This is a genomic window from Staphylococcus sp. FSL H8-0121 (assembly GCF_038008425.1).
Lineage (GTDB): Bacteria > Bacillota > Bacilli > Staphylococcales > Staphylococcaceae > Staphylococcus > Staphylococcus pasteuri.
Genome location: NZ_JBBOZB010000001.1, coordinates 1 through 57,671 on the forward strand (window position 1 = coordinate 1; position 57,671 = coordinate 57,671).

The window sequence follows — 57,671 nt, forward strand, 5'->3', positions numbered from 1 at the left end:
TATTGGAGAATTAGCTCAGCTGGGAGAGCATCTGCCTTACAAGCAGAGGGTCGGCGGTTCGAACCCGTCATTCTCCACCATTTTAGTAGCCGGCCTAGCTCAATTGGTAGAGCAACTGACTTGTAATCAGTAGGTTGGGGGTTCAAGTCCTCTGGCCGGCACCAGTTTTAGAGCCATTAGCTCAGTTGGTAGAGCATCTGACTTTTAATCAGAGGGTCAGAGGTTCGAATCCTCTATGGCTCACCATTTTAATAGCGGGTGTGGCGGAATTGGCAGACGCACTAGACTTAGGATCTAGCGCCTTACGGCGTGGGGGTTCGACTCCCTTCACCCGCATATGCAGAAGTAGTTCAGCGGTAGAATACAACCTTGCCAAGGTTGGGGTCGCGGGTTCGAATCCCGTCTTCTGCTCCATTTTATAGTGCCGGGGTGGCGGAACTGGCAGACGCACAGGACTTAAAATCCTGCGGTGAGAGATCACCGTACCGGTTCGATTCCGGTCCTCGGCACCATAATATTGTTAATATGCGCCCGTAGCTCAATTGGATAGAGCGTTTGACTACGGATCAAGAGGTTATGGGTTCGACTCCTATCGGGCGCGCTTATTCTACGGGAAGTAGCTCAGCTTGGTAGAGCACTTGGTTTGGGACCAAGGGGTCGTAGGTTCGAATCCTGTCTTCCCGATAGTAACAATTAATAAGTTTAATTATGGGGGCTTAGCTCAGATGGGAGAGCGCCTGCTTTGCACGCAGGAGGTCAGCGGTTCGATCCCGCTAGTCTCCACCATATTAAATTTACAAACTAGATAACGGCGGTGTAGCTCAGCTGGCTAGAGCGTACGGTTCATACCCGTGAGGTCGGGGGTTCGATCCCCTCCACCGCCACTACTTATTAGTTGTAAGATTATATTTAGGACCTTTAGCTCAGTTGGTTAGAGCTAACGGCTCATAACCGTTCGGTCGCAGGTTCGAGTCCTGCAAGGTCCATATAATTTTGGAGGAATACCCAAGTTCGGCTGAAGGGATCGGTCTTGAAAACCGACAGGGCCTTAAAGGGCCGCGGGGGTTCGAATCCCTCTTCCTCCGTTTTATATTTGGTCTCGTAGTGTAGCGGTTAACACGCCTGCCTGTCACGCAGGAGATCGCGGGTTCGATTCCCGTCGAGACCGCCATTTTATTTTAATAGCATTTTACCTATAATCATGGAGGAATACCCAAGTCCGGCTGAAGGGATCGGTCTTGAAAACCGACAGGGCCTTAAAGGGCCGCGGGGGTTCGAATCCCTCTTCCTCCGTTTTTATTATTTATTATTAACGCGGGATGGAGCAGTTCGGTAGCTCGTCGGGCTCATAACCCGAAGGTCGGTGGTTCAAATCCGCCTCCCGCAATACATAGTTTTAATAGGTCTCGTAGTGTAGCGGTTAACACGCCTGCCTGTCACGCAGGAGATCGCGGGTTCGATTCCCGTCGAGACCGCCATTATTATTATGGTTCAGTAGCTCAGTTGGTAGAGCAATGGATTGAAGCTCCATGTGTCGGCAGTTCGACTCTGTCCTGAACCATTTAACAAGCCGGCCTAGCTCAACTGGTAGAGCAACTGACTTGTAATCAGTAGGTTGGGGGTTCAAGTCCTCTGGCCGGCACCATCTCTTGGAGGGGTAGCGAAGTGGCTAAACGCGGCGGACTGTAAATCCGCTCCTTCGGGTTCGGCAGTTCGAATCTGCCCCCCTCCACCATATTTAAATAGGGGCATAGTTCAACGGTAGAATAGAGGTCTCCAAAACCTTTGGTGTGGGTTCGATTCCTACTGCCCCTGCCATGGCGGTTGTGGCGAAGTGGTTAACGCATCGGATTGTGGTTCCGACATTCGAGGGTTCGATTCCCTTCAACCGCCCTTATTATTAATGGGCTATAGCCAAGCGGTAAGGCAACGGACTTTGACTCCGTCACGCGCTGGTTCGAATCCAGCTAGCCCAGTTATTGGCGGCATAGCCAAGTGGTAAGGCAGAGGTCTGCAAAACCTTTATCACCGGTTCAAATCCGGTTGCCGCCTCCAGGTTTATATTAAGCGGGAGTAGTTCAACTCTTAGAACACGTTCCTTCCCGGAACGAGGTATAGGTGCAAATCCTATCTTCCGCTCCAAATTTTATATTAAGCGGGAGTAGTTCAACTCTCAGAACACGTTCCTTCCCGGAACGAGGTATAGGTGTAAGTCCTATCTTCCGCTCCAAATTTTATATTAAGCGGGAGTAGTTCAACTCTCAGAACACATTCCTTCCCGGAATGAGGTATAGGTGCAAGTCCTATCTTCCGCTCCAAATTTTATATTAAGCGGGAGTAGTTCAACTCTTAGAACACATTCCTTCCCGGAATGAGGTATAGGTATAAGTCCTATCTTCCGCTCCAATTACTTCCAAGTGGGAAGTTTTTTCTTTATATTGAGCCGGCGTGGCGGAATTGGCAGACGCGCGGGACTCAAAATCCCGTTCCTTTTTGGAGTGTCGGTTCGATCCCGACCGCCGGTATTATATAAATACCTTATGTATTGTGAGTGAAAATGTTGTTCAACCAATGTTTTCACTCTTTTTTTATACTTTTAGATATTTTAAAGAATAGAGGAATAAATACTAATGATTTGAAGAATTTAAAACGTTTAAAAATATTGTCTTATCTTTGTTAAAAAGTGTGATTGTAGTAAAAAGAGTTTTATAATATGATAATTCTAACATTATTAATTGGAGGTCTATAATGAGTAATACTAGCTCGAAAATGGGTAGTAAAAGTTTTTTTAGTAATATTTTAAATGCAGTAGGGGCAGGAGTAGTCATTGCATTATTGCCAAATGCTTTACTTGGTGAATTGTTGAAATTTTTTAAAGATGGTAACGAGCTGCTTGAAAGTATTTTTAGACTTGTTACTGTAGTACAATCATTCATGGCTTTTATTGTTGGTGTACTTGCTGCGCATCAATTTAAATTTAATGGATCAGGAGCAGCGATAATAGGAGCTTCTGCTATGTTAGGGTCAGGGGCAATTGTTTTTGATGGTCAGACTATCATGTTAAAAGGTATTGGAGATATTATTAATATTATTTTAGTCGTGATTATAGCATGTTTTTTATATTTAATTCTTCAAGGTAAATTGGGATCTTTCGAAATGATTATTTTACCTGTTTTAATTCCGGTAGTCAGTGGAACAATAGGACTCATTACATTACCTTATGTTCAAATTATCACTCATACTATTGGTAAAGTTATTAATTCATTTACTGATTTGAATCCTTTAACTATGTCAATTTTAATAAGCGTAACTTTCTCTTTATTGATGGTAACACCTATTTCATTAGTAGCAATTGCCACTGCTATTAGTTTAACTGGTTTGGGAAGTGGTGCTGCTAATATGGGAATTGTAGCTGCATGCGTAACATTTTTATTTGGTTCATTAAGAATAAATTCTATTGGGGTTAATTTAGTATTATTAATTGGAGCAGCAAAAATGATGATTCCTGTTTATTTAAAACACTTAATTATTGCAGTACCATTGATAATTAACGGAATAGTGACTGGTATAACTGCGTATTTGATTGGAATTAAAGGGACGCCACTTTCAGCTGGATTTGGATATACAGGCTTAGTTGGACCTATTAATGCATTAAATCGTATGTCTGGTGACCAAATGACTAATATTATATTATTATTTGTTGGATACTTTATAGTTCCTTTCATAAGTGGATTTGTAGTCCATGAATTATGCAAAAAATTTATACACTCTTACAATGATGAAATATATAAATTTGAAATTCCAAAAGAATAAATTTGCTTAAAGTGTAGCCTAATGGCTATGCTTTTTTTATGTATTTAAAAATTAATATTGCATATTAATGTATAAATTTGTATAATAATGAATATTGAAAAGGAGGGATGCTTTAATGAAATATATTATTAAAGTATTTTTGGTATTTATAATCCTTGTAGGTTCATTATTGACAAATACTCAAAACAATACTCATGCTGAAGAAAACGATGAACATTGGAAAAAAATCAAAGAAAGTGGAGTATTGCGTGTTGGTCTATCAGCAGATTACGCACCAATGGAATTTGAAAAGAATATAAACGGTAAAACTGAATATGCTGGTGTTGATATTGAACTAGCCAAAAAGATAGCTAAAGATAATCATTTGAAATTAAAGATTATTAATATGCAATTTGATAGTTTACTAGGTGCATTAAAAACAGGAAAAATTGATATTATCATTTCAGGAATGACAACAACGCCTGAACGGGAAAAAGAAGTAAATTTTACAAAGCCTTATATGATGACTAATAATATTATGTTGGTTAAGAAAAAAGAAAAGAGTCATTTAAAAGATATTAAAGATTTTAAAAATAAAAGAATTGCTGTCCAAAAGGGTACCGATCAAGAAAAAATAGCAAAAACAGAGATAGAAAATGCTGACGTGACTTCTTTAAATAAATTGCCTGAAACAATATTATCTGTCAAAAGCAATAAAGCAGATGGAGCTATTTTAGAAAAGCCGGTAGCAGAAGCATACATAAAACAAAATCCAGAACTTGCTTTTTCAGACGTGACATTTAATGAAGAAAAGAAACCCACTTGTATTGCGCTTCCTAAAAATTCTCCCATTTTATTAAAAAAGCTTAATCAAACTATCGATGAAGTCAATGATAAACATTTAATAGATCAATATATGACTCAAGCATCAAAAGATATGCAAGATGATGGTAATTTTTATACAAAATATAAAAGCTTTTTCATTAAAGGTATAAAAAATACGATTTTAATCTCAATTATTGGGGTAGTGTTAGGAGCTATTTTAGGAGCTTTTATTGCGCTTATGAAATTAAGCAAAATTAAACCTTTATCTTGGTTGGCATCAATTTACATTGAATTTTTAAGAGGAACACCACTATTAGTACAAGTTTTTATAGTATTTTTTGGTACTACCGCAGCACTTGGACTAGATATTTCTGCGTTAATTTGTGGAATCATTGCGTTAGTCATTAACGCTTCAGCATATATAGCAGAGATATTTCGTGCAGGTATTAATTCAATTGACAAAGGACAAACAGAAGCTGCTCGTAGTTTAGGCTTAAGTTACAATCAAACAATGAGATCTGTCATTATGCCTCAAGCAATTAAAAATATTCTACCTGCTCTTGGTAATGAATTTGTCACATTAATAAAAGAATCATCAATTGTATCTACAATTGGTGTAGGTGAAATAATGTTTAATGCTCAAGTTGTCCAAGGTATTTCATTTGATCCTTTCACACCATTATTAGTAGCAGCAGGTATGTACTTTATTCTTACATTTACTTTATCACGAATCATGAATTTTATAGAGGGGAGAATGATGGCCAGTGATTAAAATTAAAAACTTAAATAAGAAATTTGGTAATAATGAAGTTTTAAAAGACATTAATTTAGAAATACAGAAAGGAGAAGTTGTAGCGATAATTGGACCCTCTGGTAGTGGTAAAAGTACATTACTGAGATGTATGAATTTACTAGAAATACCAACTAAAGGACAAGTTATTTTTGAAGGTAATGATTTAACGCATAAAGGTATACAATTAGACCAGTTACGCCAGAAAATAGGTATGGTATTCCAAAATTTTAATTTATTTCCACATAAAAAGGTTAAAGATAATATCATATTAGCTCCAAAACTTTTAAAAAAGAGAGAGTTAAATAAGTTGAATAATCAAGCTTTGGAATTACTTGAAAAAGTGGGTTTAAAAGAAAAAGCCGAAGTATATCCAAGTCAGTTGTCAGGCGGACAAAAACAAAGAGTTGCTATTGCACGTGCATTAGCAATGCAACCGGATGTTATGCTATTTGATGAACCTACCTCAGCCCTAGATCCAGAAGTTGTTGGTGATGTATTAAAAGTAATGAAAGATCTAGCTAAAGAAGGTATGACTATGGTTGTGGTTACACATGAAATGGGATTCGCTAAAGAGGTAAGTGATAAAGTAATATTTATGGCTGACGGAGTGGTAGTAGAATCTGGTAAACCCAACGAACTATTTGAACACCCACAAAATGAAAGAACTCAAAATTTCTTAGCAAGAGTTTTATAACTATATGAAAAATAATATATAATTTGTCAATAAACAAGTGAACATTTTGTGTGTTTGCTTGTTTTTTAAATCTGATACATACATCATTAATTACTGATATGTTAGAATAACAAGAGTATATTTTTATTGTGGGGGCAAAATTTTGGATGTAAAGCAGCTAAAACAAGATATCATTGATTATGCGCATACTATTGGTATCGACAGTATAGGTTTTACTACTGCCGATCCTTTTGACGAATTAAAACAAAAACTAGAAGACTATCATGCTAAGGGATATGCATCTGGTTTTGAAGAGTCTGACATTGCACTAAGGACTGAACCCAAATTAAGTTTACCAACTGCAAGATCCATTATTGCAATTGCTGTAGGCTATCCAAATAAACTTAAAGGTGCACCTAAAAGTGTTCGTGGTGATAGACGTGGTATGTTTGCAAGAGCTTCTTGGGGACAAGACTACCATACAATTATGAGAAAGCGACTCGATCAACTAAGTGAGTATATAAGATCAGTTGTTCCAGATGTTGAGATTCAATCTATGGTAGATACTGGTGTATTATCTGATAGAGCGGTTGCAGAACGAGCTGGTTTAGGATTTGTAGGACGAAATGGATTTGTAATTAATCCAGATTTAGGTACGTGGACTTATTTAGGAGAAATGCTTGTTAGTATTCCATTTGAACCTGATGATCCATTAATTGATAGTTGTGGTGACTGTACTATTTGTGTTGATAGATGTCCCACTGGAGCATTAGTAGGTAATGGTCAATTAAATAGTCAAAAATGTATTAGCTTCTTAACGCAAACAAAAGGGTATTTAGATGATCAATATAGATATAAAATAGGTAATCGCTTATATGGTTGTGACACATGCCAACAAGTTTGTCCAAAAAATAAAGGAATCAATACGCAACATGATGATATAGTTTTAGAACCAGAAATATTGAAACCTCGATTAATACCATTATTACAAATGAGTAATAAAGAATTTAAAGCAACATATGGGCATTTAGCAGGTGCTTGGAGAGGAAAAAAACCAATTCAACGTAATGCTATTTTAGCTTTAGCACATTTTAATGAAGAAAGTGCTATACCTGAGTTAAAAGAAGTAGCATTAAATGATCCAAGACCTATGATAAGAGGAACAGCATTTTGGACAATTGGACAAATTGATGGTGAAAATGCGCGTGAATTTATTCAAACACATTATCATGATGAATTAGAAGAAGTCCAAGTTGAAATGAAGAAAGGCTTGGAAATGAGGAGAGAAAAATAAATGACAAATCACATTGTTTTATTTCAACCTGAAATACCTGCCAATACTGGCAATATTGCTAGAACGTGTGCAGGTACCAATACACATTTACATTTAATTAAACCTTTAGGGTTTAGTACTGACGATAAAATGTTAAAAAGAGCAGGATTAGATTATTGGGAACATGTTAATATTACATACCATGAAAATATAGAATCATTTTTTGATGAAACTGAAGGAGATTATTATTTACTTACTAAATTTGGTAAACAAACATATAGTGATTTTGATTTTTCAGATACAAGTCACGATCATTACTTTATTTTCGGAAGAGAAACAACTGGGTTACCGGATTGGGTTAAAGAAAAATATCAAGAAACAGCATTACGTATACCTATGAGTGATAAAATTAGATCATTAAATCTTTCTAATACGGCAGCATTACTTATTTATGAAGCTTTAAGACAACAATCTTTCCCTGATTTATCTTAAAAAATGATAGATTAAGTTCAAAGTAGATGAAGGATATTATATCAACATGTTATATTTATTGATGAGAAAATAATATTCAATAAACATAGGTTAGTTTAACCTAAATATAATAAGGGTATAAATGAATTAATATTAACCATACTATTCTATGTATAGCAAACTAAGAGGAGTGTATTTTAAAATGGCAATGAACTTTAAAGTATTCGAAGATAAACAAAGAGTAGCTGAATATACAGCAGACATTTTGAGAAAACAGTTTAACAACAACCCTATGACTATCGCTGGTGTTCACTTAACTAAAGACCATGCACCTGTATTAGATGAACTTAAAAAGAATGTTGAGTTACATGCAGTTGATTTTAGTCAAATTAACATTTTAGATTATGATGAAAATAAATCATACTATGAAGCTTTAGGCGTACCTCAAAGCCAAATTTATTCATTATCTTATAATCAAGATGCTAATGAATTTATTTCTGATAAAATTAAAACAAAAGAAAATAAAGGTAAATTAGTTTTACAAGTAGTTTCTATTGATGAGAATGGCAACCTTGATGTAAGCGTAAGACAAGGTTTATTAGAAGCACGTGAAATTTTCTTAGTTGTTACTGGTAGCAATAAACGCGAAGTAGTTGAAAAATTATATAATGAAAATGGTAAGTCTAATTATGAACCAGCAGATTTAAAAGCTCATCGCATGGTTAACGTTATTTTAGATAAAGAAGCAGCGGCTGGATTACCTGAAGATGTTAAAGAATACTTCACTGCTCGCTTTGCTTAATTACTAAGTGAAAAAGAGGTTCTATGTATGACACAAAATAAAGATTCTAAAACTAATTATCATGAAGAAGAAAATGCTATGGTAACTGATTTAGATGATTTAAAAGATTTAGGTAAAGAAATGGAACAAATTTCTGAGGAAAATGATGAAGATAAATTAAACCAATCACATGATTCAGATGTTCGTTCTGATTTAGAAGAATAATCATTAATCAAGCGCTTGTATTAGCATAGTCTACTACAAGCGCTTTTATTAATTGTATGATATTTTTACAATTTGTATTTCAAAAATGCATAAAATATCTACTTATATTATGATATGATATTGAATAGTCATATATATAAGGAGAACGTGTATGTTAGGAAAGTATTGGAAACATTTAATGATAGCTACGGTCATTATAAGTTTAATATCAATTAAAGCATTTCCATTAGCACTTGGCGCATTATATTTACCATTATTATTCAAAATCGTGCAATTGCAATTGAATCTTTCAAATGGCTTAATTGATGATGTCAATGCGCAAACTTTTATTAAGAGTAATCAATCTGGAATCATTATAAGTGTAATTTGTTGTTTAGCTATAACTGGAATTTTATACTACACATTAAATGATTTTTATAATGGTTTAACAGGCTTATTGAGAATTTTAATTCAAATAAGTCCAGTTACAGTTATTTTAAGTGCGATATTGTATATTTTAACTGCAATTGCTACTGTTCAAGCAACAAAACAAAAATTTCAATAAAAAAATAATAGAGTCTAGTTTCAACAGTTAAATAAAATTGTTGAAGCTAGATTTTTTTGTAAAATTTTATTATGTAAACGGTTTAGTTCTAAATTGATAAGGTAATTTAAATAGTGATATACTGGTATCAAACAATATAAATAAGGGGAGAATAAAATGTCAGTACGTATTGAACATGATACATTTGGAGAAATTGAAGTACCTGCAGATAAATATTGGGGTGCGCAAACAGAAAGAAGTAAACGTAATTTCCCAGTAGGTAAAGAAAAAATGCCTATTGAAGTAGTTTATGGTTTTGCACAATTAAAAAGAGGTGCTGCATTAGCTAATAATGAATTAGGTAAACTTAGTGATGCTAAAAAAGACGCAATCGTATATGCATGCGATAAAATTTTAAATGGTGAGTTGGACGAACACTTTCCATTAGTAGTATGGCAAACAGGAAGCGGTACTCAAAGTAATATGAACGTTAACGAAGTCGTAAGTTATGTAGCTAATGAATATTTAAAAGAACATAATAGCGATGAATCAATTCATCCTAATGACGATGTTAATAAATCACAAAGTTCTAATGATACATTTCCAACTGCAATGCATGTCGCTTTGTATCACGAAGTTGAAACTAAATTAGAACCTGCATTAAAAAATTTACGTCAAACATTCAAACAAAAAGAAGATGAATTTGAATCTATCATAAAAATCGGACGTACACATTTACAAGATGCTACACCAATTAAATTAGGCCAAGAAATTAGCGGTTGGAGATACATGTTAGATAAATGTGAAACATTACTAAGTGAATCTAAAAAACATATATTAAACTTAGCTATTGGTGGTACAGCAGTAGGTACAGGAATTAATGCACATCCAGAATTTGGAGATAAAGTTGCTAAATTTATTTCAAAAAATACTGGTTATGAATTCGTATCTTCTGAAAATAAATTCCATGCTTTAACAGCACACGATGAAGTTGTCCAATTACATGGAACACTTAAAGCATTAGCAGCAGATTTAATGAAAATAGCTAATGACGTTAGATGGTTAGCTTCAGGTCCAAGAGCTGGTTTAGCTGAAATTTCTATACCAGAAAACGAACCAGGTTCTTCAATTATGCCGGGTAAAGTTAATCCAACACAATGTGAAATGTTAACTATGGTAGCTGTTCAAGTCATGGGTAATGATACTGCAGTCGGAATTGCAAGTTCTCAAGGTAACTTTGAATTAAATGTATTTAAACCGGTTATTTTACACAATACTTTACAATCAATTTATTTACTTGCAGATGGTATGCAAACATTTAATGATAATTGTGCAGTTGGAATTGAACCTATAGAAGAAAACATCAATAATTATTTAAATCAATCATTAATGTTAGTTACTGCATTAAATCCTCATATCGGTTATGAAAAAGCAGCTCAAATTGCTAAAAAAGCACATAAAGAAGGATTAACGCTTAAAGAATCAGCAATTCAGTCAGGCCATGTAACTGAAGAACAATTTGAAGAATGGATTAAACCAGAAGATATGGTAGATCCACATTAGAGGTATAAAAATTTCAAAAAGCTAGGTTGAACTATATTAATAATCAACCTAGCTTTTATTTATGAGATATCGTCATCTAAACTAACTGAAATGAATTCCTTAGTAAAAGGATGTTGCAGCTCAATTTTGTAGCTGTGTAATTCCAATTGTCTTAAAGTTGAATCACCATATAATGGATCACCAATAACAGGATGTCCAATTTCAGCCAAATGAACACGAATTTGATGAGTTCGGCCAGTATCTAATTTAATTTCTAATTCACAAACATTTTCTTTAATCATATTTGATGAAAGTATATGAGTAATAGCACGTTGTCCAGTATTAGAAATACGTTTCTTATTTGGATGGAATTTGTCTTTACCGATTGGTTTATCGATAGTTTGTGGTTTAACTGGTAATAACGCTTTAACATGCGCTTTATAAATTCGTGTGATTTGATTTTCTTCAAGCATTCTATCTAGTATTTTCTTCATTATAGGATTTTTAGCTACAATTAATAAACCAACCGTTTCTTGGTCCAATCTATGAATAGGTTCAACATATTCGCTGTCAATCGTATATATAACATGATTCATTAATGTATTACTTTCTTTTAAGTCATTAGGATGTGTTTTGACACCTTTAGGTTTTAGGACGATTGCAAAATCATCATTTTCATAAAAAACTTGTGCATAACGATAACTAGGTAAATAATTACTTTTCTCATCAGGCGTAGGTATAAATATATGATCACCTGTATGTATTTTATTAGATAATTGGCTAGCTTTGTCATTAATGGTGATTTCTTTAGACATATTTAATAAATGTAAGTCCTTCTTAGGTAACTTCAAATCTTGGAAAATCTCTCTCAATGTATATTGATCATAATTTTCAGGTATTGTAAATTTCATAAAATCCTCCTATAGTTACTATTTATCATATCACAAAATATATGACAGCAATATAAAATTAATTGAAATCACAGTCCTTTAACTAATTGATAATTTAAAGAGTTTGGTGATATGTTTGTTTATATAATCTTAAACGCTATAATAGAATAGATATATATAAATTAAAATCGGAGGTAACTATGGAAAAACCAACACGTTTAGCACTCCTTAAAGAAATTGCTGAATTTTTAAATGAAGAAACAGAAGTGTATAGTATGATGCAAGGAGCAATTCAATATTTAATTGAGGGCAGCGATTTTACAACGGGTTGGATTTTCTTTATTGATGAAGCAGGTAATCACGAATTAGTATCGAGCGTAAATTTACCTGGGGCATTATCAAATAATCAATGTCACTATATGACAAACGGTTCATGTTGGTGTGTGAGATCTTATCATAATGGAAAATTAACAAAAGCATCTAATATTATTAATTGTTCTAGAATTAATTTAGCGAATCGTGCACACCATGAAGAAACAGATGGTATCACACATCACGCGACTGTACCACTAAGATCTGGGGAAGAACAATTTGGTTTATTAAACGTTGCGACACCACATAAAGTCCATTACAACGAAGAAGATTTAGCATTACTAGAATCTGTTGCTTTTCAAATAGGCTCAGCAATAAAACGAATTATGCTTACTGATAGAGAGAAAGAAAATGCTCGAATAAATGAAAGAAATAGATTAGCTCGAGATTTACATGATTCGGTAAATCAAATGTTATTTTCATTAAAATTAACTGCCCATGCAGCTTATGAGATATCAAATGAAGAAATATCTAAAAAAGCGTTTAAAACGATTGAAGAAACGAGTCAAAATGCCGTAAATGAAATGCGTGCCCTCATATGGCAATTAAAACCGGTCGGATTAGAACAAGGTATGTTACAAGCTTTGAATCAATATAGTAATGTACTACAACTTAATTTAACTGTACATGTGGACGGATTAGTAGATGTATCTAATCTAGTAGAGGAAAATGTATATCGCATGGTACAGGAATGCTTAAATAATGTAAGAAAACATGCTAATACTAAAGATGTCGAATTAATATTAAAACAAACTAAAGAAACGCTTATTGTAATTGTTCAAGATGAAGGCAAAGGCTTTGATAATAATCATCAATCCAAAGACAATTCAAATGGTCTTAAGCATCTTCAACAACGAACTGATTTATTAAAAGGACAATTACAAATAGAATCAAAAATAAATAAAGGTACGCGTATTAAAATTGAAATACCTTTGAACTAAGTTTTTAAGGGAGTATAACTATGCATAAAATTATATTAGTTGATGATCATCATATTGTGAGACAAGGTTTAGAATTTTTATTATCTACTGTAGATGATATTGAAGTAATTCAAGGATTTGCTGAAGGAAAATCATTTATACATTATTTAGAGAAAAATGAATTACCAGATATCGTTTTACTAGATTTAGTAATGCCTGATATGAATGGTATTGAAATTACAGAATATTTAAAGAAACATTATCCCAATATTAAAATTTTAGTGTTAACAAGCTATGTAGATGATGAACACGTGATATCAGCATTAGAAAAAGGTGCGGATGGTTATGAAATGAAGGATGTAGAACCTCAGAAACTTATTGAAACAATTCATAAAGTGCTTGACGGAGAAAAAATCATTCATCCCAATGCTAAACGTGTCATCGATACTATGAGTACAAAACCACATTTTACTAATAAGTTATCTAAGAGGGAAACTGAAGTATTAAAAGAAATGGTCAAAGGAAAAACAAATAAAGAAATCGCGAATACATTGTTTGTATCAGAAAAGACTATAAAAACCCATGTTAGTCACATATTTAGTAAATTACAAGTGAGCGATCGTACACAAGCAGCAATATATGCTATGGAAAATAAATTGATTTAATAAATGTAGTTTTAACCACTAAAAATCAAGCTCAATTTTTAATGTAAAAATAACTTTCTAACTATCAATAATGTTAAAAGTTTAATTATTTTGATAATTTTGCCTTTAATAAAAATACCGATAAAACAAAATTGACTCTTTTATTTTCTTTAAAAATATATTAAGATGTAATTTGTGTTTCAAGAAATGTGTATAATTGCAATTTCTTGTGTCCGGATATAAATTCTTTTCAAGAAAGGTAGATAATAGAATGGATAGACAGAGTTTTACAGATTTAATTCAAACAAAATTTAAAATGGTTCGTATAGAAGCAGGATATACACAAGATACAATGGCTCAAACAATTGGACTATCAAAGAAAACATTAGTTCAAATAGAAAAAGAACGCGTATTACCTAATTGGACAACATGTGTTTCTATTTGTGCTTTGTTTAGAGATTCTGATGTATTGAATAGTACATTTGGTTGTGATCCTTTAGAAATCGTACAAACTATTTCTAGAAACCACTGTGCTTACCCAAATCACTCAACTACTAGTGATATTTATTGGAATACAATCGAAACTAGAAGCGGTTATATTCTACAAAGTAATAAAGTAAGCAATATTTATCGTGTGTTAAATCCTGAAAAACAACCTATTTTTGGTACTTCAAAAATGAGAGAAGCAGAAACTTATTTCAATAGAAATGCTAAAGAAGAGTTAGTTCATATTTAATTTCTGTAAAAGTGACAGTAGAATCTTAAAACGATTTAATCACTTTTAAATAGTTAGAAGATGTTTTAGTTATTCGTTATACATATTAGCCTAGGTCATCTATTATGAAGACTTAGGCTTTTATTTATATAACCTGTAAGTTTTTAATAATTTTAATTATCTCTAATTAAATCAGTAACATGCTATAATGAATCATGATTTTTAAAAAGAAGGGAGTCTTTGTCATGCATGCTTTATTTATCATCTTATTTATGATGGTAGTCGGTGCTATTATTGGTGGTATAACTAATGTGATTGCAATAAAAATGTTGTTTCATCCATTTAATCCGTATTATATTTTTAAAATGCGTATTCCATTCACACCTGGTTTAATTCCAAAAAGAAGAGATGAAATTGCTAATAAAATTGGACAAGTCATAGAAGAACATTTACTCACTGAGGAGCTTATCAGACAAAAGTTGAATGATGGACAAGCTAAAGATGCGATAAATGAAATGATTATGAATCAATTAACTCAATTGAAGTCTGATGATATGACTATTTATAATATTGCTAATAAATTTGATTTTAATATAGATGATGTCATCGATCATCAAATGCCAGCCAAAGTAGAAAAGATACTGAATCAATATTATGAATCCAATCAGCAAAAAGCTATCAAAGATATCGTGCCCCAAGAATTAATTAATCTTGTTGATGAGAGGTTAGATGAAGTAGGGGATTTAATTTGTGACCGTGCACGTGTTTATTTATCATCACCTAAAGGAACTCGTGATATAAATGAAATGTTAGATACTTTCTTTAATGAAAAAGGTAAGATAATAGGCTTATTACAAATGTTCATGACACGAGAAAGCATTGCTGATCGTATTCAACAAGAATTAATTCGTTTGACAAGACATCCAAAAGCTAAAAGCATTATTGAGCAAGTTATAAAAAATGAAGTTGAAACATTCAAAAATAAACGATTAGGTGAGTTAGTAGCAAATCATCAATTTAAACAAATGGCAACAACAACCTCTACATTAATCATCACACATTTCAATTTGTATGATAAAGCAAGACAACCAATAAAAGACTTGGCACCTCAATTCATTAAATATTTAGAAAATGAATTGTCAGGTAAACTCACTATGATAATTATCGACCAGTTATCAAGTAACTTATCAACTATCATGCGTAAAATTAATTTAAGACAACTTATAGAAGATCAGATTAATACGTTTGATTTAGACTATATTGAAAAAATTATTATAGATATAGCTAATAAAGAGTTAAAATTAATTATGTCTTTAGGATTCATACTTGGAGGAATAATAGGTATTTTCCAAGGAATAGTCGCAATCTTTGTCTAACTAAATAATATGTGTTACATTATTGAAGAGTGTTAAAACACAAATTAACTCAAAGGAGTGCAATTAACAATGGCAGTAAATTTATATGATTATGCAAACCAATTAGAACAAGCATTAAGAGATAGTGATGAATACAAAGCTATCAAAGATGCTTACGCTAAAGTAAAAGATAATGAAGAATCAAAAAAATTATTTGATGAATTCCGTGAAACTCAAATGAGCTTCCAACAAAAACAAATGCAAGGTGAAGAAATTCCTGAGGAAGACTTACAAAAAGCTCAAGAACAAGCTCAAGCAATCGAAAAAGATGAAAACATTTCAGCTTTAATGCAAGCTGAGCAAAAAATGAGCCAAGTATTCCAAGAAATCAATCAAATCATCGTTAAACCATTAGATGAAATTTACGCTGACTAATTAATCGCGTAATGATTTATACTAGCTACAGTACTGAGATAAGGTACTGTAGCTTATTTTTATGTAATTTACTAATAACATGGTTCTGCATCGACTGTAGCGTTTCACATATGGTAAAATGAGTAGATATAAAGGAAAATTATAAATAGTTATAACTTAATAATTAAAAAGATAATTCGTTTTTATAACTTTAACTACATTTTTTAATTAATGCAGTTATAAAGTGTCTTAAATAAGGAGAATAAAGCTTATGGTCAAATTTATACATTGTGCGGATTTACATTTAGACAGTCCTTTTAAATCTAAAAGCCATTTAAGTCCTAAAATTTTTGAGGATGTACAAAAAAGCGCATATGAAAGTTTCCAACAAATTGTTGACTTAGCATTACAAGAAGAAGTGGACTTTATTATTATTGCTGGAGATTTATTTGATAAAGAAAATCGTACATTACGAGCAGAAGTATTTTTAAAAGAACAGTTTGAACGTTTACAAAAAGAACAAATTTTTGTCTATATTTGTCATGGTAATCATGATCCATTATCTACTAAAATTTCATCAAATTGGCCTAAAAATGTTTCGGTATTCTCAAATCAAGTAGAAACATATCAAGCAATTACTAAAGATGGAGAAACAATCTTTATCCATGGTTTTAGTTACCAAAATGAGGCAAGCTATGAAAATAAAATTGATAGTTTCCCATCAAGTCAAGGTCAACAAGGAATACATATAGGTGTACTTCATGGAACTTATAGTAAATCATCAGTTAAAGATAGATATACTGAATTTAGATTAGAAGATTTAAATAATAAATTATATCACTATTGGGCATTAGGTCATATTCATGAACGCCAACAGTTAAGTGATATGCCTGTAATTAATTATCCTGGTAATATTCAAGGAAGACATTTTAATGAAAAAGGTGAAAAAGGTTGTCTACTTATACAAGGGGACAATTTAAAACTAAAAACTAAATTTTATCCGACACAATATATCAAATTTGAAGAAGCTACAATTGAAACGACACAAACTACAAAGCAAGGATTATATGAAGCAATACAATCTTTTAAAGATAAAGTACGCGATGAAGGTAAAGCATTCTATAGATTAAATGTCGTTATTAAGAGTGAAACGATGTTATCTCCTCAAGATGTATTACAAGTTGAAGAAATGATTTCAGACTATGAAGAACATGAAAAAGACTTTGTCTTTATTGAAGATTTGAACATCCAATATGCAACAAATGATGAACCTCCATTAGTCAAAGAGTTTTCAAAAGACCTATTAGATGACAGTTCTGTTTTTGATAAAGCTATGTCTGATTTATATTTAAATCCACGAGCATCTAAATATTTAGATGACTATACTTCATTTGATAAAACCGAATTAGTTAATCATGCTGAAGATTTATTAAAGGCAGACATGAGAGGTGAACATAATGATAATTAAATCACTTGAAATATATGGATATGGACAATTTGTTCAACGTACAATTGAGTTTAATCAGTCATTTACTGAGATTTTTGGTGATAATGAAACTGGGAAATCTACAATTCAAGCATTTATACATTCAATTTTATTCGGTTTTCCTACTAAAAAGTCTAAAGAACCTCGTTTAGAGCCTAGGTTAGGTAATCAATATGGCGGAAAACTGAAGCTTCAGTTAGATGATAATAGTATCGTTGAAGTTGAACGTATTAAAGGAAGCGCCCAAGGTGACGTTAAAGTTTATCTAGAAGATGGTACAGTTAGAGATGAAGAATGGCTTCAAAAGAAATTGAATTATATTTCTAAGAAAACGTATCAAGGTATCTTCTCTTTTGACGTTTTAGGCTTACAAGATATTCATCGCAATTTAGATGAAAAACAATTACAAGATTATTTGTTAGAAGCGGGTGCGTTAGGCTCAACTGAATTTACAAGTATGAGAGATACAATCAGCTTAAAAAAAGACGAATTGTATAAAAAATCTGGTAAAAATCCAATTATCAATCAACAAGTCGAACAATTGAAACAATTAGAAGCACAAATACGTGAAGAAGAAGCAAAGTTAGATACTTATCATAGATTAGTAGATGAAAAAGATAAGTCATCTCGAAGACTTGATAATCTAAAACAAAACTTAAATCAACTCTCTAAAATGCATGAAGCTAAGCAGAAAGAAGTAGCTTTACATGATCAAACTCAAGAATGGAAACAACTTGAACAAGCACTTAATATAGAACCATTACATTTTCCTGAAAAAGGTATCGATCGTTATGAAACTGCTAAAGCTCATAAACAATCCTTAGTAAGAGATATTGATTTAAGAGAACAACAATTATCACAAATTGAACAAGAAAATCAATCACTTCAACCGGTAAAACAATCTGATATTGATGCGTTTAATAGTTTATATCAACAAGAAAATGAGATTAAACAAAAAGAGTATGAATTAAGATCTATTGAAAAAGAAATTTCTGATAAACAACGTGATAAAGAAAGTATGCAGTCAAATATTGGGTGGAATGAAACGCATCACCAAGTAGATAGTTCCGAAGCTATGAAGAGTCACATTAGTGACCAAGTGAAGGATAAGCAAGAACAAGTTGCATATATTCAACAATTAGAAAGAAGTCTTGAAGATAATAAAATAGATCAGAGTGCGAATACTAATGAACTTGAACAATTAGAAAGTCAACTTGTTCCCGAAGAAACATTCGAGAAGAAAAAAGAACATAAACAACAAATCGTTGAATTAAACGAAAAAGAAAACTTATATGAAAAATTAAAAGAGACATTTGAACTCGAACAAGAAAGAAAAAATAAACGCCAGAATATATTACGATGGGCATTTATTTTATTAGCTATTGTAGGTGCAGCGTTAACTGTCTTTGCATTTATTTCTCAAAATATGTTGTTTGGTATTATTTTTGCAATCTTAACAGTAGTATTTATCGTAGGTATTTTCTTAGTGAAATCTAAAGAAGTTGATTATAGCGAAACAATTACTCAAGAAATTGATGATTTAGAAAATCAATTACAAGAATTGGAAAAAGATTATAATTTAGACTTCGATTTAGATGAACAATTTCGTATTCGTGACCATTGGCAACACGCTTTGAAAAATAAAGACGTTTTAGCTGAGAAGTCAAGCTATATAGAAAGTTCATTATCTAAAGCACAACAACGTTTAGAAGAAATCAATAATAGTATTGAAGTAGCTAAACAAGAGTTACATTTATCACCTAAAATATCAGATAATCTTATTGTTGAAAGTATTAGCACAATGAGTCAAATTAAGTCAAATGACCAATATTTAGATGATCTTAATAGCAAACGACATCAACTAGTAAATGATATAGAAGCTTTCTACAATCATGCTGAAGCAGTAACTCAATCTCAATTTACTTATTTCAATAAGATGTCATTCTTCCATGATGTCAAACAATGGTTAAAAAATGCAGAAGAAAATAATGAGAAATGGTATAAAAATAGTGAACAGAGCAAATTACTTAAAAATGAATTAACTCAATTACGTTCACATTTAGATGAAAGTAATAATACGATTAAAGAATTATTTAATCATATAAATGTTTCAAATGAAGAAGCTTTTTATCAACATCATGAAAATTACCAAACTTATACAAATCAAATGACACGTTTTAACGATTTAACTAAATATCTAGAAAATCAAAATTATTCTTATGAATCTAGTTCACAACTAAGTGAAAAAACTAGCGCACAATTAAACGAAGAAAATCAACTTTTAGCGCAACAAGTAGATCAATATAATGAACAATATCTTGATATGCAAGCTGAAGTTAGTGATTTAAATGCGCAAATTAATAATATGGAAACAGATACGACACTAACTAATTTACGTCATGAATATCATAGCTTGAAAAATAGAATGAATGATATTGCTAAAGATTGGGCAAGTTTAAGCTACCTACAAAGTTTAGTAGATGAGCATATTAAACAAATTAAAGATAAACGTTTGCCACAAGTCATCAATGAAGCGATTATTATTTTCAAAAATCTTACTAATCATGCTTATACAAATATTTATTACTCAGAAGAGGCAATTCAAGTGAAACATGAAAATGGCCAAATTTTCCAACCAGTAGAACTAAGTCAATCTACAAAAGAATTATTATATGTTGCACTTAGAATAAGTTTAATCAAAGTTTTAAAACCATATTATCCATTCCCAATTATAGTGGACGATGCATTTGTACATTTTGATAAAGCACGTAAAGAAAGAATGTTGAACTATTTAAGAGAATTATCTCAAGATTATCAAGTCTTATACTTTACATGTACAAATGATAATATCATTCCAAATAAAGAAATGATTACTTTAAATAAATTTGAGAAAGGCGGGAAATAATGAGAAATGTAGAAAAATTAAATCCCGGTGATTCGGTTAATCACTTCTTTTTAATTCATAGAGCAACGCAAGGTGTAACAGCTCAAGGTAAAGATTATATGACACTGTTCTTGCAAGATAAGAGTGGGGACATTGAAGCTAAATTATGGACTGCGACTAAAGAAGACATGCAAACATTAAAACCTGAAGAAATAGTACATGTTAAAGGTGATGTTATTAATTATCGTGGTCGTAAACAAATGAAAGTAAATCAAATAAGACTAGCTACGCCTGAAGAAAATATGAATACTCAAGATTTTGTTGATGGCGCACCAATGACACCAGCAGAAATTCAAGAAGCTCTTTCTCATTATATGCTTGATATTGAGAATGCCAGTTTACAACGCATAACAAGACATTTAATTAAAAAATATCAAGAAAGCTTCTTTACGTATCCGGCAGCAAGTTCCCATCATCATAATTTTGCCAGTGGTTTAAGTTATCATGTCTTAACAATGTTACGTGTTGCTAAATCGATATGCGATATTTATCCATTATTAAATAGAAGTCTTTTATATAGTGCTATTATTTTACATGATTTAGGAAAAGTAAAAGAGCTTAGTGGACCAGTAGCAACTACTTATACTGTAGAAGGAAACTTATTAGGACATATTTCTATTGCAAGTGATGAAGTAGCTGAAGCAGCTAAAGAGCTTGGTATTGATGGAGAAGAGGTAATGTTGCTTAGACATATGATTCTTGCTCATCATGGTAAATTAGAATTTGGATCACCTAAAATGCCTCATTTGAAAGAGGCTGAGATTTTATTTTTCATAGATAATATTGATGCTAAAATGAATATGTTTGAAAAAGCATTTAAGAAAACTGAAAAAGGTCAATTTACAGAACGAATTTTTGGACTTGAAAATAGACAATTTTACAATCCAACACAATTAGATTAGAAGTTCAGAAAAGGTGATATAGCTCAATGAAGAGCTACATCACCTTTTTAAATTATAAATATTTGTTATTCAAAAGTAATTTAAACTAAACAGACAATCTTTATATTTAAAATGTATTTTATGATGATATAATAATCATGTCGCCTATCTCTCAGGCGTCACTTCGACGATGAGAAGGGGTGTTCATTCCATGTCTGAAATCTTTGTTCATATTATGACTACTGTTATCAGTGGTTGTATTGTTACGTTGTTTGCACATTGGCTACGGCATCGTAACGATAAGTAAATAGGTGACAATTGTAGTCACACTAAAAAATCCCCTCACTACCGCAAATAGTGAGGGGATTGGTGTTTCCATACTGAAATCTTTGTTGATTACATTATAACATGCGTTTGTACTATTGCAAAATGTTACATTTAAAAAAGATTTTAGTGAAGATATATCTTAAGAGCCAGTCATTCCAGTTGCACCTTGTTGTGAACTAGCGCCACCTTGAGAAGACTGTTGTTGCTGTTGTTTTATTTTGTCTGGATCTAAAATAGTATCATCAACTGCTTTTTTAATATCTCTATCTTTATAGTCTACATTATATTCGTCTAATATATCTTTATAAGCATCGGTTAATAATTTAGGATTTTTTTGAATTTTTTGTTCTAAAATTTTAGATTTAAGGTTAGATTTTTCAGAGTTAAAGTCTGTTTCTTTATCTGCTTTAATAATATGATAACCGTAGTCTGTTTTAACTACTTTAGATACTTCGCCTTCTTTAAGTTTGAATAGTGCTTTATCGAAGCTATCCATCATTTGGCCCTTAGTTACATAACCAAGAGAACCATCTTTTTTGGCACTTGATTTATCCATAGATTCTTTTTTAGCGATTTCTCCAAATTTACTTGGATCTTTAGATACTTCTTTTTGAATTTCTTCAGCTTTTTGTTTTGCTTTTTTATCTGATAAACCTTCTTTGTCACTATCTTTAGATTTTACTTTGATCAAGATATGAGAGGCTTTTTTAGTATTATCTTTGATTTCTTTATCTGACACTTTAACTTTATCGTTCAATAGTTCTTTTTGATAAGCTGATAAACGTTTTTGTTCTTTATAATCATCCATAGACATTCCTTGTTGTTTTAAGACACTTTCAAATTGATCTTTACCGCCATATTGTTTTTCTTCTTTTTTAATATCTTTTTCGATATCTTTAGTATCCACTTTGTCTTTATATTTATCTGCAAGAATTTTATCTAATACAATACTAAATGATTTACTAGCGATTTGGTCTTTACCAATTTTCTTCATCACATCTTCTACTTTAACATCGCCAGCTTTTGATGAAATAAGAGTATTTTCTTTAGAATCAGTTGCATCAGATCCACATGCGCCTAATAAAAGGGCACTTGCAGTTACAGGTATCATAATTTTATTAAATGCTTTCATAAGTTGTTAACTCCTTTATGTATATAATCAAGTAAAATATAACATATAAAATGAGGCGTACCAATTCATAACCCTCTCTTTAGGACTATAGTACTAGTTTTATTGAAAAATATATGATTAATTTTGTTATATAAAATAAAAATTGGACCATATGAAAGGGTCCAATTTTAATATAAAGATCATTATACAGTTGTAACAAATTTCTCTTTCTTTAATATGTGGATACCAGATCGGTGTTCCTCAATATAGTTTCCATAATTAGAGAAAATAAGTATCTTTAAATACATTAAATCTAAAATAGAAAAACCAAAGTTAAGTGCCAATAAAAACATAAAATAATGTCCATATTGCGGGAACTTCACACACAAAGCGATGAACAACATTGATATTAAAATGAAAGGTAAAATCAAATTAATACAAAAATAAATTTTATGAATAGGTGTATTAACGTAAGTATTAAAATATGGAATCCATTTTCTTCGCGTTAATTTATGTACTCTAAAAGATTTATAATAAGGAATAAAAAATAACAGATGTACACTTTTATGTAGTGGATACATAAAGAATGTAATTGCTAAAACAATAAGAAAATGTTTGTCAGATAATGGTGTATCACTAAAGAAATACATGATTTCATAACTAACTAAAAACATTATAATAGTACCAACAATACTCATGAAGGCAATTCTAGGTATGCCAAAACGTTCATGAATATCAATTTGTCTTGTACATAAAAACATGAGACATGCCTCACTTCTTAATCAATATATGATTCGTATTATCTATTGAAATTTATATGAAGTCAATATCTATTTGCAGATTAGATTAAATGAACATTCTTAATTTAATACTTATGTTCCTAAGTTATTAATAAAATAATAACCCCTATCCAAATAATTATTCTTGAATAGGGGAAACATTATAGTACAAAAAATTATTTCTCTTTAGAAAATGTATTACTAATTTCTTCGCCACGATTTTGTAAATTTTCAATATGAGATTGTAATTTTTCGATATTAGGGTTGATATCAGATTTGAAGTTACCAATTAAAGTTTTGATTTCGTCACCAATTGAACTACCAAATTCAGTACCTTCATTTTTAATTTGTGAACTATAATTTAAAATATCGTTGAATGATTGTTTCATAGTTTCAAGTTCACGTTGTAACTCAGATTGAGCGCCAGTAGGTTGGCTACCATCAATAGTATTGTTCTTAACGCTTTGGTCATCACGATTTCTTAAAGATACTGCGAAGCCTGCGGCAACACCTACGCCAATACCAAATAATACGCGTGTTACTTTCATTATAATTCTCCTCACTTTTATATCTCGGATAATAGTATTATTCATCTTATACCCATTTTAATATAGATTATGCATGATTATTCGAAATGGGCTTGAATTTGAGCAGCAATTTCTTTTTTAGCATCATCATTTAATTCATCTTCGTGTGTTTCCCATTTATAACCGAAACCATCAATATCATTTTCATATCTAGGAATTAAGTGAAAATGTAAGTGGAATACAGATTGATCAGCAAACTCACCATTATTTTGAATAATATTAAGACCATCAGGATTAAATGCTTTTTTAATTGCATTCGCTACTTTAGGTAGCGCAACCCCGATATGTTTCATTGTTTCTTCATCAGTTTCAAAAATATTTGCAGAAGCTTTTTTAGGAATTAATAAAGTGTGTCCTTTTGTAACTTGAGAAATATCTAAAAATGCATAGACATAGTCATTTTCATATATTTTAAAGCTTGGTATTTCACCAGTAATAATTTTACTGAAAATTGTTTCAGACATTTTGATAACACTCCTCTTCGTTTCATCTTAAAATACATTATAGCATTACTTAGGAAAAAACGTCATTCTTCATAGCTAATTTTAGGAGTAAAACATAATTTTTGGTACAATAGTTTTCGTGGAGGTGCCTTATGACAGTAAAAGTAGAACATCTAACAGGTGGTTATGGAAAACGACCAGTTATTAAAGATATCAATTTTGAATTAAATAAAGGTGAGATAGTTGGATTGATAGGTTTAAATGGGGCTGGAAAGAGTACTACAATTAAACATATGTTAGGATTATTAACGCCTTCATCAGGGTCACTATCAATTTCAGAAACAAATATAAATGACGATATAGAAGAATATCGTAGAAAACTTTCATATATTCCAGAATCACCAGTAATATATGAAGAATTGACTTTACAAGAACATATAGAAATGACTGCGATGGCTTATGGTCTTACACATGAAGTAGCAATGGAAAGGGCAAAGCCTTTATTAAAAGTATTTAGACTTGAAGATGAATTAAAAGTTTTTCCAAGTCATTTTTCAAAAGGTATGAAACAAAAAGTCATGATTATATGTGCATTTATTGTGAATCCTGAATTATACATTATCGATGAACCATTTCTAGGATTGGATCCATTAGGTATACAATCAATGCTCGATTTAATGGTAGAAAAGAAAAATGAAGGACGTACAGTTCTTATGAGTACACATATTTTAGCTACTGCAGAGCGTTATTGTGATCGATTTATTATCTTAGATAAAGGTGAAGTTGTAGCATTTGGTAATTTAGAAGAGTTAAGAGAACAAACAGGATTGAAAGAACACACACTAGATGATATTTATATTCACGTCACTCAAGGTGGAAATGCCAATGATTAATGAGGCAACTACATTATTCAGGAAACGTCAGAAAGCGATTCGAAAGGAAAAGAATTATTATAATAAATTCATTTTCAATGGTCACTTTACAGTATTTTTATTAATATTATTTGGTGCTTTTATAATGGGGTATGGCGAATGGTTGAAGCATATACCTCAACATATTGATTATGCTTTGATTACAAGTATTATTATCGCCTTGTTATCATTATTTCCATTAAGAACATTATTAAAAGAAGCAGACCAAATTTTTCTATTACCATTTGAAAAATATATGAAACGATACATGGCATTAAGTATTAATTATAGTTATTTCACTAGAATAATGATGTTATTACTTATTCTTATTGTTCCCTTCCCATTATTCTATCAATTAAGTGAAAGTAATATTCAATATTATATTGCATTTGCGTTAGTTGCCTTATTAACACCATATATAGTATTGCATTTAAGATGGTGTTTATATCAATTAGGTGTATCTACTTGGATAGTTAATGTGAGTTTTTTCATTATTTTAAGCCTTAATTTTTATATAATATTAGGCTTACATTCTTATTTAGGGATATTAATTACGATTGCAATGGCAGTGTTAATTGTTGTACTAAAAGGTAAGGTAGCTAAACAATTATACCCGTGGGAAAGAATGATTGCGATTGAGCAAAGACATCATACGAATTATTATAAATTCGTGAATATGTTTACAGATGTTAAACATTTAAGAGAGACAGCAGTACGTCGTAGTTATTTAGATTTTATTTTACCAGTACCAAAAGGCAAAAAATTTAATGCCAATCAAATGTACTTATATTTATTTATGAGAAGTTTTGTAAGAGGGAGAGATGCTTTTAGCATTATAATAAGATTAATGTTAATCGCAGTTGTATTAATCATATGGCTTTCTCATCCTATTGTAGGTATTTTAATAGGAAGTTTATTTATGTATATCACGCTATTGCAAATGTCACAGTTTTATACGCAACAAGCTTATGGTCTCTGGCCTCAAGTTTGGCCAGCACCAGATACTATTGTAATTAAAGGATACGAAAAATTTCTTTATAGACTTATGATAGTTATAGGTGTGGTATTCACAATAGCATTTTCAATTATGAATCCTACATTATTCTTTTTCTCAATTGTATTTTTCTTAGTAGGCTATTTGACTATTAGAAGTACAATTAAAAAACTAAAATATCAAGAAACGTTATTACGAGATTAAAAAAGTTGTCCTATTTGCGAAATTGAATTACTTCGCTATAGGACAACCTTTTTTATTATTGATGATCTACAGGATATAAGTAACGTTCGAAATAACTTGAATGTTGACCACTATATCCAAAGAATTGATTTAAAGCAGTTTTAGAAAAGTGCTCCTGGAATAAATCTGATGATTTGAAATCTTCATAAGCACTTCTATTTGCAAAACCAAAATATAATTTATAAGTATTACCTTCTAATGGTCTCAATAATCGATAACTTTTGAAACCACCAAAGTTATCAAATGGAGCACCAAAATGAAGAAGTTGTTTTTCTAATTGATTTTTATGATCTTCAGATGAAGGTATGAAGAGCGCAGAATAGAAATGTTCTTCATTAAATTCACCCACGCTATATAAAACTTCATAAGCACTTGGATGCTTCAGTACAGATTTGCCTTCAGTTTCTTCTAAAATAACAGATGTATCTGAAGCAGAATATTGAAATAGATTATGATCTGGATTATTAATTTGAATTTGATTTAAAAAACCATAAGTACCATACGATGTATATAAATTCATGATCCTTACCTCCCTTGTTTTAATTAATTATACGATTATAAATTTCTATTTTCTACCTTCAAAGTCTTAATTTTGAAATAAATGTATAAAAATGGATTGATTTTTTACAAATTAAACTAAAATTAATTGCTATTAATTTATATCATTACTATTAAATGTTTAATTATAATACTAATACACTTTAACAAAACGAAAAATTATGAGATAAGCTATGTAGATACAAATAATTTATAAAACATTTTACTATGTCTTTTTTATGACATTTAAGCACATTAAAATACGAAATAACTAAGTATATGCTATTATAGATAAGAATGATTTTAATTTAGGAGGACTATATGGTACATAGTAAGAATGATACTATTTTAAAAATGATTAAAGGTGAAAAGACCTCTCATACACCAGTCTGGTTTATGCGTCAGGCAGGGCGATCTCAACCTGAATATCGTAAATTAAAAGAGAAATATTCACTGTTTGAAATTACTCATCAACCTGAACTATGTGCTTATGTGACACATTTACCAGTTGATAATTACAATACGGATGCAGCAATTTTATATAAAGACATTATGACACCTTTAAAACCTATTGGTGTAGATGTAGAAATTAAATCTGGAATAGGTCCAGTTATTCAAAATCCAATCAAAACAGTCCAAGACGTGGAAAAGTTATCACAGATAGATCCGAAAAGAGATGTGCCATATGTTTTAGATACAATCAAACTGTTAACTGAAGAAAAATTAAATGTACCTTTAATTGGATTTACTGGCGCACCATTTACACTAGCCTCATATATGATAGAAGGTGGCCCTTCTAAAAACTATAATCAAACAAAAGCTATGATGTACAGTGATGAAGCGACTTGGTTTGCTTTAATGGATCATTTAGTAGCGGTTTCGATAGATTATGCTAATGCACAAGTAGAAGCTGGTGCTGAATTAATTCAAATTTTTGATTCATGGGTCGGCGCATTAAATGTTCAAGACTATAGAAAATATATTAAACCAGGTATGGACAAGTTAGTTAAAGGCATTAAATTAAAACATGATGTTCCAGTTATTTTGTTCGGAGTGGGTGCTAGTCATTTAATCAATGAATGGAATGATTTACCTATAGATGTATTGGGACTTGATTGGAGAACATCAATACAACAAGCACAACAGCTTGGTGTAACTAAGACGCTACAAGGTAATTTAGATCCTTCATTATTATTAGCACCATGGGATGTAATAGAAGAAAGATTAAAAGATATCTTAGATCAAGGCATGGAAAGAGGACAACATATTTTCAACCTTGGACATGGTGTGTTCCCAGAAGTTCAACCAGAAACTTTACGTAATGTAAGCCAATTCGTTCACGACTATACACATCAGTAATTTAGCATTATGAATTTCAATAGATTAAGTAATAGCAATAGACTAAAGGGTGGTTTTATAAATGAGTAAAACAATAGGTTTATTAGTAATGGCATATGGTACACCTTATAAAGAAAGTGACATTGAGCCATATTATACTGACATTAGACATGGTAAAAAACCAACAGATGACGAGCTACAAGATTTAAAAGATCGTTATGAATTTATTGGGGGATTATCTCCATTAGCTGGAACAACAGACAGACAAGCAGAAGCATTAAGAGGTGCATTAAATGAATCTTATGAAGATGTAGAGTTTAAATTATATTTAGGGCTAAAACATATTTCACCGTATATAGAAGAAGCGGTTGAATCTATGCATAAAGATGGAATTACTGAAGCGGTCACTGTTGTATTAGCACCACATTATTCAAGTTTTTCAGTAGGATCTTATGATGAACGTGCAGAAGAAGAAGCTGAAAAATATGGTATTCAATTACATCATGTAAAACATTATTACCATCAACCTAAATTCTTAGAGTTTTGGACTAATCAAATCAATCACACATTAGAACAAATTCCTACAGAAGAACATGATGACACTGTATTAGTAGTATCAGCTCATAGCTTACCAAAAGGTTTAATTGAGAAAAATAATGACCCTTATCCAAATGAGTTACATGATACTGCAGTACAATTAAAAGAGCAATCAAATATTATCCACGTAGCAGAAGGTTGGCAATCAGAAGGTAATACAGGTACACCTTGGTTAGGACCTGATGTTCAAGATTTAACAAGAGATTTATTTAATGAACATGGATATAAACATTTTATTTATACGCCAGTAGGATTTGTATGCGAACACCTTGAAGTGTTATATGACAATGACCATGAATGTAAAGTAGTGTGCGATGACTTAGGTGCAAACTACTATCGTCCAGAGATGCCTAATACGCATCCATTATTTATTGGTGCGATTGTAGACGAAATTAAAACAGTATTTTAATAGAAGGAAGCGTGAATGATTTTGAGTAAGAATGTAGCAATCATCGGAGCAGGTATAACCGGTTTAACAAGTGCTTACTATATGAAAAAACAAAATACTAACTTAAATGTTACTATCTATGAGGCAAGTAATCGTCCAGGTGGTAAAATTCAAACGTATCGTAAAGATGGTTATACTATTGAATTAGGACCCGAATCATACTTAGGTAGAAAAACTATTATGACTGATATAGCTAAGGAGATTGGATTAGGCGATGATTTGATTACGAATACTACAGGTCAATCATACATTTATGCTAAAAATAAATTATACCCTATCCCAGGTGGTTCTATTATGGGAATACCTACGGATATAAAACCTTTTATAAAAACAAAATTGATTTCTCCATTAGGTAAGTTACGAGCAGGTCTAGATCTATTTAAAAAGCCTATAGAGATTGAAGATGACATTTCAGTAGGTGACTTTTTTAGACAGCGTTTAGGTGATGAAGTACTTGAAAATTTAATTGAGCCACTAATGGGTGGCATTTATGGTACAAATATTGATGATTTAAGTTTGATGAGTACTTTCCCTAATTTTAAAGAAAAAGAAGAAGCTTTTGGTAGTTTAATCAAAGGCATGAAAGATGAGAGGGAACAACGTATTAAACAACGCCAACTATATCCAGGTGCCCCTAAAGGTCAATTTAAGCAATTTAGACACGGACTTAGTTCGTTCATAGAGGCTTTAGTTGAAGCTGTAACAAAACAAGGTGTCAATATTGAATATAATACAGAGGTTGAAGATATTATTATATCTCAAACTGACTATCAAGTAATTGTCGATGGCAAAAAAGAATTTTATGATGGGGTATTAGTAACAACACCACAACAAGTCTTTATGGACTGGTTTAACCATGATCCAGCATTTGATTATTTCAATACAATGGATTCAACGACAGTAGCAACAGTGGTACTTGCATTTGATGAAAAGGATATTGAAAATACTTATGATGGAACAGGTTTCGTTATTGCTAGAACAAGTAATACAAGCATAACAGCATGTACATGGACTTCAAAAAAATGGCCATTTACAACTCCAGAAGGAAAAGTGTTAATCAGAGCTTATGTTGGTAAACCAGGAGATACAGTTGTTGATGACCATACAGATGAAGAAATTGTATCTATTGTACGTCAAGATTTACAACAGATGATGACGTTCAAAGGTGACCCAGAATTTACTATTGTTAATCGTTTGCCTAAGAGTATGCCTCAATACCATGTAGGTCATATTAAGCAAATTAGAGAAATACAACAGCATATTAAACGAACTTATCCACGTTTAAAAATTACTGGTGCACCATTTGAAGCAGTTGGACTACCAGATTGTATTCAACAAGGACACAATGCAGTTGATGAAATGCTAGAAGAATTAAAGTTGATCAATTAACAAATCAATTAAGCACTTTGAAGGGATAAATATATCTTTTTAAAGTGCTTTTATTATAAAATAAAGTAAAATGAGTCATGATTATTTTTTAAATTATATAATGTGAGGTTTGATAATAATGACAGACGTAATAATAGTTCATTCAAGTGTAGGCAATGCACATAATCATTGGTATGAATGGTTAGGACATAATTTAACATTAGAAGGTTATGAGGTTACATTATTTAATTTAGAAGCAGATACACCTGCTAATCTAGATATGTGGGTAACACAAATGCAACAGCAAATAAATGTTAGGAAAAAAGATACATATTTTGTGACACATGGATTTGGAACAATCACAAGTTTAAAATTTATTGAAAGTTTAAATCAAAATATTGAAGGTTTATTCAGTATTGCTGGATTTAGAGACGATGCACAAGATATTGATGAAAATATAGATTTACAAGATGTAACCATAGATTATGATACTGTCAAAAATAAAGTAGACTACTTTTATGGACTTTGTTCAAAGAGTGACAAGCATGTTTCATATAAAGAAACAAAAAGACTTATGGATACACTAGAAGGTCATATTCGTGTTGTTGAAGAAGGCGGTCATTTCATGGAAGAAGATGGTTTTACAACATTTACCGCTTTACAAGATCGTATGCAAGGACTAATGACACAATAATTTGATATGAGTAGGGGAGGGGAGGTATTTATAAAGTTTAATCAGATATAAACAATAAGTGTTTTGTTATCGGTGTTAATATAGTGCTAAAAGATAACTAAACATGTATATTAAACCAATGTTAGTAGGATTTATTTGAAGGAATGTTCCAGTAGATACGTCGCAAAATCAATAAGCTTTATTAAGAAATGTTTCTTTTTAAGATTTATAACATGTGTAAAAAGTTTAATTTGATGATGTTGGCAAGTGATTTTGTGACCATTTGCACACTTTTGTTATAAAATGATTTAACTAGTTAATTATTACACATTTTAATTGTAAATAATTATTGACTATTAGTTTTAAAATTAATATACTAATAAAGTGTTAAGCGAGAGCGATTTAAAGCTAATTTGATGTATCAAACATTTTGAAATTTAAGAGATTGTAAATTTAAATTAAAAAATGTATTGACTTTGTTAAGTTAATAATGGTACAATAATCAAGTAGTCAAAAATAATATTATCGCGGGATGGAGCAGTTCGGTAGCTCGTCGGGCTCATAACCCGAAGGTCGGTGGTTCAAATCCGCCTCCCGCAATACATAGTTTTAATAGGTCTCGTAGTGTAGCGGTTAACACGCCTGCCTGTCACGCAGGAGATCGCGGGTTCGATTCCCGTCGAGACCGCCATCATTATTATTGTGGTTCAGTAGCTCAGTTGGTAGAGCAATGGATTGAAGCTCCATGTGTCGGCAGTTCGACTCTGTCCTGAACCATTCGTCATTTTTGGCGGTTGTGGCGAAGTGGTTAACGCATCGGATTGTGGTTCCGACATTCGAGGGTTCGATTCCCTTCAACCGCCCCATAATCGTATTACATTTCACATTTTATATGCGGGTGTAGTTTAATGGCAAAACCTCAGCCTTCCAAGCTGATGTTGTGGGTTCGATTCCCATCACCCGCTCCATTATTATTCCACAGTAGCTCAGTGGTAGAGCTATCGGCTGTTAACCGATCGGTCGTAGGTTCGAGTCCTACCTGTGGAGCCATGGCTCCTTGGTCAAGCGGTTAAGACACCGCCCTTTCACGGCGGTAACACGGGTTCGAGTCCCGTAGGAGTCATACAAACAGAAGTGAAATATCGCTTCTGTTTTTTTATTTATCATATTATATATTATGGAGAGTTGTCCGAGTTGGCCGAAGGAGCACGCCTGGAAAGTGTGTAGGCGCCACAAGCGTCTCGAGGGTTCGAATCCCTCACTCTCCGTACATACTTTAAAATCAGTGAAAATCTGATAAGCTTTAAATAGGGGAACGTTGTTAAATCAACGTTCTTTTTTATTTTGAGGAAATCTATAACTTTATGTTGTGAGATTTTTAGCAAATAAGTGTATAAATCGAATTAAAATAACATGTTTTTTATTGTTGTAACTTTAGTTTATTTACTGTTTTTTAATTAGGCCTCATCTATTAAATAGATTGTTATAGTCATAATAAATTCTACAGCTAGAGGACTCGTCGAATTTAAAATTACTTAATATGAAATAAAATTTTATATAATTTACTATTTTGTATTTTAGTGCTAGTTCTTGTGAATAATTTATTGTTTTCTTTGTATTCATAAATTGCCAAAACTTAATTTCTAAATCAGTAGGCTTTTCTTCTTTAATTACTTTATTTCTTAATACTATTCTTTTAGGAATGTTACTTAAGTAATATTCACCAGATTTTGACTTTGTTTTTATATTAAAGGATACATAAATCGATAGTAGAATAGATCTACCAAAATAACAATCTCTATCGCCTTGTGAATATGTTTCTTCAATTAAATATGTGTGTTTAGTTGTTGTTATTTTTTTAATCATATATTTTCTCGCTTTCTAATAAATTTAATAGCTCATTTTCAGAAAGTAATTTAATATTGTATCCTTCACATATCAGTTTTCGTGCTTTTCTTTGCTTACTAACTAATCCATCAGTTCCTTTAAATCTTTCTTCTTGAATTCCTTCAATTAAAATATCTGTCTTTTTACATACATCACTACGTATTATTGCTCCGTTTTCTCTAGCTTTGATCATTAAATTGCTTTTACCAGACTTGAATTCTCCAGTGAATACAATATTTTTATCTAGTAAATGAATGTTATTAGGATGTAAAATTTTATACTGATTTATAACTGATAGAGTAGGCCTTTTATATTTTCTAAATGATGGCAAAGCATATTGAATATTAGTGAATTCACTATACTTTATATATGAATGATCCATATTTTGTATAAGTTCTAACATACTTTTATAATTATTTGTTTCCGATACTATTAGTAAAATAGCAGTTAATGCCTTTACATCATATTGAGCTGAATGCAAGTTATCTGTTGATATATTGAATGTTTTACACAAACTACTCATACTGAAAGATTTAAGGTTAAGATATTTTCTAAATATTGCAATACTATCTATGTATATGAATTTGATCATAGGGAATTTATTATGTTCTATAGTTGATAATAAAACTGATACATCAAAGTGTGCATTATGAGCTATTACATAGCTACTATTTTCTATATAATGTTTAATTTGATCGTAAACGTCTTCAAATTTTGGCGCTGCTTCTATTACTTTCTTAGGTATTTTATGAATAAGTGCAATTTCATTATCATAGTAATTATTTTTAGGATTTATATATGTACTATATGTATCAATAATTTTTAATCCTTTCACTAAATTAATAGCAATTTCACAAGGACTATTTGTTTCATTATTCATAATTTCAAAATCAATTATAGCTACATCATATTTCTTCATTAATTTCCTCCAGTTATAATTATAAATTTAAGCGTACATACCTGAAGTTACAAACATAATTATTTCTTTTTTAACATACTTAAATAAGTAATTATTTAAGTATTAATCACTGTTAAATTGAGTTTTCAATATATGGTCTTGTTTTTGTGTGAATTTTTATATAAACATAAACATACTTATGTTATATATTCTTAAGCAAAGATATCTCTGTTATTTTTATAAAAATTGTATATCTATATTATATTATTATATACTAAAATAATATAATGGTGTAGAATGATTATAACTTTAGTAAATAAAAAGTAAAATCATCATAATCGAAAGTCGATATTATTAAATTTAAGAAGAAAAATAGATTAAATGTGAACTGATTATTCGTAAATAGAGATAATTTAGATATCATTGAGGATTTAAAATAAATGAAAGTGGAAGTAAAGATCCGTATTAAATGAAAGGTATATAAGTAGTAAACCTTGATCTTATACTATATCTGAAAATTTCTATAAATTATAATAAAAATTGTTCTATAAGAGGTGAAAGTCATGAGCAGAGAATTGAGAAAAAAGTTAACATTCTATATTAATATAGCAACTTTGATTTTACTTATCATTAATATGATTAAAACAAAATAAAAATGTTATAATATATCTTTGACAAGTTAAGTTGATGGTGGCTATCTGAGTATAAGAGGGTGGTGCCTATGATGGCATTACTTAAATCTTTAGAAAGGGACGCCTATTGTGATTTCTATTGTAGACGCATTAAGCCTTATGATAGGTTTCGGTACATTTATCGTTACACACATTGAGGTAATGGTTACAATAATTAAAATAAATCATAAAAAATAACCATCATTTATAACTTTGACTGAGTTAGATGGTTATTTTTATAGCTAATATAATTTGAGTCACCGTCTTTTTAACGGGTTCAATGGCGACATGTTATAGCATGTCGTCTTTTTGATTTTTATAATTTTATATTAGCATAACAGTATTAAAATTTTCTATTGTAGAAAGAATTACAACATATTAAATCTGCTTCTATAAGTGTAAGTTCTAAATAAAAAGTTAAAGTAATCAGGTGTTAGTTGAGTCTATTGAAAATTGACTCAATTTATAAAGAAAGGGTAAAGTTTTCAATTGATTTAGTTTTTTATAAAGAAAATCCTAGAATCATACCCAAAGGTAAATTCTAGGATTAATTTATATAGGTCTTACATTGTTATGTCCTTAGATGAATAAATGTAGTTTATTTATTTTCAAATAAACCTTTGAAAAATTCTACTGCTTTTTTGATGATAGCTGTGATATTTTCCATTACTATTCACCTCCTATGTAAGCTACTTTTAATATAAATCATTTTTAATTATCATAGATTATTTATTCTTATTTTATAAATTTATTTTCATAAACGTAACATTTCTCTGCGAAATTAGACAGTTATGAATTCAAATGTGTTAACAAAGAGTGATATATCTTATTATTAAATTCAAATTTCTAAATTCAAGCTTTAATCACTGATAGAATGCGTTAAAATCGTTATAATTATCTTTGTAATGATAATTGGAGGAATGACTTGTGAACTTCTGGTTAAAAGATCAATCAGTAAAAAATAAAGATAAAATAGCTGTTACAGATGGCGCACATCAAATGACATTTAAGGAATTATATGATGATGCATTTCATTTAGCACAGCAACTACAAAACCTTAATCAAACGAGAATAGGGTTACATATAAATAATCGTATTGAATCTTTAGTATTGATACATGCATGTTGGATCGCCAATATCGAAATTGCTATGATAAATACACGATTAACAAAGAATGAAATTATTGCTCAAATGAATTCTATACAAGTTAGCACAATAGTAACGACAACTACACTCGAAATGGATCAATTTGATATATATACGCTTGAGGATATTCAAAATTTATCTCCTCAAAATATAAATTCTAATGTATTTCAATTAGAAAACATTGCTTCTATCATGTTTACATCTGGCACTACTGGTCCTCAAAAAGCTGTCCCTCAAACTTTTGAAAATCATCTCGCAAGTGCAATAGGTTGTAAGGAAAGTTTAGGTTATAATCAGCAGACGATTTGGTTATCTGTATTACCGATATATCATATATCAGGTCTGAGTGTCATTTTAAGAAGTGTTATAGAAGGATTTACAGTACGTATTTTAGAAAAGTATAATACTGATACAATGCTTCAAATTATTCAAAATGAAAATATTACGCATGTTTCTCTTGTACCACAAACTTTAAAATGGTTAATGGATGCTGGATTACAGAGTCCATATCAATTAGAAAAAATCTTATTGGGTGGTGCAAAGCTATCAGCAAATTTAATTCAACAAGCTTTAAACTACAAACTACCTATTTATAATTCATTTGGTATGACTGAAACGTGTTCACAATTTTTAACAGCAACGCCAGATATGTTAGCACAACGTTATGATACTGTAGGGGTGCCTAGTGATAATGTAGAAGTGAAAATTAAGCAACCTAATCAAAATGGACATGGTGAATTATTAATTAAAGGAAACAACGTAATGAATGGCTATTTATATCCTGTTAATTTAACAGATACATTTGAAGATGGCTTTTTCAAAACAGGGGATATAGCTGAAATAGATGAAGATGGTTTTGTTATGATTTATGATCGACGTAAGGATTTAATTATCAGTGGTGGCGAAAATATATATCCTTATCAAATTGAATCTATAGCTAAATATTATCCAAACATTGAAGATGCTGTTTGTATTGGTCAATCAGATGATACGTGGGGACAAGTACCTATATTATATTATATTGCCGATACAAAAATTAATGAAATCGAATTAAGACAATATATGTTGGATCATTTAGCAAAGTACAAAGTACCAAAGTCTTTTTATCAAGTTGAAGAATTGCCATATACTTCTACAGGTAAACTCCAAAGAAATAAAATGATACAAAAGGAAGAAAAAAATGATTATTAATCAATTAAATTTTTACTTATATAATCAGCCTTTTAAATCACCAATTGTAACGCCTAAAGTAAAATTAGAAACAAGAAAAACATTAGTTATTGAATTCATTGATAATCACGGGGATGCATATTTTGGAGAATGTAATGCATTTCAAACTCAATGGTATGATAATGAAACTATTGATTCCGTAAAAGAAAACATTAAACAATGGTATGATCGTATAAAGAATAAAGAAATATCAACTTTTAAAGAGTGGCAATCATCACTCGAACTTTTAAATGATTATCCAGCAGCAAGATGTACAATTATGATGGCTATCTATCAAAAATATTATAAACTTGAATCATTTAAAGTTCCGTATGGTGCAACTGTAAACGGTATGACTGAAATACAATTAAATCGTTTGGCTCAAACACAACCTAAGCGAATTAAATTAAAGTATTCAAATCAATTAATTTCAGACATCGATAATTTACAATCACTTAGTTTTAGTTTTGATTTAGCTATAGATGCCAATGAATCTCTTAATCTGACACAATATCAATCTATTAAAGAAAATATAGACCATGATATTCTTTATATTGAAGAACCATTTCAATCATTAGATGATATCAAACGCATTAATGGACAACCTTATCCACCTATTGCTCTTGATGAAAAGGCCACTTCCACTCAAGAAATCAAAAATATTATATCTGAATATCCAATAGAGGTAGTTATATTGAAACCATTCAGACTTGGTGGTATTGATCGAGTATTAGATGCAATACAAACCCTTCACAAAGAAGGGGTGAAAGTTGTGATTGGTGGTATGTATGAATATGGGTTAAGCCGATATTTTACCGCAATGTTAGCTCAACATGGGGATTATCCTGGAGATGTGACACCAGCGGGTTATTATTTTGAAAATGATTTTTTAGAAAATGAAGGTATATTAAAAGAGGGAGTGATAGAATTCATTCCCCCTGTAGTTAATCGTACAAAATTAGAATGTATTAATGATGATTGTGTTTAGCATGATGTGATTTTGATTTGTTTTTTGCAAGTGGCACTGGATCGTATCCACCTTTGTGTAAAGGATGACATTTTAATATTCGACGTATACCTAAGTATAATCCTTTGAATGCACCATGATATTGTATCGCTTCTCGTGTATATTCTGAACATGTTGGATAAAATCGACACGTTGGTGGTGTTAATGGCGAGATAAAACGTTGATAAAAATGTATTAAGGCAAGAAATAATTTTTTCATAATAATGCCTCCGAGCAAATTTTAGAATATAGGTATTTTAACATATTATAAAGGGATGTGATGTACATGAAGTTTTTAGATAAAGACCAAAGAAAGGTACACCTAACATATAAAACAAATAAAGATGTTCCTACGGGTAATCATGTACTTGCTATTCCAGTATTTCAACATCAATTATTGTTTACTTGTCATAAAATTAGAGGTATTGAATTTCCTGGTGGCAAAAGAGAACGCAATGAAACTAGTATTGATGCTATACGGAGAGAATTGTATGAAGAAACTGGTGCTCATGCTATCGATATTAAATATATAGCACAATATAAAGTTGAAACAAATAGTAATATAGATTTTGTGAAAGATGTATATTTTATACAAGTTGATACGCTAAAAGAACAATCTGACTATCTAGAAACAGATGGTCCATGTTTATTTCAATCAGTTGAATCAATTCCCGATAATAAAAAAAGCTTTTTACTTAAAGATGATGCTATCTTGCATTGTTATGAAAGGGTGAAGACACTTGGATTTTATTAAAGTTAAAAAAATGCCAATAGAGATGAGGACACATCATTTTGATGAAATAACCTATCAAGTTGATCATCTTAATGTCAAAGCTTTAATGATGACACCTTATAAAAAAGTAAAACGCATTGTTATCTATTTGCGAGGTGGTAAAGGACAAGTAGGGCGTGTCAGAGCTGCAAGGCTAATGCAGTTTGCTAATGATGAAACTCTAGTTGTAGGTCCATATTATAGAGGGAACAATGGCAGTGAAGGCAAAGATGAATTTTATCGTGGAGATTTAAATGATGTCACTGAACTCATTCGTTTACTGTATTCAAAGCATCCACAAGCCTTTATTCATATGATTGGTTTTTCACGTGGTGGTTTACAAGGATTATTAACTTTTCAAGACTTACCTGTAAATAGTTATATTATATGGGGTGGGGTATCTGATATTTATTTAATGTATGAGGAACGTGTTGATTTAAGAGGGATGTTAAGACGAATGGTTGGACATCCTATTAAAGATGCTCAAAATTATACTGATAGAGAGGCAATACATAATATTACGCCACAAAGTCCGCCAATACTTATTGTTCATGGTGGAAATGATAAGCAAGTTGGTATACATCAAGCTTATTATTTAGAACGACGCTTAAATGAGATTGGAGCAAACTTTGATACTTTTTATCAAATGAAAGAAGGACATGTACCACGCCCATTTGCTTTGAAAGAAACACTTGAATATATTCATCAATGGATGAATCAAATTGAAAATGATAAAGATAATGAAAGAGGTTGAGACATAAAGTTCTTGTGCTCTGGGAAACCGATTAACGGCGTCCCAAAAGCAGGATTCTCGGCAGAAACTCTCACGATTCGACAAAATTTGAGAAACAATTTTGCTCATCGTTCGGTTCTGCTCAAATCCTAAGCGCTTTTGTCCCGACCTCTTTTTTAATTATTTATTAAATGCACCTTTATCTGAAATATGTTCTACTTCAGAGCCGAATTTTTTGAAGTTTTCTTCAAAACGTTGAATTAAGTCATTAGCTTGTGCTTTATATTTTTCAGGGTCACTCCATGCATTAATTGGATTTAAGATAGTTTTAGGAACATCTTCTACTTCCACTGGAATATTTAATCCAAATGAAGCATCTTTAGTATATTCTGCATTTTTTAATTTACCTGAAATAGCTTGGTTAACCATTTGACGTGTATAATGTAAACTTATTCTTCTACCAACGCCATATTTACCACCTGTCCATCCTGTGTTAACAAGGTAAACATCAACTTCATGCTTATCAATTAATTCACCTAATAAATCAGCATAAACTGTAGGATGTAATGGTAAGAATGGTGCACCAAAGCAAGTAGAGAATGATGGTTCAGGTTCAGTAACGCCACGTTCTGTACCAGCTAATTTAGATGTGAATCCACTTAAGAAGTGATACATTGCTTGGTCTTTAGTTAATTTTGAAATTGGAGGAATGACACCAAAAGCATCCGCTGTTAAAAAGATAATTGTATTAGGATGAGCTGCTTTGGAAGGTAATACAATATTATCTATATGGTGAATAGGGTATGCCGCTCTTGTGTTTTCAGTGAATTTATTATCATCAAAATCAACCGTGCCATCATTTTTGACAACTGTATTTTCTAAAATAGTACCATATTTAATTGCATCGAAAATTTGTGGTTCTTTTTCTTTTGAAAGGTTGATTGCTTTAGCGTAGCAACCTCCTTCGATATTGAACACACCATTTTTATTCCAGCCGTGTTCGTCATCTCCAATTAATTTTCTATCAGGATCAGCTGATAATGTTGTTTTACCAGTACCTGATAAACCAAAGAATAATGCTACGTCACCTTTATTACCAACATTTGCTGAGCAATGCATACTCATAATATCTTGCATTGGTAATAAATAGTTCATAACTGAGAATATACCTTTTTTCATTTCGCCAGCATATTCAGTACCACCAATTAAAATGACTTTATGTTTGAATGAAACGATAACAAAAGTTTCTGTTTTTGTACCATCGACTTCTGGGTCAGCTTTAAAATGAGGTGCTGATACAATGGTAAAGTCTGATTTGATTGATTTAGCTTCTTCTTTTGATTCAGGACGTATAAACATATTATGTGCAAAAAGATTATGCCAAGCTAATTCATTAATTACAGTTAGTTTTAAGCGTGAATCTTTGTCACTTCCAGCGTAACCATTAAATACGTATAGTTCATCTTTCTTACCTAAATAATTTAATACTTTGTTATAAAGTTTTAAAAATGTTTCTTCATCTATCGGCTGATTAACGTCTCCCCAATCAACATTATCTCTATATGAAGGTTCTGTAACGATAAACTTATCTTTAGGTGAACGCCCAGTGTATTTACCGGTACTTGCATTAATAGCGCCCAACTCAGTAAGTTCACCTTCATTATTATCTAAGATTTTATTGTAAAGTTGAGTTGTAGATAATTGAAACTGTGTAGATGGTTTTTCTAATAATTGTTTGATTTTAATAGTTTCAGAGTATGTATCGATCGACATACTTAATCCCTCCAGATAGTTGTAATGTAAGCCTTTACATTTCAATAGTATAACATATTAAGTTAATTAATCCACCGTAAATTTTCATTAAAATAACTTAATTCTAAAATTGACATTAATTCGCTAATTATGTAGTATTAATTTTAACGGATTCTCTTATCCTGAGTGGTGGAGGGACATGGACCCAATGAAACCCAGCAACCTCTTTTTTGTATAGAAAAGAAAGGTGCCAAACCGTTTGCAGACCTATATTGTCTGAACGATAAGAGCGAATGGACGTATAAGAGCCTTCTCTCTATCTAGATACTAGTTAGCAGAAGGCTCTTTTATTTAGCTCAAATAAAAGAGAATTATCGTAATAAATTTTTAAAAGGAGCAAAACATGACTAACAATAAACGATTATTCACGTCAGAATCAGTAACTGAAGGACACCCGGATAAAATAGCCGATCAAGTTTCCGATGCCATTTTAGACGAAATTCTTAAAGATGACCCTAATGCGCGTGTAGCATGTGAAACAACAGTAACTACAGGTATGGCTTTAATTTCTGGTGAAATTTCAACAACAACTTATGTTGATATCCCTAAAGTAGTAAGAGAAACAATTAAAGAAATTGGTTACACACGTGCAAAATATGGTTATGATTCACAAACAATGGCTGTATTAACAGCAATTGATGAACAATCACCAGATATTGCACAAGGTGTAGATAAAGCATTAGAATATCGCGATGATATTACTGAAGAAGAAATTGAAGCAACAGGTGCAGGAGATCAAGGTTTAATGTTTGGTTATGCAACTAACGAAACAGATACGTATATGCCTTTACCAATTTTCTTATCACACCAGCTAGCTAAACGTTTATCAGATGTTCGTAAAGATAAAATACTAGATTATTTACGTCCAGATGGTAAAGTTCAAGTAACAGTTGAATATGATGAAAATGACAAACCAAAACGTATTGATACAATTGTTGTTTCAACACAACATGCTGAAGATAAAACATTAGAAGATATTCAAAATGACATTAAAGAACATGTCATTTATCCTACTGTTCCAGAAAATTTACTAGATGATCAAACAAAATTCTATATCAATCCAACAGGAAGATTTGTAATTGGTGGACCTCAAGGTGATGCAGGATTAACAGGTCGTAAAATTATCGTTGACACTTATGGTGGATATGCTAGACATGGTGGAGGATGCTTAAGTGGTAAAGATCCAACTAAAGTAGACCGTTCTGCCGCATACGCAGCAAGATACGTTGCTAAAAATATTGTTGCAGCTGAATTAGCTGAACAATGTGAAGTACAACTTGCATACGCTATTGGTGTAGCTGAACCTGTGTCAATCTCAATTGATACATTTGGTACAGGTAAAGTCAGTGAAACAGAATTAGTAGAAGCAGTTAGAGAGAACTTTGACTTAAGACCTGCAGGAATTATTAAAATGTTAGAGTTGAAACAACCTATTTATAAACAAACTGCTGCGTACGGTCATTTCGGGCGTACTGATGTTTTATTACCTTGGGAAAAATTAGATAAAGTCAACGTTTTGAAAGATTCAATAAACCAAGCCTAAAATAATTAAAATATTTGGGATAGGTAAAATATAATCAATTAAATTATAACGAAATGTCGAAAATATCATAGTTATGATTTATAATTGATTGTATTGATAATTTAAAAGGAGCGTTGATGTGATGAGTTTATCTTCACCCATTGGAATAGGATTAATCGTTGCAGTAGTGATTGCAATTATCTTTTTTGTTTTATTTTTAATCACGTTAAATAAAAAGAAAAAGATAAAGAAACAAACTGAAGAAGAATATCAACAAAAAGAACAAAACTTAAAAGCATCTCATGAGGAAACATTAGAAAAAGAACGTATAGAAAACAAAAAGACAGTCACTAAACAAAAAGAAGATTATGAAGCTACAGTAAGTAGTAAAGAAAGAGAAATTGATGCATTAAAATTATTCTCTAAAAATCATAGTGAATATGTTACAGACATGAGATTAATTGGTATTCGTGAACGTCTTGTTAATGAAAAGCGTATTCGCCCAGAAGATATGCATATAATGGCAAATATTTTCTTGCCAACTAATGAATTTAATAATATTGAAAGAATTAGTCACCTCGTATTAACACGAACTGGTTTATACATCATTGATTCTCAATTATTAAAAGGTCATGTTTATAATGGTATTAGTGGCGCACAATTTTCAGAGTTACCAACTATGGAACAAGTATTTAATACGCTAGATTTAGATAAATCTACGCCACAAACATTGGTATTAGATCAAAATGATGATCAAAAATCATTATCATTTGTTAACTATTCAGATAAAATTCAGCAAATACAACAATTAGCTGGAGATTTACAAAATAAATTGAATACTAAATACACACCAACTTCTATTTTATACTTTAATCCTAAAAATGAAGATGATGTAACGATTTCAAATTATGCTCAGAATAGTAATGTAAAAGTATTAGTTGGACCTGAACAACTTAACGAATTCTTTAATAAATTTGTATTCCATGGACGTATTCAATATAACGTCGATGATTTACAAGATATTATGGATAAAATTGAATCATTTAACTAATTATTTTAGCTAGTAGGGTGTATGACACTTTACTAGCTTTTTTATAATATTGAATTTTAATCATCGGATACGGGTATAGATAATGTATAAATATTTTTATATGTAAGGAGTGAAAATCCATGGATAAAATTAAATTTTATAATGGTCATGAAATGCCAAGAGTAGGACTAGGTACGTTTAGAGTCGAAAATAATGATGATTGTACTAAGGCTGTTAAACATGCTATAGAGAATGGTTATAGAAGCATTGATACAGCAAAAGTTTACGGTAATGAAGAAAAAGTAGGACAAGGTATTAAAGAAGGATTAGAAACTACAGGTCTAAAACGAGAAGACTTATTTATTACTTCAAAATTATGGTTAGAAGATTTTGGTAGAACTAATGTAGAGGATGCGTATGAAGGTAGCTTAAAAAGATTAGGCTTAGATTATCTGGATTTATATTTAATGCACTGGCCAGGTACTAACGAAGCACTAATGATAGATACATGGCAAGGGTTGGAAGATTTATATAAACAAGACCGTGTTAAAAATATCGGTGTAAGCAATTTTAATGTAGACCATTTTGAAGCACTGTTAGCACAAGTATCAATAAAGCCGGTCATTAATCAAGTTGAATTTCATCCATATTTAACACAAAGTTCATTAAGACAATATATGGAAGTTCAAAATATTGTTATGGAATCATGGTCACCATTAATGAACGCACAAATTTTAGATGATGACACTGTTAATGCTATTGCAAAAGAAATTGATCAATCACCTGCACAAGTGATTATTCGTTGGAATTATCAACATGATGTAGTAGTTATCCCTAAATCAGTAACACCACATCGTATAGATGAAAATTTAGATATTCTAAACTTCAAACTTAACGAAGATCAAATGAATCGTCTTGACCAATTAAATGAAGATAGAAGAATTGGTCCTGATCCTGCAGAATTTAACGGACAATAAATTCAATTAAAGCCACGTTTCTCATAAAGAGGACGTGGCTTTAAAAGTATCTTCTTCTATTTTTTAAATAAGGTGATAAGCTAAATAACAGCTTAAGAATGATCCTATGAATTGAATAGTAGAATATAAAATAAACAATGTAGGTTTGAATTTAGGTGATAACATTCCGACGAGTTCATTAGAGAGGGTAGAAAATGTAGTTAAACCTCCTAATATACCTGTGATTAAAAAAGGGTTTATCCATTGTATATGTAATGATAAACCAGATAGGGCACCAATGAATATACAACCTACAATATTAACTATAAGCGTACCTATTGGCAACACAGATTGAAACTGATTGAAATAGTTAGAAATACTAGCACGTAGAATTGCTCCAATACCTCCACCTAACATGACTAACAAAATTGTAGTAATCATAAACGTTCACCTAATTTCTTACCTAATAAACATAATAAAATACAAAGAATATAACTAATCACTGCATAAATAATTAATAACATCCAGTTTTGTTGATTGTACATTTGAACTAATTCAAATTGAAAAGTAGAAAATGTAGTTAAAGCTCCCATAAAACCTGTTGTTATAGCTTTTTTAAATAGAGGATGTGTTTGAAATAATTTAATCGATAGTGCTGCGAAGAATCCCATTAAAAAAGCACCGATAATATTTGCAGTTAATGTACCAATAGGTAATGAGTGGCCATGGTTAAAAAATGATAATAAATATCTTAATAAAGCACCAAACGCACCACCTACAAAAATGTATAAATATTGCAAAGTAATAACTCCTTTAATAAAGATTTACTCAAATAAATAAAAGAACCACTTCAATCTGAAATGGCTCTAACAAATAAAGTATACATCAATAAAATTTAAGAAAGGAATCCGTAAGTATTTAATGACGATACAATATGAATAATAATCACAATAAGAATGATAAATGGTAATAGTTTACTACCAATTCTAATCCAACCTTGTTTGTCTCGTGAATGTTTAATGGATTTGTCCGCAAAAATGATTGAAATGATTAGAACAATGACATTAATGACACTACATGCAATAATTAATTTGACGAAAGAACCCAACACATTATTTAAAAATGGATTATTTGTATTAAAGAAAAAGCTTATCGCTAATAATAATAAAGTTATATAAAAGTAGAGTTTAGATTTTGACATGCGTAACCTCCTCGATGGATATCATTACAATATACTACCACTTTTTAGGATATGAGAATAGTATAAATGTATAGAAAATAAAATGTAAAATACAAAAATGCTTTTATATAGGCAAATAATTCGCTTACATTTCAAAAGCATGATATAAATTATTTATAAATGATTTGTTAACGAAAATAAAAACCAAAGATAAATCATATATGAATTTGATATTCAATACATTGGAAATCCAAATTTAGTATTGAAATTGAAGGAGGAATACATAGTGAGAAAACTAAATGTAGAAGTATTTGCGGATGGAGCAGATATCGAAGAAATGAAAGCTGCTTATAAAAATAAACAGGTTGATGGATTTACAACGAATCCTAGTTTAATGGCCAAAGCAGGAGTAACAGATTATAAAGCATTTGCGGAAGAGGCTGTTCGAGAAATTCCTGACGCTTCTATTTCATTTGAAGTGTTCGCAGATGACTTAGAGACAATGGCTAAAGAAGCGGAAATTCTTAAACAATATGGTGACAATGTTTTTGTTAAGATTCCTATTGTTACTACTAACGGTACTTCAACAATTCCATTAATCAAAGAATTATCTGCAAAACAAGTACGTTTAAATGTCACTGCAGTTTATACAATTGAACAAGTTAAAGAAATTACTGAAGCTGTCACAGAAGGAGTACCAACATATGTGTCAGTATTTGCAGGACGTATTGCAGATACTGGTGTAGATCCATTACCATTAATGAAAGAATCAGTAGAGATAACTCATAGTAAAAAAGGTGTTAAATTATTATGGGCAAGTTGCCGCGAATTATTTAATGTTATTCAAGCAGACGAAATTGGTGCTGACATCATTACTTGTCCAGCCGATGTAGTTAAAAAAGTTAACAATAATTTAGGTAGAGACGTTGAAGAACTATCAATTGATACTGTTAAAGGTTTTGCTAAAGATATCCAAAGTTCAGGATTATCAATTTTATAATTGCTTTAATTAGTATCTTTATCGGATTAAATTTAAAAGCCAAGCTAGTGGCACTATTAGAATTGATTGTCTATAGTGTACACAAGGTTGGCTTTTTATTAATGTAATTTGAATATTTGAATTGATTGAATTAGAAATTTCATCTATGATGTAAAGATAATCTAATAGATATGAGGTGCAATTCTAGCTATGGATAAAAATTCGTTTAGTGCTAGAGTACAAAAGCAGTTATGGTTCTTAAATAACAAAGAGAAAGCTCAATTAAATGATGAAATTAGTAAAGTTAATCATAATGATAGTGACACGCTGAATAAACCAATAAGGTTTTCAAATCAGTTTTTAAAAGATCATGTGTATAGCCAAAAACATATTAGTTCAGCTAGTTTATTTATATTATTGATTGGAATTGTATTTACATATGTCATTTTATTAGGTGGCTTTTTATTTGGCCTTATAACAAGTTTAACAGCGGTAAATTATTTCATTCATCCCCAGGTTAACTTATCAACTTTGACTGTTGTACTCATCATTATAGGCGCTATTATATTAATGTTAATAGCGATATTCTTAATTAAGAAAGTAACTGCATTTTTTACTAAAAAATTATTAGAATATAAATTCAATAAGAAGAATACGACTGTGTAATTAAATGGCAAAGAAGTAAACTTTCTTGCCATTTTTTTAATATAGCATGATAAGGTTCATCTACTAAAAGATGAGTAGCATTTGAAAACATAATTAATGTGCCATTATTTTTGGTTTGTATACCAGTAATATGATAAGCGTTTATGTAATATTGAATGGGAGAACGACGATGTTTTAGAGGAAATAAAATGAGTTGATCACATACATAAATAGGAATTTTTTTGTTTATATGAAGTAAGCGTTTGGCGATTTTCTTTTGAAGAGGTAACGTTTTTTGATGTAATTCTAGCATATAGTCTAACGTATTGTTGATTGAAATAGGGAGAGAAATGTCATATTGCTTATATTGCCATTTAGTGGATAGCTTATCGCTTATTTCTGTTTGTATATATAGTAAGTTAGTTGTAGTTAAATGATTCATTGTTTCATTCCTTTTTAAGAGTATAATGTAAATGTTTTGAGATTTTAGATTGCACTGACTTCTTAATTTTTTTAATAGTAGTCAAAGATAGATGCATTCTTTCTGCAATTTCATATTGTTTATATCCAGATAATTTTAGTAATAGCCATTCTTTTTCTTTTGAGTTTAATAAATAATGAATATCTTGTATTAGTAGTGATTCATTCTTGATGTGTTGAGATGGTTCTATTTCACTAGAAATATAATCATCAATATCACTAGTTTTAATTTTGTTACTTTCTTTTCTGAATATATCAATAAGATAGTAGTTTAATCTGATGAATAGATAAGAGGAAAATTTGTTGGATTTTGAGGGATTATAGTTATTCGATAAGTGCCACATTTGAATTAATAGTAATTGATAAAACTCGTCATAATTATAAGTGATTTGATACCTAGTTAACAAATAATGTATGATTTTGTTATACTTTTGATAAATAATATTAAATTCCAAGATTTACTCCAGTTTTATGTACATAAAAGTGTATATTTCCGGATACATTGAATTTAAAATAGATTGGGAAAATTTTCATTTGCTAAATTATTAAAATAGGTGTTAAATAGAAGTCATAGTAAATAAATATGTATTCAAAAATAACCAAAAACATGTCGTATTATTAATATAGAGCAAAATTTAATAGGAGGTACAAATGGATTACGCACACTTAAATTTAGAACATTTTTTCGCCCGTAATGATGATTTAGATAGAATTAAAGATCGTTCAGACTTTGTGATGATTAACAATTTCACTAATGAAATGAAGTATAGAGAAGGAAGTATTGAAGGAACAATAGACTTAAATCAATATTTTTATAAGAATAGATCACAAGCTGCAAGTTTCATAATGATGGATTATAAAAATCATAATAAATAAAAATGTGATGAGATTTAGACAATTTAATTGAATAGACATTGCTAAATGAAAACAGTTAACACATTCAATACAGTTGATTGAAGTGTTAATCAATCTATTTAATGGATACAAAATCATGTCTATTTCTCTTTTTTTATACTCAAAAGTTTCAATTTTATTACTTTTTATTTATGAATTTGTAACAAAGTATATATTAAATTGTGATTCATAATTAATAATGTTAAACTTTATTATCGTAATACAAATGAAAAGTATAACAACATTGACCTAAGAGGTGTGAATATGACGAAGCACAAAAAGGGATCTATAGTTGCAATTTTAGGATTGCTTATCATATTTGCAGTAGGTGCTATTATCTTTTTCTCAATGGTTTCTGACCAAATATTCTTTAAACATGTTAAAGAACAACAAAAAGTTGAGAAATTAGATGTAACATTAGATAAAGCTGCGAAGAAACAAATAGACAACTATACGAGTCAACAAGTATCTAATAAAAATAATGATGCGTGGAGAGATGCATCATCAACTGAAATTAAAACAGCTATGGATAGTAGTCAATTTATTGACAATGACAAACAAAAGTATCAATTTTTAGATTTATCTAAATATCAAGGTATTGATGAAAAAAGAATTAAAAGAATGTTAATTGATAGACCAACTTTATTAAAACACACTGATGATTTTACAAAAGCAGCTAAAGAAAAACATGTAAATGAAGTTTACTTAATTTCACATGCTTTATTAGAAACAGGTTCTGCTAAAAGTGAATTGTCTAAAGGTGTAGAAATTGATGGTAAGAAATACTATAACTTCTATGGTGTTGGCGCATTAGATAGTGACCCTGTAAAAACAGGTGCAGAATATGCGAAGAAACATGGTTGGGATACACCGCAAAAAGCAATTTACGGTGGTGCAGATTTCATTCATAATCATTTCTTAAAACACGAAGATCAAGACACATTATATAGCATGAGATGGAATCCTAAAAATCCAGGTGAACATCAATATGCTACAGATATTAAATGGGCTGAAAGTAATGCCAGTATCATTGCTGATTTTTATAAAGACATGAAAACAGAAGGTAAATACTTTAAACTTTATGTGTATAAAGATGATAAAAGTCATTTAAAAGATAATAAATAATGATCTATTTGAATGTTTAATTTTCTAATAAGAATAAAATCAAGTTTGAATTTTAAATAAAAAAGGATATGTAATTTAACCTGCGGCATTTAATTGGCGCAGGTGTTTTTTATGTGCTGATTATTTGGCTTTGTTGTTTCTTGTTACCCAAGCAAATATAATAACTGTCAGAACTATGATTTTTGCAACTAATTTCATATCAATCACCTCATAAAGAAATTTTATCACAGATGATAAAAGATTAAACTTTGCCTGATTAGGATATATAAGAAATAATGTGAAATCAATAACAACAGTTATAAAATCTATGAAATATATATGTTGTTGTAATCAAATTAGAGATATAGAAATGAAAAAAGGATGATGTCATAATGCGTGTAGCTATAATTGGTATGGGCACTGCAGGTGTTAGTGTTTTACGACAACTTGTAAAACATGAACATTTTGAAAAATTAAAAGTAGATGTCTATGATGACCGTATAAATATGGGACAAGGAGTTCCATTCCAAAATGATAGTAGTGAATTATTAATCAATTTACCTTCTAAAAAGATGAGCTTGAATTTAGACGATGAAGAAGAATTTTGGAAATGGTATCAAGATCAAAATGAATTTGTATTCGATAATCCTACATATCTACCGAGATTTGTATTTGGACATTATATGAAATCATACTTGTCTCAATTTAATAATCAATATGAAAATATTACAATCATTAACAATAAAGTTCATGAAATTTTTACAAGTTCTAAAGTTGATGAAACGAATCTAAAATATTATGTTTGTACGTCAGATGATATGAAAGAATGGAGAGAATATGATTATTTATTCTTAACTTTTGGCACTTTTGCATATCATGATCCATATCGACTAAAAGGGATAGATGGGTTTAAACCGACACCTTATCCTACATATCATTCTCTCGATGATGTTAGTGAAAATGATAGTATTGCAATTATAGGAACTGGACTGGCAAGTTTAGATGTCATCAGATATGTTTCTGCTCACCATCCTAAATTGCCTATACTAATGACAAGTCGTTCAGCAAATTTACCTAGTGTAAGAGGTAAAATGGTTGATATAGAATTTACTCATTTAACTAAACAACGATTCAATGATATACAAGCTCAAAATTATGGCAATGTGCCTTTAGATACAGCAGTTGATTTATTTTTAAAAGAATGCAAAGATTATGGCATTAATTTTGAAAAACTAGTTAATAGAAGAACTGGAGACCACATTAAAGATTTACAATTTGATTTGGAACATGAAAAGGAAATTGGCATATTTCAAAGTATCGTTGAACTGTTAAAAGAGAATTTAAATTGGATTTGGAATAGTTTAAGTATTGAAGATCAACAAGAATTTAATCGTCGTTATACAAAAATAATTCAACTTAATTCCAATCCTATGCCTCCTAGAACTGCCCGTTTACTTATAGATTTATTAGAAAACGAAGCATTAATTATTCGTAAAAATTTAAAAAACATTTATCACGACGATGGATTATTCCATTTACAATATGAAGAGGAAAAAGATATTGAAGATTTTGATGTGGTTATTAACGCTACTGGTTCTAAAACTCATTTAAATGAACTGGATGAAGATGATCAATTAATACTAAATCTTGAAAATAGACAAATTGTTCAGGCACATCCAATGGGCGGTATTCAAATCATACCAGAGACAAACCAAGTGATTAGCCCTAGATTTGGTACACTAACGAATGTTATTGCTATAGGTCAAATGACTAATGGGGTTAATAAACTTAGAAACGGTGTCAAAATGATTGTGAATCAAGTAGCCAACGCTGTTGATAGATTATATGAAACACAACAAGATTTGGATAACCTTGATAAAGAGAATCATTAATCCTTAAATATCTAATAAAATTAAATACTTATCTGGTATTTGATTATAGTTAAAAATAAAATTTGATAATTAAAATTAAATCTATCTCTTTAATTAAGTACAATGTATAGTAATTGTTTTTTTGAAATAGGTGTAGTAGAATTTGAATTGTAGTCATTGAGATTACGATACTCAATTAACCTTTAACAATTTCATATTCAATTCTTTCGGGGCAGGGTGTAATTCCCAACCGGCAGTGATAAAGCCTGCGACCTGCTAACATTTGTTAGTGGCTGATCTAGTGAGAATCTAGAGCCGACAGTTAAAGTCTGGATGGGAGAAAGAATGGCGATTATCGACACTAACATATATTTGTATAAGTATGTGTTTAATGAAGTATGTTTATGTTAAGTATAAATATGCTTTTATAAAGATATATAAATTGCCTTATGCCTTGAAACAACAATTTTCAATGGTATAAGGTTTTTTAATTTTAGAGGTGAGATATTGAGTAATTTTATGAATTATGCCATCCAACTTGCACAAATGGTTGATGGTCAAACTGGTGTAAATCCACCTGTAGGTTCTGTAGTAGTCAAAAATGGCAGAATTGTAGGTATTGGTGCACATTTGCGTAAAGGCGATAAACACGCTGAAGTTCAAGCCTTAGACATGGCGAAATCAGAAGCAAAAGGTGCAACAATATATGTATCATTAGAACCATGTACACATCATGGCTCTACTCCTCCTTGTGTAAATAAAATTATAGAAGCAGGAATTCAAAAAGTGATTTATGCTGTTAAAGATACAACATTAATATCACAAGGTGATGACATATTACAAAATGCAGGTATTGAAGTTGAATTTCAATATAACGCTGTAGCCGCACAATTATATCAAGATTTCTTTACTGCTAAACGTAATGAGATACCAGAATTAACAGTTAAAGTCTCAGCAAGCTTAGATGGGAAACAGGCTACAGATAATGGTGAAAGTAAATGGATTACTAACAAAGATGTTAAAAAGGATGTCTATCAATTACGTCATAACCACGATGCAGTATTAACAGGAAGAAAAACGATAGAAGCAGACGATCCTTTATATACTACTCGTATTGAAGATGGTAAACATCCTGTTCGTGTCATTTTGAGTAAAAGTGGTAAGTTGGATTTTCAACAACAACTTTTCAATGATGACTCATCTCCAATCTGGATTTACACAGAGAATAAAACGTTAACAACAGAAAAAAATAATATAACTATAATATATATGAATCAATGTGATATTGAGTCAATTTTGAAAGACTTATATCAAAAAGGTATCGGGAAATTGTTAGTCGAAGCAGGTCCCGAAATTACTTCAGAATTTCTCCAATCTGATCATCTAGATCACCTAGTACTTTATTTTGCCCCGAAAATAATAGGTGGTTCTGGTAAATATCAATTTTTCAAAACTGATAAAACGATAGCACTACCAGACACTACACAATTTGAAATTGTTAATTCCACATTAATTAATCAAAATATTAAATTAATCTTGCGAAAGAAGTGATTGCAGGTGTTTACAGGCATCATTGAAGAAGTTGGTACTGTTCAACAAGTTCGTACTCAGCAATCAGTTAGAACTTTAGTTATTGCTGCAGATAAAATATTAGAAGATATGCATGTTGGCGATTCAATTAGTGTAAACGGTGCATGTTTGACTGTTATAGATTTTGATGAACAATCGTTTTCTGTACAAGTGATTAAAGGTACAGAAAATAAAACCTATCTTGCTGACGTACAGCGTCATACCGAAGTAAACTTAGAACGTGCTATGAGTGGAAATGGACGTTTTGGTGGCCATTTTGTTTTAGGTCATGTTGATGACTTAGGCACAATAATAAAAATTAATGAATCTGCTAATTCTATGATTATTAAAATTCAAGCATCCAAGTCATTACTTAATCAAATGGTTAAGCAAGGATCTATAACTGTCGATGGAACAAGTTTAACTATTTTTGATCTCCATTCAGATGCTTTTGATATTCATTTGATTCCTGAAACAAGACGATCTACTATTTTATCGAATAAAAAGGTAGGAGATAAAGTTCATCTAGAATCAGATGTGCTCTTTAAATATGTAGAAAATATATTTAAGCAAAATAAATCTAATTTGACTGAAGAAAAACTAAAAGCATTTGGTTTTTAGGGGGAGGAAATAATATATGGAATTCGACAAAATTGAACATGCATTAGATGCTTTAAAAAAAGGAGACAGTATAATTGTAGTCGATGACGAAGATAGGGAAAATGAAGGAGACCTTATTGCAATTACTGAATGGATGAAAGATGAAACTATTAATTTTATGGCTAAAGAAGCAAGAGGTTTAATTTGTTCACCAATTGGTTCAAGTATCAGTGATAAGTTATCTTTAAATCCAATGGAAACAAACAATTCAGATGTATTCGGGACTAATTTTACTGTAAGTGTTGATCATATTGATACAACAACAGGTATTAGTGCTCATGAAAGAACATTAACTGCGAGAGCTTTAATTAATGATGAATCTAAAGCTGAAGACTTTAACCGACCTGGCCATTTGTTCCCATTAATTGCTAAAGACAATGGAGTACTTGAAAGAAATGGCCATACAGAAGCGGCAGTAGATCTAGCAAAAATGACAGGTGCTAAACCTGCTGGTGTTATTTGTGAAATTATGAATGAAGATGGAACAATGGCAAAAGGCAAAGATCTTCAAGCTTTTAAAGAAAAACATGGTTTGGTAATGATAACTATAGAAAGTTTAATAGAGTATCGACGTATTAATGAATCACATGTGAATTTAAATGCAAAAGTTAAAATGCCGACAGACTTTGGTACTTTTGATATGTATGGTTTTACGACTGACTTTAGTGATGAAGAAATCGTTGTAGTAACTAAAGGAGAAGTCCGTTCTCATGAAAATGTTCGTATCCATTCAGCATGTCTTACTGGAGATATTTTCCATAGTCAAAGATGTGACTGTGGAGCACAGCTTGAAGCTTCAATGGAATATATTGAACAACATGGTGGAATGATTATTTATTTACCTCAAGAAGGTCGAGGTATAGGCCTAATGAACAAATTACGAGCATATGAATTAATAGAAAAAGGCTATGATACCGTAACTGCTAACTTAGCTTTAGGATTTGATGATGATTTACGAGATTATAATATTGCTGCACAAATTCTTAAATACTTTAACGTTGAAAAAGTAAATTTGTTAAGTAATAATCCTAAGAAATTTGAAGGCTTAACAGAATATGGAATTAATATTCAGAAACGTATAGAACTTATAGTACCAGAAACTAAATATAATCATGATTATATGACAACTAAAAAAGAAAAAATGGGACATTTAATTTAGGAGGATATTAAAATGAATTTTGAAGGTAAATTAATAGGTAAAGATTTAAAAGTAGCTATCGTAGTTAGTAGATTTAATGATTTTATCACTGGTAGATTATTAGATGGTGCAAAAGATACATTTATTAGACATGATGTTGATGAAAGTAATATTGATGTTGCCTATGTACCAGGTGCATTTGAAATCCCTATGGTGGCAAGAAAACTAGCTCAAAAAGGTGATTATGACGCGGTTGTTACATTAGGATGTGTAATTAGAGGTGCAACATCACACTATGACTATGTTTGTAATGAAGTAGCAAAAGGTGTTTCTAAAGCAAATGAAGCAACAGATGTACCAGTCATATTTGGTATATTAACAACTGAAAGTATTGAACAAGCTGTTGAACGTGCAGGAACTAAAGCAGGTAATAAAGGTGCAGAAGCGGCAGTAAGCGCAATTGAAATGGCTAATTTAATAAAACAATTTTAATTATAAAAACTCGGTTGTTTTCAACCGAGTTTTGTTTTCTTATTTACGAATATATTTTGAAATTAAACCTAAAATAGATGCAGATCCTAGTACAATTGCTGAAAATAATCCTGCTTTTTTAAGCGTTTCTGGCGTTGCGAATTCTTTTACAGCTAATGATAAGTTTTGAGGTCTTTCAGCTAATCTTCTCATAAAGTAAGCAAACCAATCATCACCATAAGGAACATAAACAGTGAAATGATACCCTTCATTTGCAATTGATTGGGCTAGGTCAGAACGGAAACCGTATAACATTTGGAATTCCATTTGATCTTTTTCAATATGATTTTCTTTCATAAATTGTTTTACATGGCTAATGATTTCATGATCATGAGTAGCAACTGACGTAAAATTTCTTGCGTTTAAAAGACGTTTTTCGATAATTTTAATATAGTTAGCATCGATGTCTTCTTTAGTTTGGTACGCAATTGTTTCATCTTCTTTATATGCGCCTTTAACTAATCTTAATCGTAAATTAGGGTATTTATCTATCAGTTTTTCGGCATCGTATAAATAACCTTGAATAACTGTTCCTACATTTTTAAATTCACCTTTTAATTTATCTAATACTTCTACAATTTGTTGAAGACTATCATATTTTTCAGTATCAATATTAATATGCATATTGTCATATTCGTTAGCTTTTAGTAAAATTTCTCTTAAATTTTGGTATGCAAGATCTAAATCGAAATTACTTCCTAGCAAACTTAATTTAACAGACATATGCGCGTCAACATTATATTGATTTATAGCTTCCATTATTTCAAGGATTTCTTCTTTAGCTTTTTGGCTTTCTTTCTCAGTCGTAACAAATTCCCCTAAATTGTCCACAGTAACTGAAATTTTATTTTCATTTAAATATTCAATTGTTTCTATCAATTGTGGAATTGTGTTCCCAGCAACAACTTTATTAGCACCCATTCTAGGACCGACTTGCTTAGCTGCGTCATTTAAATATTTGTTATTAGACAAAGCTATAAATATATTTTTAAAAACTCCCATCGTACATACCTCCATAACCCAATAACAATCTTTGTTTAAAAATAGTGTATCATGAAACATTTATTCAAGAAAGCGTTTACATAAAGAAATTAATAAAATTT

The 57,671-nt window shown here is 30.8% G+C and carries 56 protein-coding genes, 36 tRNA genes and 2 riboswitches; of the genes, 77 read left to right on the top strand and 15 right to left on the bottom strand.

Annotated features, from left to right (window positions below; translation table 11 throughout):
- The first annotated feature begins 4 nt into the window (after positions 1-4).
- The 37 genes from LFT63_RS00005 (at position 5) to fumC (ending at position 10,919) form a co-directional block, all read left to right on the top strand.
- Positions 5-80: transfer RNA gene (locus tag LFT63_RS00005), tRNA-Val, on the top strand.
- Between the two features lie 8 nt (positions 81-88).
- A tRNA-Thr gene (locus LFT63_RS00010) sits at positions 89-164 on the top strand.
- A gap of 6 nt (positions 165-170) precedes the next feature.
- Positions 171-246 (top strand) — tRNA-Lys (locus LFT63_RS00015).
- Between the two features lie 8 nt (positions 247-254).
- Positions 255-336, top strand: a tRNA-Leu gene (locus tag LFT63_RS00020).
- A 3-nt stretch (positions 337-339) separates the two neighbouring features.
- Positions 340-414, top strand: a tRNA-Gly gene (locus LFT63_RS00025).
- A gap of 9 nt (positions 415-423) precedes the next feature.
- Positions 424-512: transfer RNA gene (locus LFT63_RS00030), tRNA-Leu, on the top strand.
- Positions 513-527: 15 nt separating this feature from the next.
- Positions 528-601, top strand: a tRNA-Arg gene (locus LFT63_RS00035).
- A gap of 9 nt (positions 602-610) precedes the next feature.
- A tRNA-Pro gene (locus LFT63_RS00040) sits at positions 611-684 on the top strand.
- A 26-nt stretch (positions 685-710) separates the two neighbouring features.
- Positions 711-786, top strand: a tRNA-Ala gene (locus LFT63_RS00045).
- A 24-nt stretch (positions 787-810) separates the two neighbouring features.
- Positions 811-884, top strand: a tRNA-Met gene (locus tag LFT63_RS00050).
- Between the two features lie 28 nt (positions 885-912).
- Positions 913-986, top strand: a tRNA-Ile gene (locus tag LFT63_RS00055).
- Positions 987-995: 9 nt separating this feature from the next.
- Positions 996-1,085: transfer RNA gene (locus tag LFT63_RS00060), tRNA-Ser, on the top strand.
- 10 nt (positions 1,086-1,095) lie between these two features.
- A tRNA-Asp gene (locus tag LFT63_RS00065) sits at positions 1,096-1,171 on the top strand.
- A 32-nt stretch (positions 1,172-1,203) separates the two neighbouring features.
- Positions 1,204-1,293, top strand: a tRNA-Ser gene (locus LFT63_RS00070).
- 20 nt (positions 1,294-1,313) lie between these two features.
- Positions 1,314-1,387: transfer RNA gene (locus tag LFT63_RS00075), tRNA-Met, on the top strand.
- A 15-nt stretch (positions 1,388-1,402) separates the two neighbouring features.
- Positions 1,403-1,478: transfer RNA gene (locus LFT63_RS00080), tRNA-Asp, on the top strand.
- 10 nt (positions 1,479-1,488) lie between these two features.
- Positions 1,489-1,561 (top strand) — tRNA-Phe (locus tag LFT63_RS00085).
- 8 nt (positions 1,562-1,569) lie between these two features.
- Positions 1,570-1,645: transfer RNA gene (locus LFT63_RS00090), tRNA-Thr, on the top strand.
- A gap of 6 nt (positions 1,646-1,651) precedes the next feature.
- A tRNA-Tyr gene (locus LFT63_RS00095) sits at positions 1,652-1,735 on the top strand.
- A gap of 9 nt (positions 1,736-1,744) precedes the next feature.
- A tRNA-Trp gene (locus tag LFT63_RS00100) sits at positions 1,745-1,818 on the top strand.
- 2 nt (positions 1,819-1,820) lie between these two features.
- A tRNA-His gene (locus LFT63_RS00105) sits at positions 1,821-1,893 on the top strand.
- An 11-nt stretch (positions 1,894-1,904) separates the two neighbouring features.
- Positions 1,905-1,976, top strand: a tRNA-Gln gene (locus tag LFT63_RS00110).
- A gap of 5 nt (positions 1,977-1,981) precedes the next feature.
- Positions 1,982-2,055 (top strand) — tRNA-Cys (locus LFT63_RS00115).
- A 12-nt stretch (positions 2,056-2,067) separates the two neighbouring features.
- A tRNA-Gly gene (locus LFT63_RS00120) sits at positions 2,068-2,142 on the top strand.
- Between the two features lie 13 nt (positions 2,143-2,155).
- Positions 2,156-2,230 (top strand) — tRNA-Gly (locus tag LFT63_RS00125).
- A 13-nt stretch (positions 2,231-2,243) separates the two neighbouring features.
- Positions 2,244-2,318 (top strand) — tRNA-Gly (locus LFT63_RS00130).
- 13 nt (positions 2,319-2,331) lie between these two features.
- Positions 2,332-2,406 (top strand) — tRNA-Gly (locus tag LFT63_RS00135).
- A 36-nt stretch (positions 2,407-2,442) separates the two neighbouring features.
- A tRNA-Leu gene (locus LFT63_RS00140) sits at positions 2,443-2,525 on the top strand.
- A gap of 223 nt (positions 2,526-2,748) precedes the next feature.
- Positions 2,749-3,813 (top strand): PTS transporter subunit IIC, encoded by a 1,065-nt coding sequence (locus tag LFT63_RS00145; protein WP_017638024.1) that lies wholly within the window; start codon positions 2,749-2,751, stop codon positions 3,811-3,813.
- Between the two features lie 115 nt (positions 3,814-3,928).
- Positions 3,929-5,389 carry an ABC transporter substrate-binding protein/permease gene (locus LFT63_RS00150; protein WP_029056293.1) on the top strand — a complete coding sequence of 487 codons (1,461 nt, stop codon included), beginning with the start codon at positions 3,929-3,931 and terminating at the stop codon, positions 5,387-5,389.
- Positions 5,382-6,104 (top strand): amino acid ABC transporter ATP-binding protein, encoded by a 723-nt coding sequence (locus LFT63_RS00155; protein WP_029056292.1) that lies wholly within the window; start codon positions 5,382-5,384, stop codon positions 6,102-6,104. The genes LFT63_RS00150 and LFT63_RS00155 overlap by 8 nt, the downstream gene beginning before the upstream one ends.
- A 142-nt stretch (positions 6,105-6,246) precedes the next feature.
- Positions 6,247-7,377, top strand: a complete 1,131-nt coding sequence (queG, locus tag LFT63_RS00160; RefSeq protein ID WP_340767736.1) for a tRNA epoxyqueuosine(34) reductase QueG — start codon at positions 6,247-6,249, stop codon at positions 7,375-7,377.
- On the top strand, positions 7,378-7,848 hold the full coding sequence (trmL, locus tag LFT63_RS00165; protein WP_017638028.1) for a tRNA (uridine(34)/cytosine(34)/5-carboxymethylaminomethyluridine(34)-2'-O)-methyltransferase TrmL: 471 nt from the start codon (positions 7,378-7,380) through the stop codon (positions 7,846-7,848). It begins immediately after the preceding gene.
- Positions 7,849-8,029: 181 nt separating this feature from the next.
- Positions 8,030-8,629, top strand: a complete 600-nt coding sequence (locus tag LFT63_RS00170) for a 6-phosphogluconolactonase (RefSeq protein ID WP_017638029.1) — start codon at positions 8,030-8,032, stop codon at positions 8,627-8,629.
- Between the two features lie 27 nt (positions 8,630-8,656).
- A complete protein-coding gene (locus LFT63_RS00175; RefSeq protein ID WP_017638030.1) occupies positions 8,657-8,833 on the top strand; it encodes an SAS053 family DNA gyrase inhibitor in 177 nt (58 codons plus the stop codon).
- A 151-nt stretch (positions 8,834-8,984) separates the two neighbouring features.
- A complete protein-coding gene (locus LFT63_RS00180) occupies positions 8,985-9,377 on the top strand; it encodes a hypothetical protein (protein WP_340767737.1) in 393 nt (130 codons plus the stop codon).
- Positions 9,378-9,533: 156 nt separating this feature from the next.
- The gene (fumC, locus tag LFT63_RS00185) at positions 9,534-10,919 is read left to right on the top strand and encodes a class II fumarate hydratase (RefSeq protein WP_046466851.1); all 1,386 of its coding nucleotides are present in this window, start codon (positions 9,534-9,536) and stop codon (positions 10,917-10,919) included.
- Between the two features lie 59 nt (positions 10,920-10,978).
- Here the strand turns inward: fumC and LFT63_RS00190 are convergent, their stop codons facing one another.
- Entirely contained in the window at positions 10,979-11,809 is an 831-nt protein-coding gene (locus tag LFT63_RS00190; protein WP_029056289.1) for an RluA family pseudouridine synthase, read from the bottom strand.
- Positions 11,810-11,988: 179 nt separating this feature from the next.
- On the opposite strand from LFT63_RS00190, the gene LFT63_RS00195 reads away from it, so the two are divergent.
- The 9 genes from LFT63_RS00195 (at position 11,989) to LFT63_RS00235 (ending at position 21,826) form a co-directional block, all read left to right on the top strand.
- Positions 11,989-13,101: a GAF domain-containing sensor histidine kinase gene (locus LFT63_RS00195; RefSeq protein WP_029056288.1), complete on the top strand. Its 1,113-nt coding sequence runs from the start codon at positions 11,989-11,991 to the stop codon at positions 13,099-13,101.
- Positions 13,102-13,121: 20 nt separating this feature from the next.
- A complete protein-coding gene (locus tag LFT63_RS00200; RefSeq protein ID WP_029056287.1) occupies positions 13,122-13,745 on the top strand; it encodes a response regulator in 624 nt (207 codons plus the stop codon).
- 250 nt (positions 13,746-13,995) lie between these two features.
- Positions 13,996-14,460, top strand: coding sequence for an XRE family transcriptional regulator XdrA (gene xdrA, locus LFT63_RS00205; RefSeq protein ID WP_002452105.1), 465 nt, complete (start codon positions 13,996-13,998; stop codon positions 14,458-14,460).
- 224 nt (positions 14,461-14,684) lie between these two features.
- The gene (locus LFT63_RS00210) at positions 14,685-15,815 is read left to right on the top strand and encodes a DUF445 domain-containing protein (RefSeq protein ID WP_340767738.1); all 1,131 of its coding nucleotides are present in this window, start codon (positions 14,685-14,687) and stop codon (positions 15,813-15,815) included.
- 69 nt (positions 15,816-15,884) lie between these two features.
- The gene (locus tag LFT63_RS00215; protein ID WP_017638037.1) at positions 15,885-16,229 is read left to right on the top strand and encodes a YlbF/YmcA family competence regulator; all 345 of its coding nucleotides are present in this window, start codon (positions 15,885-15,887) and stop codon (positions 16,227-16,229) included.
- A gap of 250 nt (positions 16,230-16,479) precedes the next feature.
- Positions 16,480-17,676: a metallophosphoesterase family protein gene (locus LFT63_RS00220; protein WP_017638038.1), complete on the top strand. Its 1,197-nt coding sequence runs from the start codon at positions 16,480-16,482 to the stop codon at positions 17,674-17,676.
- Entirely contained in the window at positions 17,666-20,599 is a 2,934-nt protein-coding gene (locus tag LFT63_RS00225) for an ATP-binding protein (protein WP_154874287.1), read from the top strand. The genes LFT63_RS00220 and LFT63_RS00225 overlap by 11 nt, the downstream gene beginning before the upstream one ends.
- Complete coding sequence (gene yhaM, locus LFT63_RS00230) at positions 20,599-21,540, top strand: 3'-5' exoribonuclease YhaM (protein WP_017638040.1); 942 nt, start codon at positions 20,599-20,601, stop codon at positions 21,538-21,540. The genes LFT63_RS00225 and yhaM overlap by 1 nt, the downstream gene beginning before the upstream one ends.
- Positions 21,541-21,730: 190 nt before the next feature.
- Positions 21,731-21,826, top strand: a complete 96-nt coding sequence (locus tag LFT63_RS00235; RefSeq protein ID WP_107999723.1) for a type I toxin-antitoxin system Fst family toxin — start codon at positions 21,731-21,733, stop codon at positions 21,824-21,826.
- A gap of 159 nt (positions 21,827-21,985) precedes the next feature.
- Here the strand turns inward: LFT63_RS00235 and prsA are convergent, their stop codons facing one another.
- The 4 genes from prsA to LFT63_RS00255 all read right to left on the bottom strand — a co-directional run bounded on the left by prsA (position 21,986) and on the right by LFT63_RS00255 (position 24,787).
- On the bottom strand, positions 21,986-22,978 hold the full coding sequence (gene prsA / locus LFT63_RS00240; RefSeq protein WP_029056284.1) for a peptidylprolyl isomerase PrsA: 993 nt from the start codon (positions 22,976-22,978) through the stop codon (positions 21,986-21,988).
- Between the two features lie 182 nt (positions 22,979-23,160).
- Positions 23,161-23,718 (bottom strand): DUF3267 domain-containing protein, encoded by a 558-nt coding sequence (locus tag LFT63_RS00245; RefSeq protein WP_029056283.1) that lies wholly within the window; start codon positions 23,716-23,718, stop codon positions 23,161-23,163.
- Between the two features lie 194 nt (positions 23,719-23,912).
- Positions 23,913-24,284 (bottom strand): YtxH domain-containing protein, encoded by a 372-nt coding sequence (locus LFT63_RS00250; RefSeq protein WP_017638293.1) that lies wholly within the window; start codon positions 24,282-24,284, stop codon positions 23,913-23,915.
- Between the two features lie 77 nt (positions 24,285-24,361).
- Entirely contained in the window at positions 24,362-24,787 is a 426-nt protein-coding gene (locus LFT63_RS00255) for an HIT family protein (protein WP_017638294.1), read from the bottom strand.
- 131 nt (positions 24,788-24,918) lie between these two features.
- Here LFT63_RS00255 and ecsA point away from each other — a divergent pair, with 131 nt between their 5' ends.
- On the top strand, positions 24,919-25,659 hold the full coding sequence (gene ecsA, locus LFT63_RS00260) for an ABC transporter ATP-binding protein EcsA (protein WP_017638295.1): 741 nt from the start codon (positions 24,919-24,921) through the stop codon (positions 25,657-25,659).
- The gene (ecsB, locus tag LFT63_RS00265; RefSeq protein WP_340767739.1) at positions 25,652-26,875 is read left to right on the top strand and encodes an ABC transporter permease EcsB; all 1,224 of its coding nucleotides are present in this window, start codon (positions 25,652-25,654) and stop codon (positions 26,873-26,875) included. Before ecsA ends, ecsB begins: the two co-directional genes overlap by 8 nt.
- Before the next feature lie 55 nt (positions 26,876-26,930).
- On the opposite strand, the gene traP is transcribed toward ecsB, so the two are convergent.
- Complete coding sequence (traP, locus tag LFT63_RS00270) at positions 26,931-27,434, bottom strand: signal transduction protein TRAP (protein ID WP_017638297.1); 504 nt, start codon at positions 27,432-27,434, stop codon at positions 26,931-26,933.
- Between the two features lie 338 nt (positions 27,435-27,772).
- Between traP and hemE the strand changes: the two genes are divergently transcribed.
- The 12 genes from hemE to LFT63_RS00335 all read left to right on the top strand — a co-directional run bounded on the left by hemE (position 27,773) and on the right by LFT63_RS00335 (position 33,143).
- Positions 27,773-28,810, top strand: coding sequence for a uroporphyrinogen decarboxylase (hemE, locus tag LFT63_RS00280; RefSeq protein WP_029056281.1), 1,038 nt, complete (start codon positions 27,773-27,775; stop codon positions 28,808-28,810).
- Positions 28,811-28,871: 61 nt separating this feature from the next.
- The gene (gene hemH, locus LFT63_RS00285) at positions 28,872-29,795 is read left to right on the top strand and encodes a ferrochelatase (RefSeq protein ID WP_029056280.1); all 924 of its coding nucleotides are present in this window, start codon (positions 28,872-28,874) and stop codon (positions 29,793-29,795) included.
- A gap of 21 nt (positions 29,796-29,816) precedes the next feature.
- Entirely contained in the window at positions 29,817-31,223 is a 1,407-nt protein-coding gene (gene hemY, locus LFT63_RS00290) for a protoporphyrinogen oxidase (RefSeq protein WP_340768194.1), read from the top strand.
- Between the two features lie 118 nt (positions 31,224-31,341).
- On the top strand, positions 31,342-31,896 hold the full coding sequence (locus tag LFT63_RS00295) for an RBBP9/YdeN family alpha/beta hydrolase (RefSeq protein ID WP_017638301.1): 555 nt from the start codon (positions 31,342-31,344) through the stop codon (positions 31,894-31,896).
- A gap of 505 nt (positions 31,897-32,401) precedes the next feature.
- Positions 32,402-32,475, top strand: a tRNA-Met gene (locus tag LFT63_RS00300).
- A gap of 15 nt (positions 32,476-32,490) precedes the next feature.
- Positions 32,491-32,566: transfer RNA gene (locus LFT63_RS00305), tRNA-Asp, on the top strand.
- A gap of 13 nt (positions 32,567-32,579) precedes the next feature.
- Positions 32,580-32,652, top strand: a tRNA-Phe gene (locus LFT63_RS00310).
- Positions 32,653-32,665: 13 nt separating this feature from the next.
- Positions 32,666-32,741, top strand: a tRNA-His gene (locus tag LFT63_RS00315).
- A 28-nt stretch (positions 32,742-32,769) separates the two neighbouring features.
- Positions 32,770-32,843 (top strand) — tRNA-Gly (locus LFT63_RS00320).
- A gap of 7 nt (positions 32,844-32,850) precedes the next feature.
- Positions 32,851-32,925, top strand: a tRNA-Asn gene (locus LFT63_RS00325).
- Between the two features lies 1 nt (position 32,926).
- A tRNA-Glu gene (locus LFT63_RS00330) sits at positions 32,927-32,998 on the top strand.
- 56 nt (positions 32,999-33,054) lie between these two features.
- A tRNA-Ser gene (locus LFT63_RS00335) sits at positions 33,055-33,143 on the top strand.
- A 590-nt stretch (positions 33,144-33,733) separates the two neighbouring features.
- Here the strand turns inward: LFT63_RS00335 and LFT63_RS00340 are convergent.
- Positions 33,734-34,681: an exonuclease domain-containing protein gene (locus tag LFT63_RS00340; RefSeq protein WP_340767740.1), complete on the bottom strand. Its 948-nt coding sequence runs from the start codon at positions 34,679-34,681 to the stop codon at positions 33,734-33,736.
- Positions 34,682-35,451: 770 nt separating this feature from the next.
- Here LFT63_RS00340 and LFT63_RS00345 point away from each other — a divergent pair.
- The 3 genes from LFT63_RS00345 to menC all read left to right on the top strand — a co-directional run bounded on the left by LFT63_RS00345 (position 35,452) and on the right by menC (position 38,674).
- A complete protein-coding gene (locus LFT63_RS00345) occupies positions 35,452-35,529 on the top strand; it encodes a putative holin-like toxin (RefSeq protein WP_231290208.1) in 78 nt (25 codons plus the stop codon).
- Between the two features lie 729 nt (positions 35,530-36,258).
- Positions 36,259-37,668 carry an o-succinylbenzoate--CoA ligase gene (menE, locus tag LFT63_RS00350; protein ID WP_029055622.1) on the top strand — a complete coding sequence of 470 codons (1,410 nt, stop codon included), beginning with the start codon at positions 36,259-36,261 and terminating at the stop codon, positions 37,666-37,668.
- A complete protein-coding gene (menC, locus tag LFT63_RS00355) occupies positions 37,658-38,674 on the top strand; it encodes an o-succinylbenzoate synthase (RefSeq protein WP_029055623.1) in 1,017 nt (338 codons plus the stop codon). Before menE ends, menC begins: the two co-directional genes overlap by 11 nt.
- On the opposite strand, the gene yidD is transcribed toward menC, so the two are convergent.
- Positions 38,655-38,912, bottom strand: a complete 258-nt coding sequence (yidD, locus tag LFT63_RS00360; RefSeq protein ID WP_017637320.1) for a membrane protein insertion efficiency factor YidD — start codon at positions 38,910-38,912, stop codon at positions 38,655-38,657. The genes menC and yidD overlap by 20 nt on opposite strands.
- Positions 38,913-38,978: 66 nt before the next feature.
- On the opposite strand from yidD, the gene ytkD reads away from it, so the two are divergent.
- Together ytkD and LFT63_RS00370 are read left to right on the top strand one after the other, a co-directional pair.
- A complete protein-coding gene (gene ytkD / locus LFT63_RS00365) occupies positions 38,979-39,446 on the top strand; it encodes an RNA deprotection pyrophosphohydrolase (protein ID WP_117238936.1) in 468 nt (155 codons plus the stop codon).
- Positions 39,433-40,218 (top strand): alpha/beta hydrolase family protein, encoded by a 786-nt coding sequence (locus LFT63_RS00370; RefSeq protein WP_029055625.1) that lies wholly within the window; start codon positions 39,433-39,435, stop codon positions 40,216-40,218. The genes ytkD and LFT63_RS00370 overlap by 14 nt, the downstream gene beginning before the upstream one ends.
- A gap of 159 nt (positions 40,219-40,377) precedes the next feature.
- Here LFT63_RS00370 and pckA read toward each other — a convergent pair whose 3' ends face one another.
- Complete coding sequence (pckA, locus tag LFT63_RS00375) at positions 40,378-41,970, bottom strand: phosphoenolpyruvate carboxykinase (ATP) (protein ID WP_017637317.1); 1,593 nt, start codon at positions 41,968-41,970, stop codon at positions 40,378-40,380.
- 153 nt (positions 41,971-42,123) lie between these two features.
- Positions 42,124-42,239, top strand: a riboswitch (SAM riboswitch).
- 113 nt (positions 42,240-42,352) lie between these two features.
- Between pckA and metK the strand changes: the two genes are divergently transcribed.
- The 3 genes from metK (at position 42,353) to LFT63_RS00390 (ending at position 45,538) form a co-directional block, all read left to right on the top strand.
- Positions 42,353-43,552 (top strand): methionine adenosyltransferase, encoded by a 1,200-nt coding sequence (metK, locus tag LFT63_RS00380; protein ID WP_340767741.1) that lies wholly within the window; start codon positions 42,353-42,355, stop codon positions 43,550-43,552.
- A 121-nt stretch (positions 43,553-43,673) separates the two neighbouring features.
- Positions 43,674-44,582 carry a nuclease-related domain-containing protein gene (locus LFT63_RS00385; RefSeq protein WP_017637315.1) on the top strand — a complete coding sequence of 303 codons (909 nt, stop codon included), beginning with the start codon at positions 43,674-43,676 and terminating at the stop codon, positions 44,580-44,582.
- Between the two features lie 119 nt (positions 44,583-44,701).
- On the top strand, positions 44,702-45,538 hold the full coding sequence (locus LFT63_RS00390) for an aldo/keto reductase (RefSeq protein WP_029055626.1): 837 nt from the start codon (positions 44,702-44,704) through the stop codon (positions 45,536-45,538).
- Positions 45,539-45,601: 63 nt separating this feature from the next.
- On the opposite strand, the gene LFT63_RS00395 is transcribed toward LFT63_RS00390, so the two are convergent.
- The 3 genes from LFT63_RS00395 to LFT63_RS00405 all read right to left on the bottom strand — a co-directional run bounded on the left by LFT63_RS00395 (position 45,602) and on the right by LFT63_RS00405 (position 46,718).
- Complete coding sequence (locus tag LFT63_RS00395; protein ID WP_037555521.1) at positions 45,602-45,958, bottom strand: fluoride efflux transporter FluC; 357 nt, start codon at positions 45,956-45,958, stop codon at positions 45,602-45,604.
- Positions 45,955-46,317 carry a fluoride efflux transporter CrcB gene (gene crcB, locus LFT63_RS00400; protein WP_029055628.1) on the bottom strand — a complete coding sequence of 121 codons (363 nt, stop codon included), beginning with the start codon at positions 46,315-46,317 and terminating at the stop codon, positions 45,955-45,957. Before crcB ends, LFT63_RS00395 begins: the two co-directional genes overlap by 4 nt.
- Positions 46,318-46,412: 95 nt before the next feature.
- Complete coding sequence (locus LFT63_RS00405; RefSeq protein WP_017638160.1) at positions 46,413-46,718, bottom strand: hypothetical protein; 306 nt, start codon at positions 46,716-46,718, stop codon at positions 46,413-46,415.
- 265 nt (positions 46,719-46,983) lie between these two features.
- Here LFT63_RS00405 and LFT63_RS00410 point away from each other — a divergent pair, with 265 nt between their 5' ends.
- Both LFT63_RS00410 and LFT63_RS00415 read left to right on the top strand, forming a co-directional pair.
- Positions 46,984-47,697: a transaldolase gene (locus tag LFT63_RS00410; protein WP_017638161.1), complete on the top strand. Its 714-nt coding sequence runs from the start codon at positions 46,984-46,986 to the stop codon at positions 47,695-47,697.
- A gap of 189 nt (positions 47,698-47,886) precedes the next feature.
- Positions 47,887-48,342 carry a hypothetical protein gene (locus LFT63_RS00415; protein WP_340767742.1) on the top strand — a complete coding sequence of 152 codons (456 nt, stop codon included), beginning with the start codon at positions 47,887-47,889 and terminating at the stop codon, positions 48,340-48,342.
- Here the strand turns inward: LFT63_RS00415 and LFT63_RS00420 are convergent.
- Both LFT63_RS00420 and LFT63_RS00425 read right to left on the bottom strand, forming a co-directional pair.
- Positions 48,317-48,763 (bottom strand): competence protein ComK, encoded by a 447-nt coding sequence (locus LFT63_RS00420; RefSeq protein WP_017638163.1) that lies wholly within the window; start codon positions 48,761-48,763, stop codon positions 48,317-48,319. The two genes, LFT63_RS00415 and LFT63_RS00420, sit on opposite strands and share 26 nt — an antisense overlap.
- A gap of 4 nt (positions 48,764-48,767) precedes the next feature.
- Positions 48,768-49,256, bottom strand: a complete 489-nt coding sequence (locus tag LFT63_RS00425) for a sigma-70 family RNA polymerase sigma factor (protein ID WP_029055629.1) — start codon at positions 49,254-49,256, stop codon at positions 48,768-48,770.
- 196 nt (positions 49,257-49,452) lie between these two features.
- Between LFT63_RS00425 and LFT63_RS00430 the strand changes: the two genes are divergently transcribed.
- From LFT63_RS00430 to ribH, 7 genes are all read left to right on the top strand, one after another.
- Complete coding sequence (locus tag LFT63_RS00430; protein WP_029055630.1) at positions 49,453-49,677, top strand: hypothetical protein; 225 nt, start codon at positions 49,453-49,455, stop codon at positions 49,675-49,677.
- A gap of 282 nt (positions 49,678-49,959) precedes the next feature.
- Positions 49,960-50,820 (top strand): N-acetylglucosaminidase, encoded by an 861-nt coding sequence (locus LFT63_RS00435; protein WP_017638292.1) that lies wholly within the window; start codon positions 49,960-49,962, stop codon positions 50,818-50,820.
- A gap of 371 nt (positions 50,821-51,191) precedes the next feature.
- Entirely contained in the window at positions 51,192-52,691 is a 1,500-nt protein-coding gene (locus tag LFT63_RS00440; protein ID WP_029055631.1) for an FAD/NAD(P)-binding protein, read from the top strand.
- A gap of 198 nt (positions 52,692-52,889) precedes the next feature.
- Positions 52,890-53,019, top strand: a riboswitch (FMN riboswitch).
- Between the two features lie 158 nt (positions 53,020-53,177).
- The gene (ribD, locus tag LFT63_RS00445) at positions 53,178-54,221 is read left to right on the top strand and encodes a bifunctional diaminohydroxyphosphoribosylaminopyrimidine deaminase/5-amino-6-(5-phosphoribosylamino)uracil reductase RibD (protein WP_017638290.1); all 1,044 of its coding nucleotides are present in this window, start codon (positions 53,178-53,180) and stop codon (positions 54,219-54,221) included.
- Between the two features lie 6 nt (positions 54,222-54,227).
- Positions 54,228-54,860, top strand: coding sequence for a riboflavin synthase (gene ribE / locus LFT63_RS00450; protein ID WP_029055632.1), 633 nt, complete (start codon positions 54,228-54,230; stop codon positions 54,858-54,860).
- Between the two features lie 16 nt (positions 54,861-54,876).
- The gene (gene ribB / locus LFT63_RS00455; protein ID WP_340767743.1) at positions 54,877-56,058 is read left to right on the top strand and encodes a 3,4-dihydroxy-2-butanone-4-phosphate synthase; all 1,182 of its coding nucleotides are present in this window, start codon (positions 54,877-54,879) and stop codon (positions 56,056-56,058) included.
- A gap of 12 nt (positions 56,059-56,070) precedes the next feature.
- Complete coding sequence (ribH, locus tag LFT63_RS00460; protein ID WP_029055634.1) at positions 56,071-56,529, top strand: 6,7-dimethyl-8-ribityllumazine synthase; 459 nt, start codon at positions 56,071-56,073, stop codon at positions 56,527-56,529.
- Positions 56,530-56,568: 39 nt separating this feature from the next.
- Here the strand turns inward: ribH and LFT63_RS00465 are convergent, their stop codons facing one another.
- Positions 56,569-57,570: a proline dehydrogenase family protein gene (locus LFT63_RS00465; protein ID WP_218047226.1), complete on the bottom strand. Its 1,002-nt coding sequence runs from the start codon at positions 57,568-57,570 to the stop codon at positions 56,569-56,571.
- Between the last annotated feature and the right edge of the window lie 101 nt (positions 57,571-57,671).

What these genes read in the sequence shown, in the direction of transcription:
- LFT63_RS00340 (WP_340767740.1), bottom strand. Translation starts at nt 34,681, where the DNA reads ATGAAGAAATATGATGTAGCTATAATTGATTTTGAAATTATGAATAAT.
- xdrA (WP_002452105.1), top strand. Translation starts at nt 13,996, where the DNA reads ATGGATAGACAGAGTTTTACAGATTTAATTCAAACAAAATTTAAAATG.
- LFT63_RS00255 (WP_017638294.1), bottom strand. Translation starts at nt 24,787, where the DNA reads ATGTCTGAAACAATTTTCAGTAAAATTATTACTGGTGAAATACCAAGC.
- LFT63_RS00345 (WP_231290208.1), top strand. Translation starts at nt 35,452, where the DNA reads ATGATAGGTTTCGGTACATTTATCGTTACACACATTGAGGTAATGGTT.
- LFT63_RS00295 (WP_017638301.1), top strand. Translation starts at nt 31,342, where the DNA reads ATGACAGACGTAATAATAGTTCATTCAAGTGTAGGCAATGCACATAAT.
- pckA (WP_017637317.1), bottom strand. Translation starts at nt 41,970, where the DNA reads ATGTCGATCGATACATACTCTGAAACTATTAAAATCAAACAATTATTA.
- traP (WP_017638297.1), bottom strand. Translation starts at nt 27,434, where the DNA reads ATGAATTTATATACATCGTATGGTACTTATGGTTTTTTAAATCAAATT.
- trmL (WP_017638028.1), top strand. Translation starts at nt 7,378, where the DNA reads ATGACAAATCACATTGTTTTATTTCAACCTGAAATACCTGCCAATACT.
- LFT63_RS00395 (WP_037555521.1), bottom strand. Translation starts at nt 45,958, where the DNA reads ATGATTACTACAATTTTGTTAGTCATGTTAGGTGGAGGTATTGGAGCA.
- LFT63_RS00235 (WP_107999723.1), top strand. Translation starts at nt 21,731, where the DNA reads ATGTCTGAAATCTTTGTTCATATTATGACTACTGTTATCAGTGGTTGT.
- ecsA (WP_017638295.1), top strand. Translation starts at nt 24,919, where the DNA reads ATGACAGTAAAAGTAGAACATCTAACAGGTGGTTATGGAAAACGACCA.
- LFT63_RS00385 (WP_017637315.1), top strand. Translation starts at nt 43,674, where the DNA reads ATGAGTTTATCTTCACCCATTGGAATAGGATTAATCGTTGCAGTAGTG.
- LFT63_RS00195 (WP_029056288.1), top strand. Translation starts at nt 11,989, where the DNA reads ATGGAAAAACCAACACGTTTAGCACTCCTTAAAGAAATTGCTGAATTT.
- LFT63_RS00465 (WP_218047226.1), bottom strand. Translation starts at nt 57,570, where the DNA reads ATGGGAGTTTTTAAAAATATATTTATAGCTTTGTCTAATAACAAATAT.
- LFT63_RS00405 (WP_017638160.1), bottom strand. Translation starts at nt 46,718, where the DNA reads ATGTCAAAATCTAAACTCTACTTTTATATAACTTTATTATTATTAGCG.
- yidD (WP_017637320.1), bottom strand. Translation starts at nt 38,912, where the DNA reads ATGAAAAAATTATTTCTTGCCTTAATACATTTTTATCAACGTTTTATC.
- LFT63_RS00245 (WP_029056283.1), bottom strand. Translation starts at nt 23,718, where the DNA reads ATGTTTTTATGTACAAGACAAATTGATATTCATGAACGTTTTGGCATA.
- ribH (WP_029055634.1), top strand. Translation starts at nt 56,071, where the DNA reads ATGAATTTTGAAGGTAAATTAATAGGTAAAGATTTAAAAGTAGCTATC.
- LFT63_RS00175 (WP_017638030.1), top strand. Translation starts at nt 8,657, where the DNA reads ATGACACAAAATAAAGATTCTAAAACTAATTATCATGAAGAAGAAAAT.
- LFT63_RS00430 (WP_029055630.1), top strand. Translation starts at nt 49,453, where the DNA reads ATGGATTACGCACACTTAAATTTAGAACATTTTTTCGCCCGTAATGAT.
- ribB (WP_340767743.1), top strand. Translation starts at nt 54,877, where the DNA reads ATGGAATTCGACAAAATTGAACATGCATTAGATGCTTTAAAAAAAGGA.
- LFT63_RS00170 (WP_017638029.1), top strand. Translation starts at nt 8,030, where the DNA reads ATGGCAATGAACTTTAAAGTATTCGAAGATAAACAAAGAGTAGCTGAA.
- menC (WP_029055623.1), top strand. Translation starts at nt 37,658, where the DNA reads ATGATTATTAATCAATTAAATTTTTACTTATATAATCAGCCTTTTAAA.
- LFT63_RS00390 (WP_029055626.1), top strand. Translation starts at nt 44,702, where the DNA reads ATGGATAAAATTAAATTTTATAATGGTCATGAAATGCCAAGAGTAGGA.
- LFT63_RS00440 (WP_029055631.1), top strand. Translation starts at nt 51,192, where the DNA reads ATGCGTGTAGCTATAATTGGTATGGGCACTGCAGGTGTTAGTGTTTTA.
- LFT63_RS00220 (WP_017638038.1), top strand. Translation starts at nt 16,480, where the DNA reads ATGGTCAAATTTATACATTGTGCGGATTTACATTTAGACAGTCCTTTT.
- fumC (WP_046466851.1), top strand. Translation starts at nt 9,534, where the DNA reads ATGTCAGTACGTATTGAACATGATACATTTGGAGAAATTGAAGTACCT.
- ytkD (WP_117238936.1), top strand. Translation starts at nt 38,979, where the DNA reads ATGAAGTTTTTAGATAAAGACCAAAGAAAGGTACACCTAACATATAAA.
- ecsB (WP_340767739.1), top strand. Translation starts at nt 25,652, where the DNA reads ATGATTAATGAGGCAACTACATTATTCAGGAAACGTCAGAAAGCGATT.
- LFT63_RS00180 (WP_340767737.1), top strand. Translation starts at nt 8,985, where the DNA reads ATGTTAGGAAAGTATTGGAAACATTTAATGATAGCTACGGTCATTATA.
- LFT63_RS00150 (WP_029056293.1), top strand. Translation starts at nt 3,929, where the DNA reads ATGAAATATATTATTAAAGTATTTTTGGTATTTATAATCCTTGTAGGT.
- LFT63_RS00145 (WP_017638024.1), top strand. Translation starts at nt 2,749, where the DNA reads ATGAGTAATACTAGCTCGAAAATGGGTAGTAAAAGTTTTTTTAGTAAT.
- metK (WP_340767741.1), top strand. Translation starts at nt 42,353, where the DNA reads ATGACTAACAATAAACGATTATTCACGTCAGAATCAGTAACTGAAGGA.
- LFT63_RS00215 (WP_017638037.1), top strand. Translation starts at nt 15,885, where the DNA reads ATGGCAGTAAATTTATATGATTATGCAAACCAATTAGAACAAGCATTA.
- hemE (WP_029056281.1), top strand. Translation starts at nt 27,773, where the DNA reads ATGGTACATAGTAAGAATGATACTATTTTAAAAATGATTAAAGGTGAA.
- hemH (WP_029056280.1), top strand. Translation starts at nt 28,872, where the DNA reads ATGAGTAAAACAATAGGTTTATTAGTAATGGCATATGGTACACCTTAT.
- LFT63_RS00250 (WP_017638293.1), bottom strand. Translation starts at nt 24,284, where the DNA reads ATGAAAGTAACACGCGTATTATTTGGTATTGGCGTAGGTGTTGCCGCA.
- LFT63_RS00200 (WP_029056287.1), top strand. Translation starts at nt 13,122, where the DNA reads ATGCATAAAATTATATTAGTTGATGATCATCATATTGTGAGACAAGGT.
- LFT63_RS00420 (WP_017638163.1), bottom strand. Translation starts at nt 48,763, where the DNA reads ATGAATCATTTAACTACAACTAACTTACTATATATACAAACAGAAATA.
- yhaM (WP_017638040.1), top strand. Translation starts at nt 20,599, where the DNA reads ATGAGAAATGTAGAAAAATTAAATCCCGGTGATTCGGTTAATCACTTC.
- LFT63_RS00415 (WP_340767742.1), top strand. Translation starts at nt 47,887, where the DNA reads ATGGATAAAAATTCGTTTAGTGCTAGAGTACAAAAGCAGTTATGGTTC.
- LFT63_RS00210 (WP_340767738.1), top strand. Translation starts at nt 14,685, where the DNA reads ATGCATGCTTTATTTATCATCTTATTTATGATGGTAGTCGGTGCTATT.
- LFT63_RS00190 (WP_029056289.1), bottom strand. Translation starts at nt 11,809, where the DNA reads ATGAAATTTACAATACCTGAAAATTATGATCAATATACATTGAGAGAG.
- LFT63_RS00435 (WP_017638292.1), top strand. Translation starts at nt 49,960, where the DNA reads ATGACGAAGCACAAAAAGGGATCTATAGTTGCAATTTTAGGATTGCTT.
- prsA (WP_029056284.1), bottom strand. Translation starts at nt 22,978, where the DNA reads ATGAAAGCATTTAATAAAATTATGATACCTGTAACTGCAAGTGCCCTT.
- LFT63_RS00225 (WP_154874287.1), top strand. Translation starts at nt 17,666, where the DNA reads ATGATAATTAAATCACTTGAAATATATGGATATGGACAATTTGTTCAA.